Genomic DNA, 56,584 nt, shown 5'->3' with positions numbered 1-56,584 from the left:
CGCCGGCGACGAGCGGCGCGGAGGCCAGTTCGCGCGAGCCGAGCCGCTTCGCCCATGCGCTGACCAGCCGCATCAGCACCAGCCGGCGCGGCAGGCCGTCGAGCGCATCCGGCACGTTGAGTGAAGGAAACTCTGTCGCTTCGTCCTGCGCGAAGGCGAGTTCGTCCTCGTCGACATGACCGAGCGCGACGATCCGCGGCAGCAGCACGGCGTCCTGCTCCATCACGTCGAGAAATACCTCGCGCGCCATGCGGCAAGCACGCTGCGTCGGCAGGTAGAGCGTCGCTTCTGCCAGGCGTTCGGGATTTTTGCGTGCCTCGAATCCTTCGATCAGGCGGCCGTCCGCGAGCGCCGTCAAAAGTGTGCGCAGGAACGGAGCGGAGGAGGGAATGTTGAAAAGGCGCATGGCGGATTCTGACGCCGAGCGGACCATGAGAGAAGGGCTTTGTCGAGACAAATGACGGCGTCAGGCCGCGCTGGCAAGGATCGCTTTCTCCGCTGCGGCGATCGCTTCCGGCGTGCCGACATGCATCCAGATGCCTTCGAGCCGCAGCCCGAACAACCGTCCGTGCGTGGCAGCCTCGTCAAACAATTTTGTCAAAGAGAATGCACCCTGCGGCGCGTCCTTGAAGATCGCGGGCGACAGGATCGCCGCGCCCGCATAAACGAACGGCACGACATGCTGCTCGGTGCGCCGCTGCAAACGGCCATCGGTTAGCATGGTGAAATCGCCGGCGCCGTCATAGCCGATGCTGCCTGCGGTCGGCGCCATCAGAAGCAGGATGTCCATTTGCATTGGATCGAACGCATCGGCGAGCCGTTGCAGGTTCGGTGCAACGCTGTCGATCCACAGCGTGTCGGCATTGAGATGGAAGAACGGCGCGTCGCCGAGCAGCGGCAGCGCCTTCGTTACGCCGCCGCCGGTGTCGAGCACTTCGTTGCGCTCGTCGGAGATGATGACGTTCGGCGCCTTGCGCGAAGCTGTGTGCGCGATGATCTGCTCGCCGAGGTAATGCACGTTGACGACGGCGGTGCGCACGCCCACTTCATCGAGCCTGTCGAGTACATGATCGATCAGCGGCTTGCCCGCGACTTCGACAAGCGGTTTCGGGGTGTGGTCGGTCAAGGGCCGCATCCGCGTGCCGAAACCGGCCGCGAGAACCATGGCGCTATGAGGTTGAACAGGCATCGTCGTCCTTCAGGCGAATCGCCGGATATGGACACGAAGCCTAAAGCATCGCAACGCCGGCTGCTATTGCGGCCATGCTTGCAGGAAGTTGACGTCGCACGCCTGTCACGACGGAGTGCTACAAGTTCGCGCAGATCAGATTTCGATCATCTGGTCGTTCTGGTTCTTGCGGGCGGACGCGCCGCGGCGCTTCGGATCCTGCTTGAGGAACTGGACGCCGATCTGTTCGCCGTTCACCCAGCACAATTCGCAGCGGCGATAGGCGAGACCGGTCGAGGAGAGAAGCAGGAAGAACTCCTTCAGGGCGAGGCCTTCGACCGAGCCCTGAACCGTGAGCTTCGCTCCGTATTCGGAAATGTCCTCGACGAGGCAGCCGCGGCGCCAAGTGCCGTCGATGCCCATCATGTGTGCCGCGAACCCGCGTTCGAAAACGACTCGTTCGCCTCTACGCCGCTCAGTCGCCATTCGGGTCTCCCACCCGTTGAGGATAACCGCTGAGTGAAATTGCAGCGGTTGGAGGTGTGCGAAAATACCGCTGGCGCGCTAACGGGGCGTAAATTTTCGTTTCAAATGCGAGCGGTCGGCTTAGGCACGTTCGCGGTAAACCAATCCTTAAGGCTCTCAAGCGTGGGGTGGGCGAAGGCGCGCTGCAGGTAATCCCAGATTCGCGGCTGATGCTTGAGGTATTGCGGCTTGCCGTCGCGACGGTTGAGTCGCGCGAAGGTGCCGAGCAGGCGCGTGTTCCGCTGCGCGGACATGATGGCGTAGGTTTCGGCGAAAGTCGCTGCGTCGAATGCCGGATCAGCCTCGCGCCGCGCCGCGACGTAGCGGCCGAGCAACGACAGTTCGATCGCATCGGGCACGTCGATGCGCGCGTCCTGCAGCAGCGAGACGAGGTCGTAAGCCTCCGGCCCCATCACCGCATCCTGAAAATCGAGCAGCCCGACCCGGCTGATACCCTCCCGTCCGCCGAGCCAGATCAGGTTCGGCGAATGGAAGTCGCGCAGCACCCAGGTTTTTCGCGCGGTCTCGATCCGGCCGAGCAGGTCTTTCCAGATCACGAGGAAGTCGGCATGCATCATGCCGCTCAGCGTCACGTCGTGATCGGGCAGATACCAGTCGAGCATCAGCCCGACCTCGGTCATCATCGCATCGAAATCGAATTCGGGAATGGTGTAGGTAATCTTCGGCGCGAGCGACAGCGTATCGGGCAGGTCGATGCCATGCAGCGCGGCAAGCATCGCGGTCGCAACCTGATAGCGCTCGATGATTGGCTCAGGCGGCGAGCCCTGCACGAAGCTTGCGCCACCAAGATCTTCGAGCAGCAGGAAGCCCGCTTCGAGATCGGCGTGATACACCGCCGGTGCGGAGAAGCCGTATTGGCGCAGGCCGTTGGCAAGCGCAACGAAGGGGCGGACGTCTTCGGCAAGATGTACCGCGGCGCTGTAGGACTTGCCGTTGTGGATCGCGGGACCATCGGGCCGCGGCGGCGAGTTCATCAGAACGCGCGAGCCGTTGTCGCCCATCAGCCGCGCGTAGGAGCGCGTCGAGGCATCGCCCGCCATGCGCTTGCGTACAGCATTGCCTTCGCCGGAGAGATTGAGAAACCGGCGCAGCGCGGCAAGGCGCTCGACCTTGGCGGCGGCCTTGCCGTAGCCGGTGATCTCGGCGGCGCGCGCAGAGGAGCCGAGCGAGGGCCTGTGGCTGAAGGCAATGTCGATGCGCTCCTCCGGCATCGCCTCGGGTGCGCGCTCGGGCCACTCGATCAGCGACAGCGTGCCTTCGGGCAGCGGCGACAGCCCGATTTCTTCAAGTTCGCTCGCATCCGCGATACGATAGAGATCGGCATGCAGCACCGGAAACGGCGGCAGATCGTAGGTCTGCGTCAGCGTGAATGTCGGACTTGGCACTTCGTAATCGTCGTCGCCCGCGAGGTAGCGGATCATGGCGCGCGCGGCGGTGGTTTTGCCCGCGCCGAGATCGCCCGACAGCGTGATGGTGTCGCCGGGGCCGGCCAGCAGCGCGAGATCGGCCATCAGCTCGGCCGTCGCAGTCTCATTGGGAAGGGCAACCGAGAAGGAAAAGGGCTCGTTCATTCGGCGGCGCTGCGGTGGAAGGTCTGGTCGGCGGGAAATTCGCAGGTCACCGTAGTGCCCTGATCCACCGCCGAGTCAACCCTCACGGTGCCGCCGTGCAGTTCGACAAAGGAACGCACCAGCGACAGGCCGAGGCCCGCCCCGCGGTGGCGCGAGCCGTTGGCGCGGCTCTCGAACCAGTCGAACATCCGGTCGCGCATCTCCGGCGGAATGCCGGGCCCGGCGTCGGACACGGCGCAGCACACCGCGCCGTTCTCGCGCCACGCGCTGAAGCGGATGGTGCCGTTCGGCGGCGAGAAGCCGATCGCGTTGGCGAGCAGGTTGTAGAAAATCTGTACCATGCGCCGTTCGTCGGCGACGAAGCCGGTCACGGATGGATCGATCTCGACCGCGAGCCGGATGTTGTCGTGCACGAGGCGATCCTGCAGCCCGGCGGTCGCTTCCTCGACCGTCTTGCGCAGATCGACCGGCCCGAGATCGAGCGTCATCGCACCGGCGTTGATGGTGGCAAGATCGAGGATGTTGTTGATGATCGCGAGCAGCGCGTTGGTCGAGGTGGTGATGTAGCCGAGATATTCGCTCTGCTTCACCGTCATCGGTCCGGTCGCAGGGTCGCTCAGGAAATGGGCGAAGCCGATGATGGTGGTGAGCGGCGAGCGCAGCTCGTAGGAGACGTGGTGGACGAAGTCGACCTTCATCTGGTCGGCAGCTTCCAGCGCGTCGTTACGCTCGCGCAGTGCGCGCTCGACGTTGACGGTGTCGGTGACGTCCTGGAACGTCAGCATGGTGGCGCCGTCCGGCAACGGCATTGTCGTGCAGTCGAGCACGCTGCCGTCTTTGCGCTCGAGCCGCAGTTGCAACGGTTCGCGATTATCGATGCCGGTGATTGCCGCGCGCATCGCCTGCCAGGTCGCGGCTTCCTCGAACAGCGGCCTGCACCATTGCTCGATGGTTTCGATATGCGGCTGCTGCTCCAGCGCCTCGGGCGAGAGTTTCCACATCCGCGCGAACGGCGGATTGAACAGTCGCGCGCGGCCGTTGCCGCCGAACACCGCAACCGCTTCGGCCAGATTGTCGAGGGTCTCGCGCTGGACGCGCAACAGGCCGTCATGCTGGCGCTGCAGCTTGAGGCCTTCGGTAACGTCGTCGAACAGGTAAGTTACGCCGCCTTCGGGGTTCGGCGTGGTGACGATGCTGATGGCGCGGCCATCCGGCAGATACCAGGTGTCCTTCGCCGGTTCGACCGCGCGATAGGCCTCGTGCAGCTTGGCTTTCCAGGCGCGGAAGTCCGGCTGCTCGGGAATCTTGCGCATGGCGCGCAGCTTTTCCAGCACGCTCGAATCGTCGGGGCTGGAATCCAGGAACGCGCTGTCGAGGTCCCACAGACGGCGATAGGAATCGTTGTAGAACGCAAGGCGCCGGTCGGCATCGAACACCGCGACGCCGGACGACAACTGGTCGAGCATGCGGCGGTGCGCGCTCGCCATATGCGTCAGCGCGTCCTTGAAGGCGACCGTTTCGCTCGCATCGACCGCCATGCCGACGCTGCCGTCACCGATGTTGAAGGCGAACACGTCGAAGGTGCGCCGTTCGCCGCCGATCGCAACCGGCAGTCGTGCGCGATAGGCCTTGCCGTCCGCGAGCGCGTCGCGCATCGCGGTGCGGTCTTCGCTATCGAGCAACTCCACGCTGCGGGCGATGGCGTCGGCGGGATTTTCCGCTTCGGCGGCCTGCGCATAGGCGGCGTTTGCATAACGGAGTGTGCCATCGGTGCGCAACGCCCAGAGCGGCAGCGGAATTGCGGCGGCGAAGGCACGCAGCGCATCGGTTTCTTCGAGAAGGTCGCGATGGCGCTGCGTGGTTTCGGCAAGCTCGAGCCGGACGCCGCTCAATTCGCGAATCCGCACGATGGCCTGTCCGCCGACCGCGCGGCCCATCGCCTCGATGGCGCGGCCGTTGGAAGTCGCCATCGTCAGCAGGAAGCTTTCGCCGCGCTCGCGCAGACCATCGACGGCATGATCCATTGCCAGTGCCTGCTCGGGATGCAGCCAGGTGCCGAAGGCGAGAATGCGCTGGGCGGGTGCCGTCTGTCCCTGCGGCATCAGCAGTGCGGTGTCGCCGGTAATGTCAGGCCGCTCGTCGCCGGCCGACCAAGCGATCAGCACCTGAGGCTCGGCAAACAGTAGCGCGCGCAGGCGATCGGTTTCGCTTTGCAGCGCCTGATTGTCGGCGTGCAACTTTGCCTCGGTCGCGGCTGCGGAGAGCCGCGTGCGCAACAGCGCGATGGTTGCGACCACCGAGAAGCATGTCACCGCAACGAAAAGCGCGAGAGCGGGCATCTCAGGGCGCTGCAGGCCGCTGAGAATCATCGTGGTGGTGTCGAGAACGACATTGTCCGCGGCATGAGCGGGAACCGTTCCTGCGAGGATGGCGAAGCCGCCCTGCACGAGCCTCGTGCATGACAAAAATCTTCGACGTATCGCCCGAAGGACGTCCGACATTCCCGACCTAACCGCCGCCCACGAATCAAATCACAATACCCTCCCCGGGACTCGAGGGGTAAGAGTCCAGACCGTGAACGTGTCGGATCAGCGCCAATTCGTTGGCGCAGTGTGATGATGAAGACGGTGTCAGCGGCCCGTTGAGCCGAAGCCGCCGGCGCCGCGCGCGCTCATTGGCAGTTCCGCGACCGGTTCAAACGCAATCTGCACCACAGGCGCGACCACCATCTGCGCGATACGCTCGCCGCGCCGGATGATGAAGGTCTCACGGCCATGGTTGATGAGCGGCACGCCGATCTCGCCGCGATAGTCGGCATCGATCGTGCCCGGCGCGTTCAGTACGGTGACGCCGTGCTTGACGGCGAGGCCCGAGCGCGGACGCACCTGCGCCTCGTAGCCCGCAGGCAGTGCGATCGCGAGCCCGGTCGGAACCAGCGCGCGCTCGCCCGGCGCGATTGCAAGTGGCTTGTCCTCCGGCACCGCAGCGAGCAGGTCGAGCCCGGCGGCGTGCTCGGTCTGGTAGGCGGGCAGCGGCAGGCCCTGGCCATGCGGCAGTTGGGTGACGGCAATCCGCAGCGGTTCGGTCATGAGGCGGGGGTACTTTCTGTCGAAGATGAAAACGTATCGGCGATGCGCGCGACAAGGCGTGCCGCGACGTCGGTCTTGCTCATGGCGGGCCAGGCTTCCGGCGCCTCTTGGTCTTTGATGAAGATCTGCACCGCGTTGCTGTCGCCGCCCATGATTCCGGTCGCGGGCGATACATCGTTGGCGACGATCCAGTCGCAGCCTTTACGGGCGAGCTTGGCGCGAGCGTTCTCGGCGACATGCTCGGTCTCGGCGGCAAAGCCGATGACGAGCGGCGGCCGGCCGGTCGCGCGCTTTGCAATGGTCGCGAGAATGTCGGGGTTCTCGACGAGTTCCAGCGCGGGCGCACCGTCTTTGCCTTTCTTGATCTTCTGCGCGCCGGCCTGCGCAACGCGCCAGTCCGCAACCGCTGCGGCGAAGATCGCGACCTCAGTTGGCAGCGCGGCTTCGACCGCGGCGAGCATCTCCTGGGCAGATTCGACCCGGATTGTTTTGACGCCCTTCGGGTCCGGCAGATTGACCGGCCCCGAGATCAGCACGACGTCGGCGCCGGCGGCTGCCGCCGCCACGGCAATGGCGTAGCCCTGCTTGCCGGAGGAGCGGTTGGCGATATAGCGCACCGGGTCGATTGGCTCATGCGTCGGCCCCGCGGTGATCAGTACGCGACGGCCTTTCAGGATTTGTGTTTGCGCGGGCTGCAGCAGCGTCAGCGCGCCCGCGGCGATCTCGAGCGGCTCGGCCATCCGGCCGATGCCTGCCTCGTTCGCTTCCGCCATTTCGCCGCGGTTGGGGCCGACAAAGGTGCGGCCGTCGCGGGCAAGCTGGGCAACATTGCGTTTGGTGGCGGCGTTATTCCACATTGCCGGGTTCATCGCGGGCGCAAGCAGCACCGGCTTGTCGGTGGCAAGCAGGATCGCGCTCGCCAAATCATCAGCGAGGCCCTGCGCCATCTTCGCCATCAGGTCGGCGGTGGCGGGCGCGACCACCACGAGGTCGCAATGCCGCGCGAGGCGGATGTGCCCGGCATCGAACTCGCTCGTGGGGTCGAACAGATCCGTGTGGCAGGGGCTTCCCGCCAGCGCGCTGGCGCTGAGCGCCGTGACGAAGCGTTCGGCCGCGCGCGTCAGCACGCAACGCACCTCGCAGCCGCATTCCTTGAGGCGGCGGATCAGGTCGAGGGCCTTATAGGCAGCGATGCCGCCGCCGATGATGAGGGTGACGCGGTAGCGCCCCTCGGGTGCCTGCAGGGGCGGCGAGGGCGTCTCCGGAGCGGCAGCGGGCGGCAAGGGCGCGCTATCCTCGAAAGCGGCCTGCCGCAGGATCACCCGCAGTTCATCCTCGACCGAGCGGCCGCTTTGGGCCGCACGCAGCTTGAGCGCGGTCTTGATGGCGTCGTCAAGTTTGCGGACGGTGAGGCTGGCCATGCGTAAATCTAGCATTTGATTGCATTGCAATCAAATCATTGCAGATATGATTGCAATGCCTACGCCCGGATGGATATCCAGAGCAGCCCCAGGAGGCTCAGTGCAATCACCCAGAGCGCCAGCGTGGTCCAGCGCCGGGTGCGGGCCTGCTGGCGGCCGAGCGCCGCCACGGTTTCCGGCGAGAGCACGAGCCCCCCGCGGGTCATGCTCTCGAAATGCTCCAGCGCGGCGACCGAGCGGGTAGCGATGGCCGGCAGGCCGGAGATGATCCGGCCGAGATCGCCCGCCCCGGAGGCGGCCTGCTGGATGCGGCCGATCGGGCCGAGATTGCGCTCGATCCATTCGCGCACCACGGGCTCGGCCGTCTTCCAGATGTCGAGCTTGGAATCGTAGGCGCGCGCGACGCCCTCCACCACCACCATGGTTTTCTGCAGCAGGATCAATTCGGGCCGCGTGCGCATATCGAACAGTCCGGTGACTTCGAGCAGCAGCGTCAGCAATTTCGCCATCGAGATTTCGTCGGCGGCGCGATTGTGGATCGGCTCGCCGATGGCGCGAATGGCCTGCGCGAAATTCTCGACCGAATGGTGCGCGGGCACATAGCCCGCCTCGAAATGCACTTCGGCAACGCGGCGATAATTGCGGGTGATGAAGCCGTAGAGAATCTCCGCGAGGAACTGCCGCTCTTTCAGTCCGAGCCGGCCCATGATGCCGAAATCGACCGCGACGAGCCGTCCGCTTTGATCGACGAACAGATTGCCGGGATGCATGTCGGCATGGAAGAAGCCGTCGCGCAGCGCGTGCCGCAGAAAATTCTGGATCACCTTGCGGCCGAGCGCAGGCAGATCGATGCCGGCAGCTTCCAGTCGTGCGCGATCGTTGAGCGCGATGCCCTCGATCCATTCCATCGTCAGCACATGATGGCTGGTGCGATCCCAATCGACGGTGGGCACGCGGAAGTCGGCATCCTCGCGCGTGTTCTCCGCCATCTCGGAGAGGGCGGCTGCCTCGAGCCGCAGGTCCATCTCCATGGCAACAGAGCGGGCAAGCGTTTCGACGATCTCGGTGAAGCGCAGCCGCTGCGCCTCCGACGACACGCCTTCCGCTTTGCGCGCGGCATAGCGAAACGCACTAAGATCGTTATGAAAGCGCGCATCGACATGCGGGCGCAGAATTTTCACCGCGACGGTGCGCGTGCCGTTTGCGTCGGACACTTCCGCGCGATGCACCTGCGCGATCGAAGCTGCGGCAACCGATGGGCCGAATGATGCGAACAGCGATGAAATGGGCTTTTCCAGCGCGCCCTCGACCACCGCGATGGCCTCGCTTTGCGGGAACGGCGGTAGACGGTCCTGCAGGTTTTCGAGATCGCGCGCCATGACGACGCCGACAACATCGGGGCGGGTTGCAAGGAACTGGCCGAGCTTGACGTAGGTCGGGCCAAGTCGCGTCAGCGCCCGCGACAGCCGCGCGCCGGAGCCTGCATTGCGCCGCTCGATCAGGCGCGCAAGACGGATCGCGAATTGCGCGGGCGGCGGCAGTGGCGAGGGATCGACAATGCCAAACACGCCTTCGCGTGCGAACACGAAGGCAGCATGGGCAAGCCGCGAAATATGCACGAGCGATGAGATCACAAGCGCCAGCCCGAATGCAGCGCGACGATGCCGCCCGAAAACAGTTCGTATTTGACGCGGGCGAATCCGGCGTCGCGGATCATGTCCGCAAACGTATCCGGCTTCGGAAACTGCCGGATCGATTCGACGAGGTAGCGATAGGATTCGGCGTCGCCCGTTACGGCCTTGCCGATCTGCGGGATGACGTTGAACGAGAACAGATCGTAGATCGTATCGAGGCCGGGCACATTGACGGAGGAGAATTCGAGACAGAGAAACCGCGAGCCGGGCTTGAGCACCCGATGGGCCTCGCGCAACGCCAATGGAATTTGCGGCACGTTGCGGATGCCGAAGGCGATGGTGTAGGCGTCGAAGCTTCGGTCGGCAAAGGCCAACGCCTCGGCGTTGCCCTCGACGAAATCGACGCGGGCCTCAAGCCCCTGCGCCAGCGCGCGCTCGCGGCCGACGGCCAGCATGTCGGTGTTGATGTCGCAGACGGTGGAATGGAAATTCGGACCGGCCACCTTCGCCGCCCGGAAGGAGATGTCGCCGGTGCCACCCGCCACGTCGAGCATCCGGAAGGAGGCATCCCCGCGCGGCGGGTTCAGCGTCTCCACCATCAGGTTTTTCCAGACCCGGTGCAGCCCGCCCGACATCAGGTCGTTCATCAGGTCGTAGCGCCGCGCGACGTTATGAAAGACCTCGTTGACGAGGCCCTGCTTCTGGTCGGGGGAGACCTCCCGATAGCCGAAATGTGTCGAGTTGTCTGGCGCCTGGCTCATATTCATTCTCCGGCCGCCACCATAGCGTGGCGGGCGCAATGGCGCTATCACCTCGGACGTTCAAGGTGAATCCGAAATGCCCGAATTGCCTGAAGTTGAAACGGTCCGCCGCGGCCTTATTCCAGCCATGGAAGGTGTGCGTATCGCCCGCGTCACTGCCCATCGCAACGATCTGCGTTTTCCGTTGCAGACGGATTTCGTCGCACGGCTCGGTGGTCGCGTCGTCACCGGGCTTGGCCGCCGGGCCAAGTATCTGCTGGCCGACCTCGATTCCGGCGACGTGCTGCTGATGCATCTCGGCATGTCCGGCTCCTTCCGCGTTGCCATGGACGGCGGGCAGGAGGCGACGCCCGGCATTTTCCATCATCCGCGCAGCGAGAGCCGCACCCACGATCATGTCGTGTTCGAGATGGACAACGGCGCGGTAATCTCGTTCAACGATCCGCGTCGGTTCGGCTACATGAAGATCGTGGCCCGCGCCGACCTCGAGGCCGAACCGTTCCTGAAGGCGCTCGGACCGGAGCCGCTGGGCAATGAATTCAATGCCGCGATGCTGGCGCAGGCCTGCGCAGGCAAGGCGACCTCGCTGAAAGCAGCGCTGCTTGACCAGCGCGTCGTGGCAGGTCTCGGCAACATCTATGTCTGTGAAGCTCTCTATCGCGCTCATCTGTCGCCGAAACGCCGTGCCTCGACGCTGGCGTCGCGAACCGGCGCCCCGAGCGGGCATGCGGAGCGGCTCGTGCCGGCGATCCGTACCGTCCTCAATGCCGCGATCGAGGCCGGTGGCTCGTCGCTGCGCGATCATCGCCAGACCACAGGTGAACTCGGCTATTTTCAGCATTCGTTTCAGGTCTACGACCGCGAAGGCGAGCCCTGCCGCACGCGTGGTTGCAAGGGCACCGTCAAACGCTTTACTCAGAACGGCCGCTCGACCTTCTGGTGTCCGAGCTGTCAGAAGTAGGTTCTCGATATCATGCTGACGTCCGAAGAGCTTGAACGCTACGCCCGCCACATCGTCCTGCACGAGGTCGGCGGTCAGGGGCAGGCTGCGCTCAAGGCGGCGAAGGTGCTGGTGATCGGCGCGGGCGGGCTCGGTGCACCGGCTCTGATGTATCTTGCCGCAGCCGGCGTCGGCACGCTTGGCGTCATCGACGACGACGTGGTGACGCTCTCGAACCTGCAGCGGCAGATCATTCACACCACCGCCGATGTCGGCAAGGCCAAGACGGATAGCGCAGCGGAAAGCGTCGCGGCGCTCAATCCGCATGTGCGCTTCATCACGCATCAGACGCGGCTGCAGGCCACCAACGCGCTGGAGATTGTCGGCGGCTACGATCTCGTCGTCGACGGCTCGGACAATTTCACTACACGTTACCTCGTCTCGGACGCCTGTTTCCTTGCACGCAAGACATTGGTTGCCGGTGCGCTCGGCATTTTCGATGCGTCGCTGACGACGATCCGCGCGCATGAGAAGAATGCGGACGGCGAATTCAATCCGACCTATCGCTGCCTGTTTCCGGAAGCGCCGCCGCCCGGCACGATCCCGACCTGCGAGGAAGCAGGTCTAGTTGGCGCGTTCGCGGGCGTGCTCGGCTCGATGATGGCGCTGGAAGCGATCCGCGAGATCATCGGCTTCGGGGAAGGGCTGGTCGGGCGGCTGCTGATGATCGATGCGCGCGCGATGCGCTTCGAGACGCTGCGCTATGCGCGCGATCCCGCCAATCCGCTCAACGGCGACCATCCCACCATCACGGATCTGTCAGGCCACCGCTAGAGCGTTATCGCTCCTGAAGGCTTACACCATGCTCGGCAGCACGCGGTCCGGCGGCTTGTGGCCGTCGAGGAAGGTGCGGATGTTGATGATGACCTTCTCGCCCATGTCGACGCGGCTCTCGATCGTTGCCGAGCCCATGTGCGGCAGCAGCACCACCTTGTAGGCCTTGGCGAGGCGGATCAGCTTCGGATGCACCACAGCTCCGTGCTCGTAGACGTCGAGCGCGGCGCCGGCGATGTCGCCATCCTCGAGAAGCTTCACCAGCGCTGCTTCGTCGATCACCTCGCCGCGCGCGGTGTTGACGATGTAGGCGTCCTTGCGGATCAGCTTCAGGCGGCGTGCCGAGAGCAGGTGATAGGTGGCCGGCGTATGCGGGCAGTTCACCGAGATGAAATCCATCCGCGCCAGCATCTGGTCGAGGCTTTCCCAGTAGGTCGCGCCGAGTTCTTCCTCGATCGCGGGGCTGACGGGGCGGCGGTTGTGGTAGTGGATCTGCATGCCGAAGGCATGGGCGCGGCGCGCCAGGGCCTGGCCGATGCGGCCCATGCCGATGATGCCGAGCCGCTTGCCGCCGAGGCGATGGCCGAGCATCCAGGTCGGCGACCAGCCGGTCCACTTGCCACCTTCGGTGAGGATGGAGGCGCCCTCGATCAGTCGCCGCGGCACGGCGAGAATCAGCGCCATGGTCATATCGGCGGTATCTTCGGTCAGCACCTTGGGGGTGTTGGTGACGGTAATGCCGCGCGCGACCGCTGCGGCGACGTCGAGATTGTCGACGCCGTTGCCGAAATGGGCGATCAGCCGCAGCTTGCCGTTGGCATGGGAGAGGATGTCGGCGGTGATCTCGTCGGTGACGGTCGGAACCAGCACATCGGCGTTCTGAACCGCATCGATCAGTTGCGCCTTGGTCATCGGAGCGTCGTCGACGTTGAGGCGGGTATCGAACAGTTCGCGCATGCGCGTTTCGGTGCTGTCAGGCAGTTTGCGCGTGACGACGACCAGCGGCTTTTTCTTACCCGACATCGTTCATCCTCAAGATCAGACTGAGCGGTGTTCAGTCCGCATTAACCGACGTGTTCGAATGTACACCCGGACGCCGGCCCGCGAAGGCTTCCCGTTCTATGCCCAAGGTATCCCGTGTTGAAGACTTCGGTCCTCTCTATCAGAAGGCCGGATCAAGACAAGAACCTGAATAGCTGGGGAAAGGCGGTTGTGGCGGTGTCGGCCTTGCGTCTCGTCCGAATGTCTAAGATGCGGCGCAGCGGAAGTAACGGAATGCGGATGATGGAATTACGGTCTTCGATCTGGGCGATGCTGCTGGCGCTTGCAACATGGGGAATGACGGGCGGAACCGGGCAGGCCGCCAAGGACGTGCAGACGACGAGTGGTCTGCCGGTGCCGCGTTACGTCAGCCTGAAGTCCGATCACGTCAATGTCCGGGGCGGCCCGACCAAGGATCAGGACGTGAGCTGGATCTACACCCGCGCGGGGCTGCCGGTCGAAGTGACGGCAGAGTTCGAGAACTGGCGACGCGTGCGCGATTCGGAAGGCTCGGAGGGCTGGGTCTATCACTCGCTGCTATCTGGCCGCCGCACCGCCGTGGTGATCATGAAGAACAAGGACGAGCTCGCGGTGCTGCGTGACCGTCCCGATGAAGAAAGTGCGGTGGCCGCGCGGCTGCAGGCTGGCGTGATCGCGCAGGTGAAGCGCTGCACCGGTACATGGTGCCGCATCGCGGGCGACGGCTTCGACGGCTGGATTCGTCAGCAGCGGCTGTGGGGCGTCTACGCCGACGAGAAGCTCAACTAGAGCGCGTTGAAGTCTCGCGCCGCTCCCGCAAAATGCTACGGCCGGGAACGATCCCGGCCGAAAAGCAAATCAGTGAAATAACTGTCGGGCTTTAGTGCGCTGCTCAGCGCTTCTTGCGCAACCGCACGACCATGTCGACGCGGCTGATCTCGTAGCCTTCCGGCACTTCCGGCATCTGCTGCAGCATCAGGTTCTGGTCGGGGATATCGACCAGCTCGTGATTCGACTCGAGATAGAAATGGTGATGCGAGGAGACGTTGGTGTCGAAATAGGTCTTGGTACCGTCGACGCTGACCTGGCGCAGAAGGCCTGCATCGGTGAGCTGGTTCAGCGTGTTGTAAACGGTCGCGAGCGACACCGGCACTTTGGCGAGGGTCGCTTCTTCGTAGAGCATTTCTGCGGTGAGATGGCGATCGCCCTTGCCGAACAGAAGCCAGCCGAGCGCCATGCGCTGGCGGGTCGGACGCAGGCCGACGGACTGCAACATTTCGTTGACGTCATGCCACGGGCAGCCGGTGAGCTTCGGCGCGGGGGTGTGAATGTGCGCAGCGTCATCCAGATGGCCGGAGCGAGGCAGGGCCTCTTCGGCGGTGTGACGGAGCTCGGTGCTGTCCATGTCGCTCACTTCGGTAGTTCCTTTAGAAACGCAGATACCCTTGAAAAACAGAAGCCTCTCAAAGCTATCGTACAGAAAGGCATGTGCACATGCAAGTTTTTCGCAACTGGGCCGGGATTTGGCAAACCGCCCGGCCACTCGCGGCTTTGCTGGTTTAAATGCCTATGTTAGGACCGGTTCGCAACGGCACTGTGCCGAAACGGGAGTTTTTATGCGCGAGCGGCAAAACAGCTATGAATACGAGGACTTGCTGGCTTGCGGCCGGGGCGAATTGTTCGGCCCCGGGAATGCCCAGTTACCGTTGCCGCCGATGCTGATGTTCGACCGGATCGTCGAAATTACCGAGACCGGAGGCGAATTCGGCAAGGGAGTTATCCGGGCCGAACTCGATGTTAAGCCGGACCTGTGGTTTTTCGGTTGCCACTTCAAGGGCGACCCCGTGATGCCGGGCTGCCTCGGCCTCGACGCGCTCTGGCAGATGGTCGGCTTCTTCCTCGGCTGGACCGGTGGTTCGGGGCGCGGGCGCGCGCTCGGCCTCGGCGATCTGAAGTTCTCGGGGCAGGTGTTGCCCCATGTGATGCGGGTTCAGTACCACATCGATATGAAGCGCATCATGCGCTCGCGGCTGGTGCTCGGTGTCGCGGATGGCTGGCTTTCGACGGATGGCGAGATTATTTATCGCGCAACCGATCTGAAGGTTGGACTTTTTCAACAGGACGCGGCGGCGCAAGCCGGAAAGTGATTCAGTGCGGGAGTGCCTGGAATAAGCTTCCAGGCCCGAAGAAACGGCCGGACACAAGGCCAGAACAGCGGATCGAGCAAGGCGAGGCAAGTATGCGGCGAGTTGTCGTCACGGGGATGGGGATTGTCTCATCCATCGGAAACAACACTCAGGAAGTTCTGGCGAGCCTTCACGAGGCGAAGCCGGGTATCACGCGTGCCGAGGAATATGCCAAGCTCGGTTTCCGCTCACAGGTGCAAGGCGCGCCGACGCTAAATCCTGCGGAGTTCGTCGATCGCCGGGCCATGCGTTTTCTCGCGGAAGGCGCTGCCTGGAATCACGTCGCGATGGATCAGGCGATCCGCGATTCCGGTCTCGAGGAGACTGATGTCTCCAACGAGCGCACCGGCATCATCATGGGATCGGGCGGGCCTTCGGCGCGCACCATCGTCGAGGCCGCCGACACCACGCGCACCAAGGGGCCGAAGCGCGTGGGCCCGTTTGCGGTGCCCAAGGCGATGTCCTCGACTGCCTCTGCAACGCTTGCGACATGGTTCAAGATCAAGGGCGTGAACTATTCGATCTCGTCGGCGTGTGCGACCTCCAATCATTGCATCGGCAATGCCTATGAGATGATTCAGTACGGCAAGCAGGACGTGATGTTCGCGGGCGGCTGCGAAGAACTCGACTGGTCGCTGTCGGTGCTGTTCGACGCGATGGGTGCGATGTCGTCGAAGTACAACGACACGCCGTCCACGGCCTCGCGCGCTTACGACGTCAACCGCGACGGTTTCGTTATCGCGGGCGGTGCCGGCGTTGTGGTGCTGGAAGAACTGGAGCACGCCAAGGCGCGCGGCGCGAAGATTTACGGCGAGATCGTCGGCTACGGCGCGACCTCCGATGGCTACGACATGGTGGCGCCGTCGGGCGAAGGTGCCGAGCGCTGCATGCGCATGGCGCTCTCCACGGTGAAGGCGTCGATCGATTACATCAACCCGCACGCGACTTCGACGCCGGCGGGCGATCCGCCCGAGATCAATGCGATCCGTCACGTGTTCGGCGTGGGCGACAAGTGCCCGCCGATCTCCGCCACCAAGTCGCTCACCGGCCATTCGCTCGGTGCAACCGGCGTGCAGGAGGCGATCTATTCGCTGCTGATGATGAACAACGGTTTCATCTGTGAGAGCGCCAACATTCAGGAACTCGATCCGGTCTTTGCCGACATGCCGATCGTGCGCAAGCGCATCGACGACGCCAAAATCGGAGCCGTGCTGTCGAACTCCTTCGGGTTCGGCGGCACCAACGCCACACTGGTGTTCAAGCGGCTTGATGCCTGATGGTTTTTCACCTCTCCCCGCTTGCGGGGAGAAGTCGCCGCGCTTCGCGGTGGGTGAGGGGCTTTTCCCCGCGCCCTTTTGCCCCTCACCCCGACCCTCTCCCCGCGAGCGGGGAGAGGGGGTATCAAGCGCCGGGGTGGGATAACTTCGAGATGCAATCACTGATGCAAGGCAAGCGCGGGCTCGTCATGGGCGTCGCCAACGATCACTCGATTGCCTGGGGCATCGCGAAGGCGCTCGCCGCGCATGGTGCTGAGCTCGCCTTCACCTATCAGGGCGAAGCACTCGGCAAGCGGGTGAAGCCGCTCGCCGAAACGCTTGGTGCGAAGCATGTCCTGCCCTGTGATGTCGAGGATATCGATAGCGTCGATGCAACATTCGCCGCGCTGAAGGATGCGTGGGGTAAGATGGATTTTCTTGTCCATGCCATCGGCTTCTCCGACAAGAACGAGTTGAAGGGTCGCTATGCCGACACCACGCGTGCGAATTTCTCGCGCACCATGGTGATTTCCTGTTTCTCCTTCACCGAGGTGACGAAGCGTGCCGCGGAGCTGATGCCGGATGGCGGCTCCGTCGTGACGCTCACTTTTGGCGGCTCTACCCGCGTGATGCCGAACTACAATGTGATGGGTGTTGCGAAGGCCGCGCTTGAGGCGTCGGTCCGCTATCTCGCCGCCGATTATGGCCGTGACGGCATTCGCGTGAACGCGATCTCGGCAGGCCCGGTGCGCACGCTTGCCGGTGCGGGCATCGGGGACTCGCGCGCGATGTTTGCTTTCCAGCAGAAGCATTCGCCGCTCGGCCGCGGCGTCACGCTCGACGAGCTTGGTGGCACCGCGCTGTATCTGTTGTCCGAGCTTTCCGGTGGCGTTACCGGTGAAACGCATTTTGTCGATGCGGGCTACAACATCATCTCGATGCCGCATCCCGATGCGCTGCGGGCCGATCCCGGCATTCCCGGCAACGGCCAGTAAGCTTTTCTCGGCCGGATCATTGTCGCTCAGCTACTTAAGTCTTCTGCAAAGAAAACCCCCGGCGAGCAGAACTCGCCGGGGGTTTGTTTGTCGGTGATCGCAACAGGCGCTTAGCGCTCGCCCATGCCTTCTGCCGGTTGCGGCGCTGCCTTCGCGTGCACCTTGTCCTCGATGCGCTTGCCGACCTTGGCGTCGATCTTCTTCCAATAGTCGAGCGCACGGGCGAGGACTTCGCCCTTGACGCCGCCGAGCAGGCTGCCGCTCACCTGATTGACGAGACGGTCGCGCTGGGCGTCGTCCATCACGTTGCGGACGAGCGCGCCCGGCTGGCTGAAGTCGTCGTCATCGGCATGCAGCGTGTAGGCCGCACGCACCATCTCGCCATCGGCCTCCCAGCCGTTGTCGACCGGACCGGTTTCGTCGGACCAGGCGCGGCCGCCGCTGTTCGGTGCATAGACCGGCTTGTTGCCGCTGTGCTCGAAGGCCATGTGGCCATCGAACATGAAGGTGTTCACCGGCACCTTCGGGCGGTTCACGGGCAACTGGTGGAAGTTCGCACCGATGCGGTTGCGCTGTGCGTCGTTGTAGGCGAAGGCGCGGCCGAGCAGCATCTTGTCGGGCGACAGGCCGATGCCAGGCACGGTGTTGCCGGGCGAGAACGCCGCCTGTTCGATCTGGGCGAAGAAGTTCTCCGGGTTACGGTTCAGCCGCATCGTGCCGACCTTCACCAGCGGATAATCCTCGTGCGACCAGATTTTGGTCAGATCGAACGGGTTGAAGCGATACGACTTCGCCTCGTCGTAAGGCATGATCTGTACCGACAGCGTCCAGCTCGGATGCTTGCCGGCGGCGATTGCCTCGAACAGGTCGCGGCGGTGGAAGTCCGCATCGCTGCCCGCCATCGCGGCGGCTTCTTCGTTGGTGAAGAACTTCATGCCCTGGTTGGTGTGGAAGTGATACTTCACCCAGAACTTCTCGCCGCCCTTGTTCACCCACATGTAGGTGTGCGAGCCGTAGCCGTTCATGTTGCGCCAGCTACGCGGCAGGCCGCGGTCGCCCATGACGTAGGTCACCTGGTGCGCGCTCTCGGGATTGAGAGTCCAGAAGTCCCACTGCATGTGGTTGTCGCGCAGACCGGAATCGGGAAGCCGCTTCTGGCTGCGGATGAAGTGCGGAAACTTCATCGGGTCGCGCAGGAAAAACACCGGCGTGTTGTTGCCGACGAGGTCGTAGTTGCCTTCGCTGGTATAGAACTTGAGCGAGAAGCCGCGCACGTCGCGCCATGTGTCGGGGCTGCCCATCTCGCCGGCGACGGTCGAGAAGCGCGCCAGCATCTCGGTGGCGGCACCCTTCTGGAACATCGCCGCCTTGGTGAAGGCCGAGACGTCCTCGGTGGTCTCGAACACGCCGAACGCGCCAGAACCCTTGGCGTGCGGCTGGCGCTCCGGCACCTTCTCGCGGTTGAAGTGCGCCATCTGCTCCAGGAAGTGGACGTCGTGCAGCAGGATCGGGCCGTTCGGGCCGATGCTGAGCGAGTTGCGGTCACTGACGGCGGGCGCGCCCGCGCCAGTGGTTGAAGGCGGATTGCTCGATTTCGGGGCCATAGGAGATCCTTTCATGGAAGAGCGCATATCGGATGTGCTGTTCTTATTATGGTCTCTACTTTTGATAAGGTCTAATCGTATTGATTAGCTGCGACGATAACTAGATCTTATGGGTATGATTACACTGAAGCAGTTGCGGTATCTTAGTGCCCTTGCGGAACACCGACACTTCGGCCGCGCAGCCGATTCGTGCGCGGTGACGCAGCCGGCGCTGTCGATGCAGATACGCGAGCTGGAGCGCGAACTCGGTGCCGATCTCGTGGAGCGGCGGCCGGGCGAGGCGGTGCTCACCGCGACCGGCCTCGAGGTTCTTTCACGCGCCGATCGCATTCTGATCGCGGTCAACGATCTCGTGGACGCTGCGCATCATCGCGGCCGTCCGCTGACCGGGTTCTTTCGCCTCGGCGTGATCCCGACGGTTGCACCCTATCTGCTGCCGCCTCTGCTGCCGGCGCTGCAGGCGCGCTATCCGGAATTGAAGCTCGAAATTCGCGAGACGCAGACCGACGTGCTGCTGCGTGAATTGCGCCGCGGGCAACTCGATGCCGTGCTGGTCGCGTTGCCGCTCGAAGGCCCTGATCTCGAAACCTCGACGCTTTTCAAGGACGATTTCTATTTCGCGATGCCGGCGGCCGACCCCTTGGCGCAGAACGCCGAGGTGAGCGTGGAAGATGTCACTCATCGCAAACTGATTCTGCTCGAAGAGGGCCATTGCCTGCGCGATCAGGCGTTGAGTTTCTGCGCGACGCCATCGGACCTTTCGGCAGGACTCGGTGCAACCTCGCTTGCAACCGTGATGCAGATGGTGGCGAGCGGCTACGGCGTTACGCTGGTGCCGGAAATTGCACTTTCGGTCGAAGCGCGGGACTCGCGTATTCGGGTGCGGCCATTCTGTGCGCCGACGCCCGCGCGAAGTCTTGGGCTGGTGTGGCGGCGGGTGTCGCCGCGGCGTGCCGATTTCGAGGCGCTGGCGGAGATCGTCAAAGAGACAGTGCAAGCATCCGGCAAGACGAAGTAACAGCCGCCCGTGCCAAATAGAAAAGGGCGGCTGTGTGCCGCCCTTTGCATTGCTCTTTGTGATGTGTCGTATCAGATCGTCAGCGTGCCAGCCTTGGCGGCGGCATAGCGCTCGCCGATCTTCTGCCAGTTCACCACGTTCCACCACGCCTTGAGATAGTCGGCGCGGCGGTTCTGGTAGTTCAGATAATAGGCGTGCTCCCACACGTCGTTGCCGAGCAGGACGCGCTTGCCATACATCAGCGGCGTATCCTGGTTGGGCAGCGCCTCGATGCTGAGCTTGCCTTCCTTGGTGACGGTGACGAACACCCAGCCGGAGCCGAACTGGCCGGCGCCTGCGGTGTTGAAGGCCGTCTTCATCTTGTCGAGATCGCCGAAGTCGCGATTGATCGCGGCAAGCACCTCGCCCTCCGGTGCGCCGCCGTTCGGGCCCATGATCTCCCAGAACATCGTGTGGTTGGCGTGGCCGCCGAGATTGTTGCGGACGCCGACACGGATGCTGTCGGGCAGGTTGACGAGGTTGGCAAGAATATTCTCGATCGGCGTCTGGCCGAGCTGCGATGCGGTCTTGGCGAAATTGTTCATGTTGGCGACGTAGGCGCCGTGATGCTTGTCATGGTGGATTTCCATGGTCTTCGCATCGATGTGCGGCTCGAGCACATTGGTCGCATAAGGTAACGGCGGCAGCTTGAAGGGGCCTTCGGGGGCGGCCGTCTGGGCAAGTGAAATGCGGGGCAATGCGCTGGCCGCGATAATGCCGGCAGCTCCGGTCAGCAGATGGCGGCGGGAAAGGCTGATCATACGAACGTCTCCCTGATTTATCGTGCGCGAGCATCGTCGCGCAATCCGCAAGGCTACGCCAGCGCTGCTGCAGGCGTTTGCTCTATCCCAACAAAAAAGAGGCGGCAAAATGCCGCCTCTTCCCAAACTTTTGATTGCCAGAGCGTTTGCCTTACTCGGCGGCAGGGGCGTTCTCGGCCTTCTGCTTGGCCTCTAGGTCCTCGCCGGTGGTCTGATCGACCGCCTTCATCGACAACCGCACCTTGCCGCGATCGTCGAGGCCGAGCAGCTTGACCTTGACCTTGTCGCCTTCCTTGACGACGTCGGAGGTCTTCTGCACGCGGCTCGCCGCAAGCTGGCTGATGTGAACAAGGCCGTCCTTCGGGCCGAAGAAGTTCACGAACGCGCCGAACTCCATCACCTTGACCACGGTGCCGTCGTAGATCTGGCCGACTTCCGGTTCCGAGGTGATCGACTTGATCCACTTGATCGCGGCGCGGATCGATTCACCGTTGGCGGAGGCAACCTTCACGGTGCCGTCGTCCTCGATGTTGATCTTGGCGCCGGTCTTCTCGACGATCTCGCGGATCACCTTGCCGCCGGTGCCGATCACGTCGCGGATCTTGTCGGTCGGGATCTGCAGCACCTCGATGCGCGGCGCATGCTCGCCGAGCTCCGCACGCGCGGCGGTGAGAGCCTTCGCCATCTCGCCGAGAATGTGCATGCGGCCGTCCTTGGCCTGCGTCAGCGCCACCTTCATGATCTCTTCGGTGATGCCGGCGATCTTGATGTCCATCTGCAGCGAGGTGACACCCTTCTCGGTGCCAGCCACCTTGAAGTCCATGTCGCCGAGATGATCCTCGTCGCCGAGAATGTCGGAGAGCACCGCAAAGCGGTCGCCCTCGAGGATCAGGCCCATCGCGATGCCCGCGGTCGGCCGCTTCAGCGGCACGCCGGCATCCATCAACGCGAGCGAGGAGCCGCACACGGTCGCCATCGACGAGGAGCCGTTCGACTCGGTGATCTCCGAGACGACGCGCAGCGTGTACGGAAACTCGTGATGCGCCGGCAGGACCGGATGGATTGCGCGCCAGGCGAGCTTGCCGTGGCCGATTTCGCGGCGGCCCGGCGAACCGATGCGGCCCGTCTCACCGACGGAGAAGGGCGGGAAGTTATAGTGCAGCAGGAACGTCTCTTTGTAGGTGCCTGCGAGCGAGTCGATGTACTGTTCATCCTCGCCGGTGCCGAGCGTGGTGACGACCAGCGCCTGGGTCTCGCCGCGGGTGAACAGCGCCGAGCCGTGGGCGCGCGGCAGCACGCCGACTTCCGCCACGATTGGGCGCACGGTCTTGAGGTCGCGGCCGTCGATGCGGCGGCCGGTATCGAGGATGTTCCAGCGAACGATCTTGGCTTCGAGGTCCTTGAACACGTCGAGGACGCGGAGCTTCTCGTAGCGCGGCTCGATGCCTTCGGGGAAGAAGTGCTCGAGCACCTTGTCCTTCGCGGCGCCGACAGCGGCGTAGCGATCCTGCTTCACCGGAATGCTGTAGGCCTTGCGCAGGTCCTGCTCGACGATGCCGAGGATTTCCTTCTCGAGATCGGCGTTGACGGTGGCGACGACGTCGCGCGGCTCCTTGGCGGCCTGCTCGGCCAGTTCGATGATCGCCTTGAGCACCGGCTGGAAGTGCTTGTGGCCGAACATCACGGCGCCGAGCATGATTTCTTCCGGCAATTCCTTGGCTTCCGATTCCACCATCAGAACTGCGGTCGCGGTGCCGGCAACGACGAGGTCGAGCTGGGTGTCGACCATCTCATCGAGCGTCGGATTGAGGATGAACTCGTTGTTGACGAAGGCGACGCGAGCGGCGCCGACCGGGCCCATGAACGGCACGCCGGAGAGCGTCAGCGCAGCCGAGGCGGCAACCATCGCCACGATATCGGGATCATTCTCCATATCGTGCGACAGCGTGGTGACGATCACCTGGGTGTCGCAGCGATAACCGTCAGCAAACAGCGGACGGATCGGACGGTCGATCAGGCGGGAGACCAGCGTTTCCTTCTCAGAGGGACGGCCTTCGCGCTTGAAGTAACCGCCGGGGATGCGGCCCGCGGCGTAGGTCTTTTCCTGGTAGTTGACGGTAAGCGGCAGGAAGTCGATGCCTTCCTTCGGGGTCTTGGCGGAGACGACAGTCGCCATCACCACGGTCTCGCCGTAGGTCGCGATCACGGCGCCGTCGGCCTGACGCGCGACTTTGCCGGTTTCGAGCTTGAGCGGGCGTCCGCCCCAGTCGAGTTCGACGGAATGGGTGTTGAACATTCGGTTTTCTTTCATCGGTGTTCGAAAATCAGGCGAGCCGGAAAGACAAAAGCCATGCGCAAGATTGCGAGACGTTGAGCGCGGGTGCGTCAGCGTCCGGCGATCCTGCCATGGCTTCTGAATTTCGTGATGGCTGCCATCCTTCCGATGGTACGGGCCTTATGCCCATGCCCAGCCGCCGGATTGCTGCTGGGTTGCACGCAGGCTTGCCAAGCGTTGCGTGTTCGTACGGTCCCGGCCGCCGGCTGCGAAACTGTGTTTGCAGGGAAGGCGGCCGGAAAGCGCAGCCTTAGCGGCGGATGTTGTGCTTCTCAAGCAGCGCCCGGTAGCGCGCCTCGTCCTTCTTCTTGACGTAGTCGAGAAGCGAACGGCGCGTGGAGACGAGCTTCAGGAGGCCACGGCGGGAATGGTTGTCCTTGCTGTGGGTCTTGAAGTGCTCGGTGAGGTTGGCGATGCGCTCGGAGAGGATCGCAACCTGGACTTCCGGCGAACCTGTGTCGCCGGCCTTCTTGGCATTGGTCTTGATGACTTCCGCTTTACGTTCTGCGGTAATCGACATCGTCATGATCCCTTAATTGCGGTCCGGACTCGCAACGAGCCCGGTGAGGTTGAACACGCGCTTGGGGATGAGTTCGCCATTGCCAAGCTCGGCGAGGGCCAGAAGCCGTCCTCCGACAGTGACATAGACTGTGCCGTTGAGAATTGGCGCATCCCGTCCGCGCAACAAAACCGCTTGGCCTCTTGCAAGCCTTGCGGCATCCGCCCGTGTGACGGCCAGTGCCGGGATGTCGTCCAGCGCGGTCTCAACGGGCAATAGCGCGTCGGCGAGGCTGCCCTCGCCAGACGCGGCTCTATCGCACAAAGCCTCCAATTCCGCCAGCGGAATCATGTCAGCCTCGTCGAACGGGCCGCACTGGGTCCGCCGCAGAGCCACGATGTGGCCGTAGCAGCCGAGGAGGCGGCCCATGTCGCGGGCGAGCGCCCGGACATAGGTTCCCTTGCCGCATTCGGCCTCGAACACGGAGTGGCCGCTATCCGGCTGATCGACAAGGATTAATTCGTGAATTTCGACCTCACGGGGCTGCAAGGCAACGGTTTCGCCGTCGCGGGCGAGGTCATAGGCGCGCTCGCCCTGGATCTTGATCGCCGAGAACTGCGGCGGGGTCTGCAGGATGGTCCCGCTGAACTGCGGCAGCACGGCCTGGATCGCCTCGGGGGTCGGGCGGGCGTCGCTGGTCTGGGTCGGGCGGCCTTCGCTGTCGTCGGTGTCGCGCTCCTCGCCCCACTGCACTGTGAAGCGGTAGCGCTTGCGGCCATCCATCACGAAGGGGACGGTCTTGGTCGCTTCCCCAAGAGCAATCGGCAGACCGCCGGAGGCGAGCGGATCGAGCGTGCCGGCATGGCCGACACGCTTGGCGTTGAACAGACGCTTCAGCACCGCCACCGCCTGGGTCGAGGTCATTCCAACCGGCTTGTCGAGCACGACCCAGCCATGGACGTCGCGGCGTTCGCGCTTCTGCTGGCGCTGGCCGCGTTGTCCCTTGCCGTGCGGATGTCCGCCGTTGGGAGGCGTGGAAAAATTATTTTGATCGGCGGCGATGGACTCGCCGGTTTGCGGCGCGTTTGCGGGATTCTGGCCTGTCGGGCTCATGCATTGTCGTCCGAATCGGAGTTGAGGTCGCGTTGAACCGCAGGTGTTCGCAATAATTTCTCGATCCGTTCTGCTTCGTCGAATCGCTCGTCGACGCGGAAGCGCAATTCAGGTGCGAATTTCAGGTTAACGCGGTGGGCGACTTCGCCCCGCAGAAACTTCTTGTTGTGTGCAAGCGCAGCCAATACCGCCTCGGTGTCGTGTCCGCCGAGCGGCATCACATAAACGGTCGCAAGCTTGAGGTCGGGCGACATTCGTACTTCCGGCACGGTGATGATGTGGCCGGCGAGGGTGTCGTCATGCACGCCGCCCTGGGCGAGGATATCGGCCATCGCATGGCGGATCAGTTCGCCAACGCGCAGTTGCCGTTGCGAAGCGCCGGATGCGGATGATGAGGATTTGCCGCGTGAATGACGGGGCATATTTCGAATCCTGAAAGTTTGTTGGCGTCATGGCCGGACCTGTTCCGGCCATCCACGTCTTGTGTATTGAGTTTCAAGACGTGGATGCCCGCGACAAGCGCGGGCATGACGACGTCCTGTGTTGCTTCAGCGCGCCCGTAAGACTTGGACTTACAGGGAGCGCTGAATGGTCTCCACGCGATAGCATTCGATGACGTCGCCGACGCGCATGTCCTGATAGCTCTCGAACGACATGCCGCATTCCTGACCGGCGGTGACTTCCTTGGCGTCATCCTTGAAGCGCTTGAGCTGCGAGAGCTTGCCTTCGTGAATAACGACGTCGTCGCGGATCAGACGGACATTGGCGCCACGCTCGACCGTGCCGTCGGTGACGCGGCAACCGGCGATCTTGCCGACCTTCGAGATGTGGAAGACTTCGAGCACCTGCGCGTTGCCGAGCATGGTCTCGCGCAGCGTCGGCGCGAGCAGACCGGACATCGCCTTCTTCACGTCATCCACGAGGTCGTAGATGATGTTGTAATAGCGGATCTCGATGCCGTCGCGCTTGGCGAGCGCCGCCGCCTCCTTGTTGGCGCGGACGGAGAAACCGATGATCGCCGCGCCGAAGCCTTCGGCAAGCGTCACGTCGGATTCGGAGATGCCGCCGACACCGGCATGCAGGATGCGGGCGGCGACTTCCTCGGTGCCGAGCTTGTCCAGCGAACCGATGATCGCTTCAAGCGAGCCCTGCACGTCGGCCTTCACCACCAACGGGAATTCCTTGCGGCCCGCGGTCTTGAGCTGGCTCATCATCTGTTCCAGCGAGCCGCGCATGCCGGCCGACAGCGCCGCCGACTTCTCGCGCTTCTTGTGGGCGCGATATTCGGTGACCTGACGGGCACGCGCTTCGTTCTCGACAACCGCGAGGCGGTCGCCGGCTTCCGGCGGGCCGTTGAAGCCCAGCACCTCGACCGGCATCGAGGGCCCGGCTTCGGTGATGGTCTGGCCTTGATCGTTGATGAGCGCGCGTACGCGGCCCATTTCCGCGCCTGCAACGATGATGTCGCCGACACGCAGCGTGCCGCGCTGAATGAGCACGCTCGCGACCGGGCCGCGGCCGCGGTCGAGCTTCGCTTCGATCACGGTGCCCTCGGCCGGGCGATCCGGGTTGGTCTTGAGTTCGAGAAGCTCGGCCTGCAGCGCGATCATTTCGAGCAGCCGGTCGAGATTGACGTTGTTCTTCGCAGAAACCTCGACATCGACCACGTCGCCGCCGAAGGATTCGACCTGAACCTCGTGCTGCAGCAGTTCGGTGCGCACGCGCTCGGGCTTGGCTTCCGGCTTGTCGATCTTGTTGATCGCAACGATCATCGGCACCTTCGCCGCCTTGGCGTGGTTGATGGCCTCGATCGTCTGCGGCATCACGCCGTCGTCGGCGGCGACGACCAGCACGACAATGTCGGTGACCTTGGCGCCGCGGGCGCGCATCGCGGTGAACGCGGCGTGGCCGGGCGTGTCGATGAAGGTGATTTTCTTGCCGCTCTCGGGCGAAGTAACCTGATAGGCGCCGATGTGCTGGGTAATGCCGCCGGCTTCGCCGCTCACCACATTGGCGTGGCGCAGCGCGTCGAGCAGCGACGTCTTGCCGTGGTCGACGTGGCCCATCACGGTGACGACCGGTGCACGTGGCGTGGTGTCGGAGGCGCGATCCTCGGCAACGTCGAACAGGCCTTCCTCAACGTCAGACGCGGCGACGCGCTTGACGGTGTGGCCCATTTCCTCGGCGATGAGCTGCGCGGTGTCGGCGTCGATCGTATCGGTGATCTTGACGAGCTGGCCCTGCTTCATCAGCAGCTTGACGAGATCGACCGAGCGCTCCGCCATGCGGTTTGCGAGTTCCTGAATGGTGATCGCCTCAGGAATCGTGACCTCGCGGGAGATCTTCTCCTTCGGCTCGTTCGACTGGTGGCCGCGGGCCAGACGCTGGGTACGGCGGCGGAAGGAGGCGATCGAGCGCTCGCGCACATCGTCGGCGTTGAGGGCGGTTGCAATCGTGAGACGGCCGCGCTGCTTGGCAGGGCCGGGTTTTTGCGTCGTCTTGGGGGGCGTGACGGCACGGATGGCGCCGCCGGGGCCGCGGCGCACGCGCGGCGCTTCATCCTCATCGGCTTCGGTTGCCGCCGTTGCGGGGCGCGGAGAGGCCGGAGTCCGGGTGGCTGGAGTCGCCGCCGCGGGGGCCTTGGCTTTCGCTTCGGTCTCGCCAAAACGTTTCTTGGCTTCGCGCTCGGCTTTCGCCTTGGCTTCGGCCTCGGTAACGCGGCGCTCTTCTTCCGCCTTGCGGCGGGCTTCAGCGGCCTCGCGCTCCTGTTGTTCCTTGAATTCCTTCGAGTTGCGGCGTGCGGCCTCGGCTTCGGCGGCGCGGCGCTCTTCTTCTTCGCGCAGGCGCGCATCGGCGAGCGCATGAGCGCGCGCGCTCTGCTCGTCTTCGGTCAGCGTTCGCAGCACCATGCCGGAGGGGCGAGCCGGTGCCTTTGGCGCAGGTGCGCGCGGCGCGGCAGTCGGTGCTGCTGCGGGCTTGGCCGGTTCGGCTGCAGGTGCCGGCGCGGTGTCGGTTGCGAGGCGACGCTTCGTCTTCTTCTCGACCACCACCGATTTGCTGCGGCCGTGGCTGAAGCTCTGGCGCACGACGCCGGTCTCCGTGCGCGGTTTCAGCGACAGAGTTTTCGAACCGACGCTCAGCGGCTTGTCGCCAGGATTTTTCGTATCAGCCATTCAACAGTCCAATCTCGTTCGGTGCGCCGTGACGCGGCCGGTTAGTTGCGTTCCGCTGTGTTGCCCATCTCGCCGTTGCGGAAGCGGTCGAGGGTTTTGCAGCGGGACAGCACGGTTCTCGTCGCAGGCCCTGAAAGCAGGGCTGCATGTACCACATTTGACCGCCCAAGGGCCAAATCCAATTCATCGGCGCTGAAGGCCTGAATCCTTGGTGAATTCTCCATTTCGGGCCGATTTGCCGCCGCGGCGGTCCATTTGGCCTCGAGCTTGCGGATTCCGTCGGGGGCGCCGTCGCGGGCATGGATCAGGGCCATCGCCTCGCCGGCGGCAATTGCAGCCTCGACCTTGGTGAAACCGCAGACCACCGCGCCGGCCTTGCCGGCGATCGCGAGCGCATCGAGCGCGCTTTGTAACAGAAGGGCCTCGGTTTGTACGGCAAGGTCGGGCGGTAGCGTCACCGCCCGCTTGAAGGCCTTGGCAAATATGCCGCGTTTGACCGCATCAGCGACAGTCGCTTTCGACAATGAGACCCAGAGACCGCGGCCGGGCAGCTTGCGCCGCACGTCGGGCGTGACCTCGCCCGAGGGCGAGAGCACGAAGCGGATCAGCTCATCGATGCCCTTTACCTGCCGCGAGACGGCGCACATCCGCGTCGTCCCAGGCTTTGCCCGGGGACCGCGGTCGAGGTCCGTCGTCTCGAGGGTGGCAAGCATCGATGGGCATCTCCTTATCAGGCCGGATGGGCTTCGGAAGCGGCGTCGTCGCCGTCCGCAGCTTCTTCGTCGTCCGACGGCTTGGCGAGGTCGGCCTCGGTGATCCAGCCAGCCGCAAGGCGCGCCTGCATGATCAAGGCTTCCGCCTCGTCGCGCGAGGTTTCGCTCGCATCGAGGAAGCCGTCATGCTTGACGGTCTCGCCATCCTTGCGCTCGGTCCAGCCGACGAGATCGTCGGTGGCGCAGCCGGCGAGATCCTCAACCGTCTTGACGTCGTTTTCGCCGAGTTTCACCAGAATCTTGCCGGTGATGCCCGGAACGTCCTTCATGGCGTCCTCGACGCCGAGTTCCTTGCGCTTCGCCTCGAGCTCGGCTTCGAGATGCTCGAGATATTCGCGGGCGCGGCTCTGCAATTCGTTCGCGGTTTCCTCGTCGAAACCCTCAATGCCGGCGAGCTCGCGCACGTCGACCAGAACGAGTTCCTCAACGGAGGAAAAGCCTTCCGAAGCCAGCAACTGGCCGACGACTTCGTCGACGTTGAGCGCTTCCATGAAGACACGCGTGGAATTCTCGAAATCTGCCTGACGGCGTTCCGATTCTTCCTGCTCGGTCAGGATGTCGATGTCCCAGCCCGTGAGCTGCGAGGCAAGCCGCACGTTCTGACCGCGGCGGCCGATCGCAAGAGACAATTGGGTATCGGGCACAACAACTTCAATGCGCTCGCGGTCTTCGTCGATGACGACCTTGGCGACTTCCGCCGGCGCCAGCGCGTTGACGACGAAGGTCGCGATGTCGGGCGACCACGGAATGATGTCGATCTTCTCGCCCTGCAGTTCGTTCACCACGGCCTGCACGCGCGAGCCGCGCATACCGACGCAGGCGCCGACCGGATCGACCGAGGAATCGCGCGAGATCACGCCGATCTTGGCGCGCGAGCCGGGATCGCGGGCAACAGCCTTGATCTCGACGATGCCGTCATAGATTTCCGGCACTTCCTGCGCGAACAGTTTCGCCATGAACTGCGGGTGGGTACGCGACAGAAAGATCTGCGGTCCGCGGGTTTCCCGGCGTACATCGAAGATGTAGGCGCGGATGCGGTCGCCGTTGCGCAGCGCCTCGCGCGGCAGCATTTCGTCGCGACGCACGATGGCTTCACCACGTCCGAGATCGACGATGACGCTGCCGTATTCGACGCGCTTGACGATGCCGTTGACGATCTCGCCGATGCGATCCTTGAATTCCTGATACTGCCGGTCGCGCTCGGCCTCGCGCACCTTCTGCACGATCACCTGCTTTGCCGACTGTGCGGCGATGCGGCCGTATTCCAGGGGCGGCAGCGTGTCGGCGATGGTGTCGCCGATCTGCGCGGTCGGGTTGGCGCGCTTGGCGTCTTCGAGCGAAATCTGGTTTGCGGGATTCTCGACAGTCTCGACCACCAGCATGTGCCGCGACAGGCGAAGCTCGCCCTTCTTGGAATCGATCTCCGCGTGAACGTCGGTTTCCGAGCCGTAACGGGCCCGCGCTGCTTTCGCGATAGCGTCTTCCATCGCGGCGATCACGATCGAACGATCGATCGATTTTTCGCGCGCGACGGCGTCGGCGATTTGCAGCAGTTCGAGCTTGTTGGCGCTGACAGCGGCCATGGCTTACTCTCCTTGGTGGGGATCGGATGTGGTCTGCCGTCGCTTGGCGTCGGCGGCAAGCCTGTGGGCTTTGGTGTTCTTCGGCAGCGGTTTCTTTGCCGTTTTTTCCTTGCGGGGGCCTGCCTTGTCGCGCATTTCGCGCGCCTTTTTGGCATGCGGCGGCGGAGGCGGCAGCACGCCTGCATTCTCGAGTTGCTCGCGTTCGGCATCGCGGCCGCGGCGCATCGATTCCGCGATCAACTGATCGGTGAGGACAAGGTGGGCGCTGGCGATATCCGCGAGCGGCAACCGCGCGTCGGCGGGCTGCGCACCTTCGTGGCTCTTGGCGTCGTCGCGGGTGATACGGACGAGATTGTCCTCGATCCCCTGCAGCGTGCCGCGAAAGCGCTTGCGGCCCTCATGCGGCGCTGCCATTTCGATCTTCACGAGATGGCCGGTGTAGCGTTCGAAATCGGATTGACGCACCAGCGGGCGGTCGATGCCGGGCGAGGAAATCTCGAGCCGGTAGGCGCGCTGGATCGGGTCGGCGACGTCCATCACCGGTGAGAGCGCCTTGGAGACGGCCTCGCAGTCGTCGATCAGCATGGTGCCGTCCGGCCGTTCGGCCATGATCTGCACCGTACAGCCGGCCTCGCCGGAAATTTTGATCCGCACCAGCCGGTAGCCGAGCCCTTCGAGCACCGGTTCAGCGATCGCCGCCACCCGCGCCGCGACACCCGGTTCGACGACCAGGCGGGGCTCGGCCGTGGAAGTGGCCGTTTCGGGAAAAAATGCGGGTTCGGTCATGTCGATGTCGGCGGTTCCGTCGGTTTATGCGCTAGAAATGTGCGTGGCGCTGCCGGGGCAGAGCCGGATTTGGTCCAGCAGGAGAGCCCGAATCCGGGGCTCTTCGGCGATTTCAGGGGCTTTTCGAGGACCTTAAGTGCTGGCCTCGCCCTCTCCTGATCTCGTGCGGCCGCGTTTGGTAACAAAAAAGAGCGGGTCCGGACGGGCCCACTCTCCTACGCGATCGTATGAGATGATGTGGCGGGAATATAGCCCGCTTCCGGCAGCCCGGCAAGGGCTAGGGAGGGCTTCCGGATCCGTTAACGGAAATTGAACGGGCGGCTAAACCGTTCATTCATCAGCATTCCCTTAAAATCAGGGCAGGCGTTCGACCGGCGCGGACTGATTGCGAACTGATTCATGGCGGCAATCCCCTTGATTCCTGGACTCGACGAGATCGTGAAGCACGGCTCCGCGAAGAAGCGCGCGGCGACGATCACGAAGCTGTCCGAGCTTTTCGTGCAGGGTGCCCCGATTTTCGGGCCGCAGCACGTCGAATTGTTCGACGGCATTCTAATCGGCCTCGTGCCGTCGGCCGAACTCTCCGCCCGCGCGGGCGTGGCCGCACGCTTTGCGAGCCTGTCGAATGCGCCGCCCAGCGTCGTCGATTATCTCGCCCGCGAAGACGAAATTCAGGTCGCGGGACCCATCCTCAGCCGTTCGCCGCTCGTGACCGAAACTGCGCTGATCGAAATCGCGCGTGCCAAGGGGCAGGCGCATCTCGCCGCCATCTCTGAGCGTGACACGATTGCTGCGCCGGTGACGGATGTGATCCTGCGCCGCGCCGACCGCGAGGTGGTGCGAGTGCTCGCCAAAAATTCCGGCGCGAATTTCTCGCAGGCGGGCTATTCGGGATTGATCAATCGCGCTGCCGAGGACGGCGTGCTCGCGCTCTCGCTCGGCCAGCGCGAGGACATCTCGCCCGAGGGTCTGAAGGAATTGCTATCGCGGTCGGTCGATGTCGTGCGCCGCCGGATGTTCGAGACGGCAAAGCCGAAGCAGCGGATCGCGATCAACCAGGCGATGCTTGAGATTTCGTCGGCGCCACGCGCGCGCCTCGTGAAACGCGACTTCGCACCGGCGCAGCGGTTCATCCTCGCACTGCATCGCTCCGGCGGGCTGAACGAGGCGGCGCTGCTCAATTTCGCCAAGGAACACAAATACGAGGAAGCGGTCGCTGCGGTGTCGGCGATGTCCGGTGTGCCGATCCTGACCGTCGATCAATTGATCCTCGGCGATCGTTACGATCCGATATTGTTGATCGCGCGTGGCATCGGCCTCGAATGGGCGACGGCGCGTGCATTGATCGTGCTGCGGCTCGGCCCGGGCAAGATGCCCTCACCGCCGGATATCGAAGAGGCGCGGCTCAACTACGAGCGGTTGTCGAGTTCGACCGCACAGCGCGTGCTGGTGTTTTGGCGCGCGCGTGGCAAATAGCGCCACACAACGAGACAATCAGATCCGTTGAAAGCGTAAGTAAGAGGCCTTGCGCCCCTCGCGCGTCGCCTTCGCGCCGTAGCGCGTCATGGTGTAGCCGGACCATGGTTTGCGCCAGTCGTCCGCACGCTCGGCGAGCCAGATGAAATCAGCCGCGTGCTGCATGTGCCACAGCGTCCACGCCGTATAGTCGTCGATATCGCAGACGAAGCGAAACTCGCCGTGCGGCACGAGTGCGCGCGCCATTGCGGCTATGGTCGCATCCTGCACGAAGCGGCGCTTCCAGTGCCGCCGCTTCGGCCATGGGTCGGGATGAATGAGGTCGATCCGTGCAAGCGAGCGCGGTGGCATCCAGGCAAGAAGCTCGGCGGCATCGCCCGCGAACAGCCGGATGTTGATGAGGCCGCGTGCCTCGATCTGCGCGAGGATTTTTGCCATGCCGTTGACGTAAGGCTCGCAGCCGATGAAGCCGGTGTCCGGAAATGCTTCCGCTTCGGCGAGAAGATGTTCACCGCCGCCAAAGCCGATTTCCAGGCGGACAGTGCGCGTGCCTGCGGGAAACAGTGCGGTCAGATTTTCCGGTGGAGGCGATGTAATGTCGAGCGCAAGGCGCGGCAGCAGCTCCTCGATCAGTTCCGCATGGTGCGGGCGCAGCTTGTGCCCCTTGCGGCGGCCGAAAAACGCGCCGGCGGGTCGCGCCGCTGCGTCGTCGGAAGGGAACATGTGGCGATTGTCCGGCATAAGAGTTCACGTCTCGCAAACAGTGCGGCGCGAGATGACCCCGCGCCGACGCTCCCGCAATAACGGGCTCTTTGCGAAAAAGGAAATCGAAAATGCGGAGGCGCCCTGCGATCAGGACGGGTTCTGCGTGTTCGCAATCTGCTCGACGAGGTCGACAATACTGCGACGAAGCTTTGCGTCGGTGATCCGCGTGAAAGCACGCGTCAACGCAAGGCCTTCCGAGGTTGCAAGGAAGTCAGAAACGTAAGCCGGCGAGGGCGCCTCGCCGAGCCCGTCGAGTATGACGTTGCTGCTCGGGCCGCCCTCGAACAGGAATGACACCGGCACCTGCAGGATATCGGCGATCTGATGCAGACGGCTCGCACCGATGCGATTGGTGCCTTTCTCGTATTTCTGAATTTGCTGGAAGGTGAGGCCGAGCGCGTCGCCAAGCTTCTCCTGGCTCAGTCCGAGCATGATGCGGCGCATCCGCACGCGGCTGCCGACATACTTGTCGACCGGGTTTGGCGTTTTTGCCGACATCACCGAGCACCCCCAAGAGTCCGCCGATAAGTTCAATCTGTTGAACAGATCGTGTGTTGTTCAGGATACGATCTACTTCGAGTAAGATACTTTTCGGGCCGCCGTCAAATTTCCACTCTGATCCATTTGGTCGCAACATGTACACAAGACAAGGACCGGATGGGTTCGAGCATCGATAATATCGGCTGATTTCCATGGTCGAGGCCGATCTGGTATGGCCTCATCCGATAGTTTTCTCCAAATTGACCAGATAGACAACTAGCTGCGTTGTCGTCGGACGAATACGACGAGCGCTGCGATCACGATCATGATGGCGAGTGGCGCATGTTGCCAGCGCGAAAAGATCGTGGGCGGTAGCGCAGTTGGCAATGCGGAATCGAGCACGGCTTCCTGCCCGAGTGCGAGATGGCCGACATCGCGCCCGAGCGGATCGATCACCGCGGAAATTCCGGTATTGGCGTTGCGCACGATCGGCAGGCCTTCCTCGATCGCACGCAGACGCGCCTGCTGAAGATGCTGATAGGGGCCGGTGCTGATGCCGAACCAGCCGTCATTGGTGAGATTGACGATCCAGCCGGGTCGCGCGCCGTCGGGTACGATCTGTCCCGAAAAGGCAACCTCGTAGCAGATCAGCGGCAGCATCGGCGGTGCGCCGGGAATCGTCATCAGCGATCGGCGTGAGCCTGCGATGAAGCCGCCTTGCATCTTGGTGAGTTGCTGGAAGCCGAGCTTCTCGAGCATCGTCTGGAACGGCAGGTATTCACCGAACGGCACGAGATGCAGCTTGTCGTAGACGGAAAGAATATCGCCGTCATGGTTGATGGCGTAGATCGAATTATAGGCGCGCGTCGGCCGCACCGCAGGCGAGAGATTCGGCGCGCGCACCGCGCCTGCGAGGAGCGTGGTGTGCGAAGGTAGGAATTCCGCGATCTTCACAAGCTCGGCCGGCTCGCGGGTGAGAAAGAATGGAAACGCCGATTCTGGCCAGATCAGAATTGTGGCGTCGCGTACGCCGCTCGTCTGCGGGCCGGTGGCGCGGTCCGATAGTGTGAGGTATTTGGCAACGACCGCGTCTTTCGCGGCATAGTTGAATTTCATGTCCTGCTGCAGGTTCGGCTGCATCAGGCGCAGTTTCACGCCATCGACGAACTCTGTTGGATTGCGGTCGAGCCGCAGCGCGCCGTAGGCCGCGTTTGCCGCAAGAAGCGCGAGCGAGAGAGCGAGCGGCAGCCATGGCCGCTGCGTGCGGTTACGATCATCGATCAGGATCGCGGGGCTTGCGAAGACCGCAATCGTGGCGAACGTCATGCCCCAGATGCCGATGACGGAGGCGATCTGCGCCATCGCGAGCGGTTCGGCGAGCGCATAGCCGAACAGATTCCAAGGAAAGCCGGACAGGATGTGTCCGCGCAGCCATTCGCTCGCGGTCAGCGCAAGCGCAAGTGCGAGTACTCGCGACCAGTCCGTAGTCCAGATCAAGCGTGCAAGCGCGCAGCCGAACGCTATGAACAAGGCAAGCAGTGCCGGAAGTCCGATCACCGCAAGCGGCATGAGCGGCGCGAATGTCTCGGGGTCGACGAGAAAGGCGTTGCCGATCCAGTAAAGTCCGGCGACGAAATAGCCGAAGCCGAACCACCAGCCGGCGATCGCGGCAGTAATGATACCGCGGCGGCCATGGCCGGCGCCATCGATCAGCCACACCAGCACCGAGAAGGTGAGAAACAGCACCGGCCAAGCGTTGAACGGCGCCATTGCGAGGGCGGAGAGTGCGCCCGCGCCGCAGGCAATGGCCGCGCGGCGCCAGCCCCAGCTCAGGATGGTGGTGCGCGCGGTCGAGTGCAGGGCGTCGGCAGCCACGCTCATGGGGAGCCCGTGTCTTCGCCGGTGGATGGTGCCGGTTTGCTGGAGGAGTCGGAAGCATCACGCCGTCGCGCGTCGCGCGGCTGGCGCGGGCTCGCCTCATCCTTGCGAATGGCGATGCGCACGCGCTTGATCCTGCGCGGATCAGCGTCGAGCACCTCGACCTCGAAATTGCCGGGGCCGGGAATGATCTCGCCGCGGACCGGAAAGCGACCAATCTGGTTCACGAGATAGCCGCCGAGGGTGTCGACCTCCTCGCCAGCCTCGCCGGTGTTGAACGCGTCGCCGACGGCGGCCTTGACGTCGTCAAGGCTGGCGCGGCCATCGGCGATAAAGGAGCCGTCCGGCTGGCGCACCACGGAGGGTGCCTCGTCGCTGTCGTGCTCGTCGTCGATCTCGCCCACGATCTGTTCGACGATGTCCTCGATCGAGACGAGGCCATCGGTGCCGCCATATTCGTCGACCACCAGCGCGAGATGAATGCGCGTCGCCTGCATCTGCGCCAGCAGATCGATCGCCGGCATTGATGGCGGCACGTAGAGCAGCTCGCGCATGATCAGCGTCTCGGAGAGCGGGATCGCGAGATTGACGGATTTGAGATCGAGACCTGCGGGAAACGGCTTCTTGCGCTTGGCGTTGACCTCGGGATCGACCTTGGCCTTCGAGGCGATGAAGGCGACGAGGTCGCGGATATGGACGATGCCCTCGGGTTCGTCGAGCGTGTCGTTGTAAACGACAAGCCGCGAATGGCCCGCGCTCTCGAACAGCGAGGTAAGCTCGCCGAGCGAAATATCGCGCCGTACGGCAACGATGTCTGCGCGCGGCACCATGACGTCGACAATGCGGCGGTCATGCAGCGCGAGAATATTGCGCAGCATGGTGCGCTCGGCCGCGGTGAAGCTCGTCTCGTCGGGCGCGCTGGCGTCGAGCACAACCTGAATGTCGGCGCGCGCGGAGCCTGCCTTCCAGCCGAACAGCGAACGGATCGCGCGCAGCAGCCATGAGTCGGCCGTCGGGCGCAGCACTTCCCCATGCTGGACCGGCACCGGCAGCGTGGTGTTCGAGGAAGGCGTTGCAGCCGGAGGCTCTTGGTCCGTCGTCACTTACGTCACCTGATCGTTGGCGAGATAGGGGTCGGCAATGCCGAGCTTCGCCAGAATGCGCCGCTCGAGCTCTTCCATCACCTCGGCCTCACTATCTTCAATATGGTCGTAGCCGAGGAGGTGGAGAAAGCCGTGAACGGCAAGATGGCTGAGATGGTGCGGAAAAGGTTTTGCGTCAGTCTCGGCCTCGCGGCGCGTTGTCTCATAGGCGATCGCGATATCGCCGAGCATCAAGGGCACGCCGTCCTGAGTCGTATTGCCGGGCAACGGCGCGGCAGGGAACGATAGCACATTGGTCGGTTTATCCTGGCCGCGCCATTCGCGATTGAGATCACGTATGCTCGCGTCGTCGGTCAGCATCACCGCAAGTTCGGTCGCCTCGGCTGGCAGTGTGACGAAGGTCGCCGCGGTCGCGATGGCGTTCTGCACGATGGATTCGGCCTCAGCCTCGGCCTTCCAGCAATCGGCCGCGATCAGAACATCGGCGGTAGGAGGAAGCGGCATGGCGTCAGACTGTCATCTTCGTAAATGTCACGGCTTGGCCTGCGACGTACTGCGCGGCGCACCGCCTTCATAGGCCGCGACGATGCGCGCGACGAGCTCATGGCGGATCACGTCTTCAGCGGCGAACGTGACCTGCGCGATGCCTTCCACACCGGCCAGTAGGCGCGAGGCTTCCGCAAGGCCGGACTGCTGGCCGTTCGGCAGGTCGACCTGGCTCGGATCGCCGGTGATAATCATGCGGCTGTTTTCGCCAAGGCGCGTCAGGAACATCTTCATCTGCATCGAGGTGGTGTTCTGCGCCTCATCGAGAATGATCGCGGCGTTGGTCAGCGTGCGCCCGCGCATGAAGGCGAGCGGCGCAATCTCGATCTCGCCGCTCTGCAGCGCGCGCTCGACGATGCGCGCATCCATCAGATCGTAGAGCGCATCATAGATCGGCCGCAGATAAGGATCGACCTTCTCACGCATGTCGCCTGGCAGGAAACCAAGTCGCTCGCCTGCTTCCACTGCGGGACGTGAGAGAATTATGCGATCGACTTCCTTGCGCTCGAACAACTGACATGCCCGCGCAACCGCAAGCCAGGTCTTGCCGGTGCCGGCGGGGCCGATGCCGAACACGAGTTCATTGCGCTTGAGCGCGCGGATGTAGGCATCCTGTGCAGCAGTGCGGGCGCGCACCGGTCGCTTGCGCAAATTAAGCTCCTCGAACGCCGTCTTGCCGACGCGCGGATCGAAATCGAACAGCGAGCCCTGCGCGAGAATGGCGCGGATAGCGCCCTCGACATCGCCCTGGCTGACGTCGGTGGAGGTGAGCGCCTGTTTGTAGAGCGCCTCAAGCACGCGCCGCGCGGCATCGCAGCCGTCGCGCGAGCCTGCGATGGTGACGTGGTTGCCGCGCGAATCTGCGACCACGCCGAGGCGGCGTTCGATCAGCGCGAGATGCTGGCCATAAGGCCCGACCAGCGCGGAGGCGGCGCGATTGTCGTCGAAGGCGACGACGATCTGTGTTTCCGGAGGTTGTGGAAGGTCGCGATCGGGTTTGCGGCCGGGAGCGAGTGAGGGTGAATCCGCTGCGCTTTTAGGCAAAGGTTTCAGACTCCCGTTGCGTGGATCGGAGAGAGGCAACCGCAGTTTCCTCAGAGGCAAGCCGGCCCTTGAGACTGTAACGCTCGAGGCTGTCGATCGTGACCGGCAAAACTTTGCCGATGATGTCAGGAGAGGCCATGACATGTGCCGGCTGCAGATAAGCGGTGCGCCCGACGATCTGGCCGGGTTCGCGCGCGGCTCGCTCGAACAGCACCTCGACGGTGCGGCCGATCGCGGCCCTGTTGAAGCTTGCCTGCTGGGCGTCGATCAAGGCCTGGAGCTGAGCCAGGCGTTCGTCCATCACCGCTGCTGGAACCGCCAAAGCCGTGTCCGTCTCCTGCATGTCGGCCGCCGGTGTACCCGGACGGGGCGAATACTTGAACGAATAGGCGCCAGCGTAGCCGATTTGCGTGACAAGTGCGAGGGTGTCGGCAAAGTCCTGCTCGCTTTCGCCGGGAAAACCCACGATGAAATCCGACGAGAACGCGATCTCCGGGCGCACTTTACGGAACCGCTCGATGGTGCGGATGTAATCGGCCGCAGTGTGCTTGCGGTTCATCGCCGCGAGAATCCGGTCCGAGCCGGACTGCACCGGCAGATGTACGAACGGCATCACCGCGGGGATGTCGCGATGGGCCTCGATCAGGCTGTCGTCGACGTCGCGCGGGTGGCTTGTCGAATAACGCAGCCGCGCGATGCCGGGAAGCATCGCAAGACGATGCAACAGGCGGCCGAGCGAAGAGGTGCGGCCGTTCTCATCGTCGCCATGGTAGGCATTGACGTTCTGGCCGATCAGCGTGAGTTCGCGCACGCCGTTCTCGGCAAGCCGCTTCGCATCGGCCACGATGTCGGCAACCGGTCGCGAGACTTCCATGCCGCGGGTGTAGGGTACGACGCAGAAGGTGCAGAATTTGTCGCAACCTTCCTGCACGGTGACAAAGGCCGAGACACCGCGAGCGCGGATCGCTGCAGGTTTCGGCGCAGGCAACGCGGAAAACTTATCCTCGATCGGGAATTCGGTTTCGATGGCGGGCGCGCCGTCGCGAGCTTTCGCCAGAAGCTTCGGCAGATTGTGATAGCTCTGCGGGCCAACCACGACATCGACGGTCGAGGCGCGGCGGGTGATTTCCGCGCCTTCGGCCTGCGCCACGCATCCGGCGACCGCAATTTTCATCTCGCGCCCGGTGCGCGCTGCCTCTTCCTTAATCACGCGCAGGCGGCCGAGCTCGGAAAACACCTTCTCCGATGCCTTCTCGCGGATGTGGCAGGTGTTGAGAATGACGAGATCCGCCTCAGCGGGATCGGCCGTCTCGACGAATCCCTCAGGCGCCAGCGTGTCCACCATGCGTTGCGCATCGTAGACGTTCATCTGGCAGCCGTAGGACTTGATGTGCAGCTTGCGCGGCGGCGTCATGATCACCGGTTCGAGTTTTCAGCGGGCAAAAGGCAGCGCCTTTCGCGCGCAGGCCTCAAATATAGCGGATCAAGGCTCGAATCCAGCTATGGCCGAGGTCAAAATCCGCCGGAAAGCTCGGAAATGTCAGGTTTTATCGTCGTCGAGCGGGACGCAGTACAGTTCCAGCCGGTGATCCACCAGTCGATAGCCGAGGCTTCGGGCGATCTCGGTCTGCAATTTCTCGATCTGTTCGGAGGTGAATTCGATCACCTTGCCGTCGCGCAGGTTGATGAGGTGATCGTGATGATTGTCGGGCACCTGCTCGTAACGCGCGCGACCCTCGCGGAAGTCGTGGCGTTCGATGATGCCCGCATCCTCGAACAGCTTGACGGTGCGGTACACCGTCGAAATCGAAATCTTGTCGTCGAGCGCGGCGCAACGGCGATAGAGCTCTTCCACGTCCGGATGGTCGGTGGAATCGGCAAGCACGCGGGCGATGACGCGTCGCTGCTCGGTCATGCGCATGCCGGTGGCAGCGCAGCGCGCTTCAATATCCGTCGAAGAGGACACGGGGGAAGGTTTCACGACTACCATGGGTGCTATTTTGCCATTCTGGAGCGGTCACGACAAGTCGCGGCGCATCACAATGGCATTGAGCTGAACGCCGCTGTCATCCTTGTAATAGCGCTCGCGCCGGCCGACGATTTGGAAACCTGCTCGTGCGTAGAGCGCGCGCGCAGGTGCGTTGTTTTCCTCAACTTCGAGAAAAACCGTACGGATGCCGAGGCCTGCGAGATAGCCAAGATGTGTGTGGAGAAGGCCGCGCGACAGACCGCGGCCGCGTTGATCTGGCGCAATCGCAACCGACAGAATCTCGGCTTCATCGGCCGCCATGCGCGAAAGGATGAAACCGACGACCGTGCGCCCCTGGCGCAGGCGGTGTGCGAGCACGCTGCGGTCGGCAAGCAATTGCTCGAACTCGCCGCTATCCCAGCCGCGATGAAAAGATGCCTTGTGCAGCCGCGCGAAGGCCGGTGCGTCACGTAAATTCGCTGGTTCGGTCGCCGCATCGCCGCGTGACGAAAACAGCGAGCGGAATTTTGCGACGAGGCCGGTCATTGGCGTTGCGCCAGCTCGGCCTTGGTCTTGGCGTCGGGCGCGCGCAGATAATAGGGCCGGGGCGGGGCTTCCGCAGGGTCGGCGTTGGCGCCGAGCCACGCCACCCATGCGATGTCGGGTGCCGCTTGCTGATGCACGGCGGCCGGCGGCTCGAATTGCTCCGGCCATCGCTCCGCGAGCAGGGATGCAGCATTGCCCACGATGTGCGGCGGGCCAAATCGTGCAGCGCGAACGGCGTCCGCAACCGGCATGATGGCGGGTTTGATGAGAGTTTCGCCCTCCGCCGAAAACGCCTGCGCGTAGACGTGATCATGGCGGGCATCGATGGCGGCGAGCACCGGGCTTTCGTGTTGGGAGTCGATCACGGGTGCTGCGAAGGCAGCGAGTGTGGTGACGCCGACGACGGGACGTCCCGCCGCGAGGCCAAGCCCGCGCGCGGCCGAAATGCCGACCCGCAGACCGGTGAAGCTGCCGGGGCCGACGGTTGCCGCGATGCGGTCGAGCGCGGCGTAACCGATGCCGGCCTTCTTCATCACCTCGGCGATCAGCGGCATCAGCGCTTCGGCATGGCCGCGCTTCATCAGCAGACTCTCGCGGGCGAGAAACTCCTGCGTCTCGGTGTCGAGCACCGCAGCGGCACAGGCTTCCAGCGCGGTGTCGATGGTGAGAACGAGCATGATCGGAGATCGACCGAAAGTTCTGATGAAGCGGCGGGCCGGACAACCTTGGCAAAAAGCCCTGACGACGCCCTGGCGAGGCCGCAAGCATTCAGAAAAATAGATGGCCGGGTCAAGCCCGGCCATCCTGAAATCTCTATATTCTGCCTCAGGCGAAAGGCTACATCGGCCGCACTTCGACGACGTCCGGCACGAAATGCTTGAGCAGGTTCTGAATGCCGTGCTTCAGCGTGGCGGTCGAGGACGGGCAGCCCGAGCACGAGCCCTTCATGTCGAGGAAGACGATGCCGTCCTTGAAGCCGCGGAAGGTGATGTCGCCGCCGTCGCTGGCAACCGCCGGGCGGACGCGGGTCTCGATGATGTCCTTGATGATGGTCACCGTCTCGGCGTCAGCCTCGTTGAAGAATTCTTCGGCGTGAGGACCGGCGTCCGGCTTCGCACCGTCCGCGAGAATCGGCGCACCGGACATGTAGTGTTCCATGATGGTGCCGAGGATCGCGGGCTTGAGGTGCTGCCAGTCGCCCTCGCCCTTGGTGACGGTGATGAAATCGGAGCTGTAGAACACGCCGGTGACGCCGGGAATGTCGAACAACTTGGCGGCAAGTGGCGAGCGCGCGGTGCTGTCGCGGTCCGTGAACTCCATCGTGCCGCTCTCGATCACGAGGCGGCCGGGCAGGAACTTCAGGGTGGCAGGATTGGGGGTGGCTTCCGTCTGAATGAACATGGGTGTCTCCAACGCATCGCCGGTTCAAGGCCGGCGCGATCGGTTGCGATATCTTCTCCTAACAGATGGCGCCGGAGAAATCACGGTCAAGGTCGGGTTGCGATAGGCGACCCCGAAATAAGGTTACGGATAAGGCGCTTGGGACGCCGGTGCGGCTATTTGGCCTGCACGAAACCGACGATATTCTTGACCGCCTTCATGGTCTCGGAGGCGATGGCGCGGGCGCGCCCGGCCCCCTTTACCAGCACCGCATCGACATGGGCGGGGTCCTGCATCAGCCGCTTCATCTCGTTGCCGATCGGCCCGAGCTTGTCGACCGAGAGATCGACCAGCGTCGATTTGAAGGTCGAGAACTGCCCGCCGCCGAACTCGCGCAGCACGTCCGCCTTGGTGCGGCCTGCGAGCGCCGCATAGATGCCGACGAGGTTGTCGGCTTCGGGGCGCGCCTTGAGGCCGTCTTCCTCGGAGGGCAGCGGTTCGGGATCGGTCTTGGCCTTGCGGACCTTCTGGGCAATGGCGTCGGCATCGTCGGTCAGATTGATGCGCGAATAATCCGAAGGATCGGATTTCGACATTTTCTTCGAGCCGTCGCGCAGGCTCATCACGCGCGTCGCGGGGCCGGTGATCAGCGGCTCCGGCTGCGGAAAGAACTTTGCGTCATAGCCTTTGGCGGCAATCGATTCCGAGAAGTCGTTGTTGAACTTCTGTGCGATGTCGCGCGCAAGCTCGAGATGCTGCTTCTGGTCCTCGCCGACCGGAACATGGGTCGCGCGATAGACCAGAATGTCGGCCGCCATCAGGTTCGGATAGGCGTAAAGCCCGACGGAGGCGTTCTCGCGATCCTTGCCGGCCTTCTCCTTGAACTGGGTCATGCGGTTCAGCCAGCCGAGGCGGGCGACACAGTTCAGCACCCAGGCGAGCTCGGCGTGCTCGGCCACCTGGCTCTGGTTGAACACGATATGCTTGTCGGGATCGATGCCGCTCGCAAGGAACGCCGCGGTCACTTCGCGGATGTTGTGAGTGAGCTCATCCGGGTTCTGCCACACTGTGATGGCGTGCAGGTCGACAACGCAGTAGATGCAGTTGTGCGTCTCTTGCAGCTTCACGAAATTGGCGATGGCGCCGAGATAATTGCCGAGGTGCAGATTACCGGTCGGCTGGACGCCTGAAAAAACCCGCTGGATTGCTGTCATGATGTCGTTCCCGTGGAAGCGCCATGTGGTGGGAGCCGCTTCCGCCGCTCACTTGCCACGCGTCCCGTTCTCGCGCAAGTCGCCGAACGCCTCGCCCCAGCTCACCACGTTGAAGAGGTCGAGCAGTAGCCCGTAGAACGAAATGCCGGCTGCCACCATGCCGCCGAGAATGGTGAGGCGGGTGAAGAACGGCGCGGTTTCCATCACCGGCGCGACGAAATACTGCGAGGTGAAAAGCGTGGCTCCCATGATCGCCGCGCAGAGCGCGATGCGCGGCAGCCGCCTGCGCGCGGCGGCGTCGATCGAGAAGCCGAACGACGTGGCGCCGCGCCACAGCAGGAGCGCCGCGCAGCCCCATGCGCCGAGCGAGATGCTCGCGGCAATGCCGGCAACGCCGAATGTGTGGCTGACGAGAAGGCCAACGGAGACCGCGAGTGCAATGCCGGCCAGCGTTGCAAGCAGCGGAGTTCTGGTATCCTCCCGGGCGAAGAACGCAGGCGCCAGCACCTTCACCAGCACATAGGCGGGAAGGCCGAGCGCCAGCACCGACAGTGCTTCCGCGGTTGCGGCCGTGTCCGTGGCGGTGAACGCGCCGTGCTGAAACAGGATGCCGACGATCGGCTGGCTCAATAGCATGAGGCCGAGCGTTGCCGGCAGCACGAGGCCCAATGCGAGTTCGACGCCGCGCGATTGCGCGTGGGTCAGCGCTGCGCGGTCGTCGTTCTGAATCGCGTGCGTGAACTCCGGCATCAACACGGTGCCCATCGCGACGCCGACCATGCCGAGCGGCAGCTCGATCAGGCGGTTCGCGAAATAGAGCCACGACACCGCGGCCGGTGCGCCGGAGGCGATGATGGCGCCCGCGACGATCAGAAACTGCGGCCCGGAATTGGCGATCATGCCGGGCACCGCCTTGCGGAAGAAGGCGCGGATTCGCGGGCTGAAGGAGATGCGTAACGGCGTAGCGAGGCCGGCGCGCCATGGCCGGCGCTGGATCAGCACTGCCATCTGGAAGCACCCGGCAACGCCGACTGCACCTGCAATGATGGTGGCGGAGGCCTGCGGATCATGCCGCCAGACCAGCAGCGTCAGGATCACCGCGATCATCATCAGGTTGAACAGAACCGGGGAGAACGCGGTGAGCAGAAAGCGCCGCTCGGCATTGAGCACGCCCATCATCACCGTAGTCGGGCCCACGAAAGCAAAGTAGGGCATCATCAGCCGCGCATCGGTGACGGCAAGCTGCATGGTGTCGTGGCCGACAAAACCCGGCGCCATCACCGCGATCACGAGCGGCATCACACCGGTGAACACCACGGCAATGCCGATCAGGATCAGGCAGAGGCTGCCCATCACCTCGCCGGCAAACGCAGTGGCGGCGATCACGCCTTCATTGTCGCGCAGCCGCAGATAGCCCGGCACCAGCGCGGCGTTGAGCGAGCCCTCCGAGAGTGCGCGGCGGGCGACATTGATGAACTGCAGCGCGACCAGAAACGCATCCGCCACAGGCCCCGCGCCCAGCAGCGCCGCGATCAGCGTGTCGCGCAGAAAGCCGAGGACCCGAGAGATCAGCGTGCCGGCGGAAACCGTGAGAATGTGGCGGATCATCGGAGTCTTGAAATCAGTGTCTTTGAAGGTGTCTTGGAATGGGTCGAAAGTTCGGCTGCTTGCTGGCGAGGGCGTTGTCGTGATAGGTCGCGCTGGCGCGAAGTCCATCGCGAACCCCGCCTTTTATCAGCTTTAGCCGGTTTCGGCCGCAGCCCGCAGGATTAATATTAATGAGCAGCGCCAAATACGATGTCCTTGGCATCGGTAACGCCCTTTTCGACATTCTGGTGCGGGTGGATGACAGCTTCCTCACCGGCCATGGTATGACCAAAGGCGCGATGGCGCTGATCGACGAGGCGCAGGCGGCGGCGATCTACAAGGACATGGGCCCGGCGATCGAGGTCTCCGGCGGCTCGGCCGCGAACACCATCGTCGGTGTGGCGCAACTCGGTGCGCGCGCCGCCTATGTCGGCAAGATCAAGAACGATCAGATCGGCGAGCTTTACGCCCACGATATCCGCAGCGCCAATGTCGCTTTCGGCACCAAGGCTGCAAACGATGGGCCGGCGACCGGCTGCTCCTACATTCTGGTCACGCCCGATGGTGAGCGCACCATGAACACCTATCTCGGCGCAGCGCAGATGCTCTCCGCTTCCGACATCGAGGAAGACGAGATCGCAGCCGCGTCCATCGTCTATCTCGAAGGCTATCTGTGGGACCCGAAGGACGCGAAGGAGGCCTTCGTCAAAGCCTCGCAGATCGCGCACACAAACGGCCGCAAGGTCGCGCTGACGTTGTCGGATGCCTTTTGCGTCGGCCGCTATCGCGACGAGTTTCTAGGCCTGATGCGTAACAACACCGTCGATCTTATCTTCGCCAACGAAGCGGAGTTGCAGTCGCTCTACGATACAAAGGATTTCGATGCGGCGCTGGCGCGGCTGCGTAGCGATGTTACGCTCGGCGTCGTCACCCGCAGCGAGAAGGGCTGCGTCGTCGTCGCCAGGGAGGGCGTTACCGCGGTGCCGGCGTCTCCGGTGAAGAGCGTGGTCGATACCACCGGCGCGGGCGATCTGTTCGCCGCGGGTTTTCTTTTCGGTCTCGTGCGCAACGTCGGTTACGAGCAGGCGGGGCGTCTCGGTGCGCTCGCTGCCGCAGAAGTGATCCAGCACATTGGCGCGCGGCCGCAGACTTCATTGAAAGAGCTTGCCCAGCAGCACGGATTGCCGGTTTAAGAGCGGTTTTCGACACCCTCCGGAAGTCGAAGACGCCCTTGCAGGGGGCGCGGCCAATCGCCATATCCGGAACCAAATGAATGCGATGGCGTTGAACCGCGCATTCACAGGTGGATTGCAGCGTTTTGAATTAACCGGTCCGAGGACACGATGATTACGACATGGGGCGAATGGAAGCGCTACCCGACGGCCGCGCGCGGCGATCGGCTTGAAGCGCCGATCGGCCCCGGTATTTACGAGGTGCGTATGGTCGCGACCGGTGCGCTGTTTGCGTTCGGTGCGGTCGACAACATTGCCGAGGCGCTGGCGCGCGTAACGGCGCCTTCGCGTACGCTGAAGTCGTTTTTCATCCGACGCGATGCAATCGTGCTGCCCGATCTCGAATATCGCTTTTGCGCGACCGGCACTCGGGAAGCGGCGAAGATCGCTGCCGAGCGCATGATCGGCCGCCGCGAGGCCTATCTCTCTGGCGCGGCCTGAGCGATCTCTATAAGCGCGCTATAACTACGCAGCGCCCGCCACGCGGGTGCGCAGTGCTTTGCGCACAGCCGTCGATGCCGCGATGATACCCTTCTCGACGAACGCTTCGTGATTGCTCTCGATGTCGTCGAGGTCGTAGCAGTAATTCACCATCAGCCCGTACGACTGCTTCAGGCCCTTGCCTGAGGTGTCGCCGAGATAGTCGAGCTTCTCCAGCCGCGCGCCGTTGCCGAGATGGAAGCGCGCGACCGGATCAGCGACGCGGCCTCGCTTGTCCTTCGCCTCCAGAAAATAGAACGCGGCTGCCGCAAGCATGATTGGCTTGATCTTGTCGACTGTTGCAGGGTCGTCGGTCCAGCCCGGCTGATCGAGCACGCTGAGAACATCCTTGTCGGCAGGATCGAGTACGGGCGAGGCCTCGTCGGCGCGTTGGCGCGCGAGCCATGCGGCAAAGCCCGGCACCGGCGAGAGTGTGACGAAAGTGGTGAGGTTCGGCAGTTCGCGCTTCAGATCCTCGACCACCTGCTTGATGAGGAAGTTGCCGAACGAGATGCCGTTCAGTCCGCGCTGTGTGTTCGAGATCGAATAGAACACCGCGGTCGTCGCCTGCTGCGGATCGATCGGCACGCGGTCGGGATCGAGCAGCGGCGCGATGGCGGCGGGAATCTCCTTGGTCAGCGCGACTTCGACGAAGATCAGCGGCTCATCGACGAGGCGCGGATGGAAGAAGCCGTAACAGCGCCGGTCGGGTGGAGCGAGACGGCTGCGCAGGTCGTCCCAGTTCTGGATCGCATGCACCGCTTCGTAGCGAATGATCTTTTCCAGAATGTTAGCGGGCGTGGTCCAGTCGATCCGCTGCAGCACCAGAAAGCCGCGGTTGAACCACGAGACGAACAGGTGGACGAAATCATTGTCGACCGCCCGCAGCAGCGGATGCTCGCTGACATGGCCGAGCAATTCCTCGCGCATCCGCACCAGCGCGGCAGTGCCGCCCGGCGCGAGATTGAGGCGGCGGATCAACTCCTGGCGGCGGGGCTCGGCCGCATCATGCAGCGCGCTGACGGCGGCAGGTGTCATGCCGTCGGCACGGATGGTCTCGATGGCGCGCTCGATCGCCTCGCTCTCGGGCCCGAACATCTCGGCCAGCGCTTCGAGAAACGCGAGCCGCTGTTCGGGCGTCGCCACCTCGTAGCCCGCGAGCAGAGCCTGCGCGAGTGCAACGCCGGTTGCTTCGCCGCGTCGCGACAGCAAGGTTTGGCCGAGCTCGGCGAGTTCGCCATCGGCGATGCGCGGGGCGGCACTTTGCGTCAGCCCGCGGAGCAGGTCGCGCCCGCGATCGGTCAAGGTGCTGAGGAGATTGGTGAGAAAGGCGCGGTCGAATGTCAGGCTTGGCATCGGTCGGACGTCTCCGCTGGATGATGGGTTTGCAGCAGGCTATTCCGGCAGTGGGATGAACTCCGTTTCGTCGGGCACGTGGGCGAAGCGGCCGGTTTTCCAGTCCTGCTTCGCCTGCTCGATGCGTTCGCGGCTCGAGGAGACGAAATTCCACCAGATGTAACGCGGCCCTTCAAGCGCGGTGCCGCCGAGAAACATCATTTTTGTCGGCGTTATTGCGTTGATGGTGATGCGATCGCCGGGGCGGAAGATCAGAAGCCGTGGCGCCTCATAGCGTTCATGCGCGATCTCCACTTCGCCTTCGACGAGGTAGACCGCGCGCTCCTCATGATCGGCATCGAGCGGCGCCTGCGCGCCCGCATCGAGGCTGACTTCGACGTAAAACCATTCAGAGGTTTGCGTAACAGGCGAGGTTGCACCGAAGGCGCTGCCCGCGATGACTCGCGCCGAGAGACCGGTGTCGCGCACGAGCGGCAGGCTGTCGGCGCTGTAGTGCTGGAAGGAAGGTGCAATCTCCTCGCGATCCTGCGGCAGCGCGATCCAGCTTTGCAGGCCGAGCATGCGCTGACCGTTGGCGCGCGGCACGTCGGGCGTGCGCTCGGAATGGGCGATGCCGCGGCCCGCGGTCATGAGATTCATTGCGCCGGGCTTGATCTCCTGAATGTGGCCCTCGCTGTCGCGATGCATGATGCTGCCGTCGAACAAATAGGTCACGGTGGCGAGACCGATATGCGGATGCGGGCGCACGTCCATGCCCTGGCCTGCGATGAACTGCACCGGCCCAAAATGATCGAAGAAGATGAAGGGGCCGACCATCTGTCGCTTGCCGTGCGGCAGTGCGCGGCGAACGGCGAATCCGTCGCCGAGGTCGCGGGTGCGCGGCACGATGACAAGTTCGAGCGCGTCGCAGGTGTGCGGGTCGCCGAGGATCGGATCGTTCGAAGGCATCCAGCTCATCGCGCGGCTCCTCTGGTAGGACGCGTGATTATACATCGATCGCCGGACTGCGCGAGAAGGGCAGATTTAGACTAAAGCCCGTGCGGAAACGCCGCGATTCTGCGCGTTTCGTTGTCATGGCAGAATTGTGTCACGCGCAATTCGCGCGAGATAATGTGGCGACGGCGTGATGACGCCGCCGCCCATGGCGCGATGCGGCGAATCAGACGTCGACGTTGGCGTCGAGCGAGTTGTCCTGGATGAATTCGCGGCGCGGCTCGACGATGTCGCCCATCAGCTTGGTGAAGATGTCGTCGGCGGCATCGACCTCGCGGATTTTCACCTGCAGCAGCGAACGGGCGTTGGTGTCGAGCGTGGTCTCCCACAACTGCTCGGGGTTCATCTCGCCGAGACCTTTGTAGCGCTGGTAGGCGACACCCTTGCGGCCGGCTTCGGTTACTGCCTCGAACAGGCTGACCGGCCCGTGAATCGCCGTCTCGGTGTCCTTGCGTCGCAATATCGCGCTACGCGGGAAGGTTTCCTGCAGCGCGGCAGCGAAATCGTCGAGCCTGCGGGCTTCGGCCGAGGACAGCAGCGCGTCGTCGATGGTGGCGACTTCCTTGACGCCGCGCACGGTGCGCTCGAACAGGAAGCCCTGGCCTTCGGTGAAGGTGCCGCTCCAGCCGCGCTCGACTTCGTCGGCAAGCGCATCGAGGCGCTTGGCGATGTAATCGGCGGCGTCCCGTGCCGTCTCCGGATTTCCGGTGACGCGCGCGTTGAGAACGCCGGCAATCGCCGCCTGCTCGACCACGCTGCGGTTGTAACGCGAGTGAATGTTGGCGAGCAGCCCGCGGATGGTGCGGGCATCCTCCACCAGCGCCTGCAGGTCGCGGCCCTTGCGTTCCTCGCCGGTCGCGAGCCGCAGCACGCAATCGTCGAGGCCGGTCTCGATCAGATAATCCTCGAGCGCGCGCTCGTCCTTGAGATACTGCTCGGACTTGCCGCGCGTTACTTTGTAGAGCGGCGGCTGGGCGATGTAGAGATGGCCCGCCTCGATCAGTTGCGGCATCTGCCGGAAGAAGAACGTCAGCAGCAGCGTGCGGATGTGAGCGCCGTCGACGTCGGCGTCCGTCATCACGATGATCTTGTGATAGCGCAGCTTGGACAGATCGAAGTCGTCGCGGCCGATGCCGGTGCCGAGCGCGGTGATCAGCGTGCCGATTTGCTCCGACGACAGCATCTTGTCGAAGCGCGCGCGCTCGACGTTGAGAATCTTGCCGCGCAGCGGCAGCACCGCCTGGAATTCGCGATTGCGGCCCTGCTTGGCGGAGCCGCCCGCGGAATCGCCCTCGACGATGAAGAGTTCGGACTTCGCCGGATCGCGCTCCTGACAGTCGGCAAGCTTGCCGGGGAGTGAGGCGATATCGAGCGCACCCTTGCGGCGGGTGAGATCGCGGGCCTTGCGCGCAGCCTCGCGCGCGGCCGCGGCCTCGATCACCTTGCCGACAATGGTTCTGGCCTCGGTGGGATGCTCTTCCAGCCACGCCGAAAGCGCGGTGTTGATGATGCTCTCGACCACCGGGCGAACCTCGGAGGACACGAGCTTGTCCTTGGTCTGCGAGGAAAATTTCGGGTCCGGCACCTTCACCGACAGAACGGCAGTGAGGCCTTCGCGGCAATCGTCGCCGGTGAGTGCGATCTTTTCCTTCTTCGCCATGCCCTCGGCATAGCCGGTGATCTGGCGCGTCAGCGCACCGCGGAAGCCCGCGAGATGCGTGCCGCCGTCGCGCTGGGGAATGTTGTTGGTGAAGCACAGCACGTTCTCGTGGTAGCTGTCGTTCCACCACATCGCGACCTCGACGGTGATGCCATGCTGTTCGGCGCGCATCACGATCGGTTTGTCGACCACCGCCTTCTTGTTGCGGTCGAGAAATTTCACGAACGCCTCGACGCCGCCCTCGTAATGCAGCTCTTCGCGCCGCTCGACCGCGTGGCGCATGTCGGAGAGCAGGATGTTGACGCCGGAATTGAGGAACGCGAGCTCGCGCAGGCGATGCTCCAGCGTATCGAAATCATATTCGATATGGGTGAAGGTCTCGGGCGAGGCATGGAAGGTGACTTCGGTGCCGCGCTTGCCGCCGGCATCGCCGACCACGGCGAGCGGCGCCACCGCGTCGCCGTGCTGGAATTCGATGTAGTGTTCCTTGCCGCCGCGCCAGATCCGCAGCGCGAGCTTGCTCGACAGCGCGTTGACGACCGAGACGCCGACGCCGTGCAGGCCGCCGGAGACCTTGTAGGAATTCTGGTCGAACTTTCCGCCGGCGTGGAGCTGGGTCATGATGACCTCGGCCGCGGAGATGCCTTCGCCCTTGTGGATGTCGGTCGGAATGCCGCGTCCGTCGTCGCGCACCGTCACCGAGCCGTCCGGATTGAGGATCACTTCGACGCGCGTGGCATAGCCCGCGAGCGCTTCGTCGATCGCGTTGTCGACGACCTCGTAGACCATGTGATGCAAACCGGAGCCGTCATCGGTGTCGCCGATGTACATGCCGGGGCGCTTGCGCACGGCATCGAGGCCCTTCAGCACCCGGATCGATTCGGCGCCATATTCAGCAGCCGCGACCGTGAGGTCGGGGGTCGGCAGACGGGCGGGTTCGCTCATGAAAAACCTTTGCGGATCGCAGATGCGCGCGCCTCGCCGGAGGGAGAGCGCGAAACGTCATTTTGTGCCACGAAACAGGGCCTGCGCCTAGGACAAAGTGGGTGCCATCAAGTTATTGATAAACTAGTATTTTTTGGCCCTGTTTCAAGGCCTGAAAGGCGCCTTTCGGAGGGACGTAAAAAGCCTGATTCGCAGCTATGCGGCAGGGCGTTTTTGCCCCCTCTCCCCGCCTGCGGGGAGAGGGTCGGGGTGAGGGGTTGCGGAGCGCGCTGAGGCATCTGCAAAAGGCCCCTCACCCGACGCTTCGCGTCGACCTCTCCCCGCAAGCGGGGCGAGGTTCAAATCACCCGCGCGGCGTGATCGCCCCATCCTCGACGTCAAACCGCTCGGCGCGGCTGCCTGCCTCGGCAAACGCGGCCGGGTCCGCACCCGTCATCCAGACCTGTCCGCCGAGCGTCGCAAGTTCGTCGAACAGCGCGGCGCGGCGGCGCGGATCGAGATGCGCGACCACTTCGTCGAGGAGAAGCAGCGGCACGATGCCGGTCATCTCCGCCACAAGACTCGCATGGGCGAGGATGAGACCGATCAGGAGCGCCTTCTGCTCCCCGGTCGAGGCTTCCTTCGCGGGCATGTTCTTCGGCGCATAGATCACATGCAGGTCGGTCAAGTGCGGGCCGTTCAGCGTGCGGCCCGCGGCGGCGTCGAGCAGGCGGCTCTTGCGCAGGATATCGCGGTAGCGATCTTCCACGGCGGTCGCAGGCTCGCTCATCAGCGCGTTTTCCATCCAGCCGTCGAGCGTGATGCGCGCGGAGGGAAATACGGAGGTCGCGCCGCGCGCGGCGAGCATGCCGGCGAGGCGTCGCAGCGTGTGGCCGCGCTGGGCGGCAACCGCAACGGCAAGCTCGGCGGTTTCGCGCTCGATCGCCTCGCACCAGTGCGGATCGAAATTGCGATCCTCCAGCAGGCGATTGCGCGAGCGCAATGAGCGCTCCAGCGCCGAGACGCGCGAGGAATGATCCTTGTCGATGGCGAGCACGAGGCGGTCGAAGAAGCGCCGCCGCTCGGAGGCTGGGCCGGTGAACAGCCCATCCATCGCGGGCGTGAGCCACACCATGCGTAAGTGCTCACCGAAAGCGCTGGCAGAGGAGACCGCCTCGCGGTCGATCCGCGCGCGGCGCTTGGCGTTGCCGCCCTCGGCTGACGGCGCGTCAATGCCGGTGCCGAGCGTGGCGAGCCCGAGCGCGCCTTCGACTTCCGCCGACACCGCCCAAGAGCCGTCGCCGTCGTCGCCCGCGCGGTTGGCGATGTCCTCGAACCGGGCGCGGCGCAGGCCCCGTCCCGGCGCGAGCAGCGAGATCGCCTCGAGGCAATTGGTCTTGCCCGCACCGTTCGGCCCGACCAGCACCACGAGGTCGCTCTGCGGCCGCACGCTCGCCGCGTGATAGCTGCGGAATTCCGTGAGGCTGAGGCGCAGGATGCGGGAGGGGATCATGGAATGCGGAGGTCTTCTTCCCTCTCCCCTTGTGGGAGAGGGTGGCGAGGGTCGAAAGACCCGAGCCGGGTGAGGGGTTATTCGTTTTTGCCAGCAAGTTTGGCGATTATATCCTCAAGAACGGAGGATGAATTCTGCAACACGTCGTTATTCCAATAACGCACCGTTCGGAACCCTTGAGCGGCTAACGCGGCGTCCCGTCTTTCGTCATTGATGCACGTGCTGTGCTGGCCACCGTCCACCTCGATCACCAGCCTTCTTTCGAAGCAGACGAAATCGAGAATGTAGTTCTGGAAGGGCACCTGCCTGCGAAATTTGAAGCGGGTCAATTGTCGATGGCGCAAGAGCTGCCACATGGCGGCTTCGGCATCGGTCGGTGTGTGCCGCATATGTTTCGCAAAATTGCGAATCGGTTTTGCGATCGGGCGGTGATGCGGCTCCTGTGTCATCGAACCCCTCACCCGCCCTTGCTTCGCAAGGGCACCCTCTCCCACAAGGGGAGAGGGGAAGATGCCTCACACCCGCATCGGCATCAGCACGTAGAGCGCGTCGCGGTTGGCCTTGTCCTGCACCAGCGTCGGCGAGCCGGGGTCGGCGAGCTTCAGCACCGCGGCCTCGCCCTGGATCTGGGCGGCGATGTCGAGCAGGTAGCGCGAGTTGAAGCCGATATCGAGCGGATCGGAGGCGTATTCGACCTCGAGCTCTTCGGTGGCGCTGCCGGAATCCGGATTGACCACCGAGAGCACGAGCTTGCCCGCGGACAATGCGAGCTTCACCGCGCGGCCGCGCTCGCTCGAAATCGTCGAGACGCGATCGACCGCCGCCTCGAAGTCGCGCTTGTCGACGACGAGCTCTTTCTCGTTGTTCTGCGGAATGACGCGGCCGTAATCGGGGAAGGTGCCGTCGATCAGCTTCGAGGTCAGCACCACATTGGCGAGCGTGAAGCGGATTTTCGCCTGCGACAGTTCGATGGCAATCTCGGCCTCGGTGTCCTCGATCAGGCGCTGCACCTCGCCGACCGTCTTGCGCGGCACGATGACGCCCGGCATGCCGGCCGCGCTCTTGGGCAGCGGCAGGTCGAATTGCGCCAAGCGATGGCCGTCGGTCGCAACCGCGCGCAGCGTCTGCTCCGCGGCCGAGCCTGCGGCATGCAGATAGATGCCGTTGAGGTAGTAGCGGGTCTCCTCAGTGGAGATCGCGAACTGCGTGCGGTCGATCAGGCGTTTGACGTCGGCGGCCGTGAGCGTGAACGAATGCGTCATCTCGCCGGCGGCGAGATCGGGGAAATCGCTTTCCGGCAGCGTCTGCAGCGTGAAGCGCGAACGCCCGGCGCGGATCGCGAGAACGGCGCGCTCGCCGTCGCTTTCCAGCACGATCTGCGAGCCGTCGGGCAGCTTGCGCACGATGTCGTAGAACATATGCGCGGGCACGGTGGTGGAGCCGCCGGTCGCGATCTCCGCCGGCAGCGTCTCGGTGACTTCGAGGTCGAGGTCGGTGGCCTTCAGGCTCAGCTTGGCGTTCTCGGCGCGGATCAGCACGTTGCCGAGGATCGGAATGGTGTTGCGGCGCTCCACCACGCGATGGACGTGGCCGAGAGACTTCAACAGTTGCGCGCGTTCGACCGTAACTTTCATGACACTCCGCCTGCGAGCGATCGTTTGGAGAACCGGGCAGCCGGAACGGCGCCGGTTGAAGCCGGACGCGACCGGACCCGAAGGTCCGGCCCCGCCGCGGGGGCGGTTAAGGTGCCGTGATTGGCGGCGCGACGCAAGAGAGGGACACCCGTCTTGCGACGGGTTTTCCTATCATTCCTGCAACTGGCGCTTCAGCAATTCGACCTCGTCGGAGAGCGCGATGTCCTTGGCGACCAGCGCCTCGATCTTGCGCACCGCATGCAGCACCGTGGTGTGGTCGCGCCCGCCGAAGCGGCGGCCGATCTCGGGCAGCGAGCGCAGCGTCAGCGTCTTGGCGAGGTACATCGCCACCTGACGCGGGCGCACCACGTTGGCGGTGCGGCGCGATGACAGCAGGTCGGAGCGGCTGACATTGTACTGCCGCGCGACGACGCGCTGGATGTCCTCGATCTTGACCCGGCGCGGCTCCTGCGGGCGGATCAGGTCGCGCACCTCGCGCTCGGCCATCTCCAGCGTCACCGAGGTGGCGTTGAGCTTGGAATGGGCGAGCAGGCGGTTGATCGCGCCTTCGAGATCGCGGCCGTTATGGGTGATGGCCTTGGCGAGATATTCGAGCACCGGCTCGGGGACTTCGAAGCTCGCATGGTGGGCGCGTGCCGCGGTGACGCGCGATTTGAGGATTTCGAGGCGCAATTCTTCGCCAAGGGCGCCCATCTCGACCACGAGACCGCCGGCGAGACGCGAGCGGACACGGTCGTCGAGGCTTTCCAGGTCGGACGGCGGCCGGTCGGCTGCGATCACCACCTGACGGCCGGCATCGATCAGCGCGTTCAGCGTGTGGCAGAACTCGGCCTGGGTCGATTTGCCCTGCAGGAATTGCAGATCGTCGATCACGAGGACGTCGATGCCGCGCAGCGCTTCCTTGAAGGCAAGCGCGGTTTGGGTCTTCAGCGCGGCGACGAAGCCGTACATGAATTTTTCCGCGGTGAGGTAGAGCACCTTGCGCTCGGAGGTATTGCCGGCCCATGTCACCGCCTGCAGCAGATGCGTTTTGCCGAGGCCGACGCCTGCATGGATGTAGAGCGGGTTGAACATCACGTTGTCGCCGCGGCGGCCTTCGGCGACCTGACGTGCGGCGGCAAGTGCCAGCGTGTTGGAGCGGCCGCCGACGAAGGTCGCGAAGGTGAGGCGCGGGTCGAGCGGCGAGCCGCCGAGCGCGTCATGGCTTGTCGAGACCGGCACGGTTGCGACCGCGCGCAACTCGTGATGAGCGCGATGGTCGTGCTCGGTCAGGCGCTCCTCGATGGTCGCCTTGGCGTCTTTGACGGCGGCGGGTACGCGGACCGGCGTGCGCACGGTCAGATCGATGCGGTGGATGTCCGGCATCTCCGCCTGCCAGCAGCTCAGCACGCGGTCGGCGTAATGGGCCTGAATCCAGCTCTTGAGAAAACGGGTCGGCACCGACAGATGCACGCTCTCGCCGCCGATCCGTTCGAGATCCATGCGTGCGAACCAGCTCGAATACACATCCTCTCCGACACTTGAGCGCAGGCGCCCCTTCACCCTGCTCCAACGATCCTGTTCGGTGCCCTCTGCCATTCCCATTGCGATTTACTTTTCCAGTTTGACGTTTCTGATTGATTGGTTGGTTGCGGTCCCAAGATGCGGTCCTGAGACGACCCCGCCATTCTTCGGAAGA

51 protein-coding genes (1 of these 51 cut by a window edge) are annotated in these 56,584 nt (G+C 63.9%); 10 read left to right on the top strand and 41 right to left on the bottom strand.

What is annotated here, in order from left to right:
- The 9 genes from addB to ubiE all read right to left on the bottom strand — a co-directional run.
- Positions 1–406 carry the 5' portion of a double-strand break repair protein AddB gene (gene addB, locus OCA5_RS00255; RefSeq protein ID WP_013912703.1) on the bottom strand. 2,768 nt of this gene lie to the left of the window's left edge, so 406 of the gene's 3,174 nt are visible here — the first part of the coding sequence; it begins with the start codon at positions 404–406; its stop codon lies off the left edge, out of view.
- Positions 407–466: 60 nt separating this feature from the next.
- On the bottom strand, positions 467–1,189 hold the full coding sequence (locus OCA5_RS00250) for a nucleotidyltransferase family protein (RefSeq protein WP_012561660.1): 723 nt from the start codon (positions 1,187–1,189) through the stop codon (positions 467–469).
- A gap of 135 nt (positions 1,190–1,324) precedes the next feature.
- Complete coding sequence (locus OCA5_RS00245; RefSeq protein ID WP_013912702.1) at positions 1,325–1,654, bottom strand: PilZ domain-containing protein; 330 nt, start codon at positions 1,652–1,654, stop codon at positions 1,325–1,327.
- Positions 1,655–1,755: 101 nt separating this feature from the next.
- Positions 1,756–3,285 carry a bifunctional tRNA (adenosine(37)-N6)-threonylcarbamoyltransferase complex ATPase subunit type 1 TsaE/phosphotransferase gene (locus OCA5_RS00240; protein WP_012561662.1) on the bottom strand — a complete coding sequence of 510 codons (1,530 nt, stop codon included), beginning with the start codon at positions 3,283–3,285 and terminating at the stop codon, positions 1,756–1,758.
- Entirely contained in the window at positions 3,282–5,786 is a 2,505-nt protein-coding gene (locus tag OCA5_RS00235; RefSeq protein WP_013912701.1) for a sensor histidine kinase, read from the bottom strand. The genes OCA5_RS00240 and OCA5_RS00235 overlap by 4 nt, the downstream gene beginning before the upstream one ends.
- Positions 5,787–5,915: 129 nt before the next feature.
- On the bottom strand, positions 5,916–6,374 hold the full coding sequence (dut, locus tag OCA5_RS00230; protein ID WP_012561664.1) for a dUTP diphosphatase: 459 nt from the start codon (positions 6,372–6,374) through the stop codon (positions 5,916–5,918).
- Positions 6,371–7,795, bottom strand: coding sequence for a bifunctional phosphopantothenoylcysteine decarboxylase/phosphopantothenate--cysteine ligase CoaBC (coaBC, locus tag OCA5_RS00225; protein ID WP_012561665.1), 1,425 nt, complete (start codon positions 7,793–7,795; stop codon positions 6,371–6,373). The genes dut and coaBC overlap by 4 nt, the downstream gene beginning before the upstream one ends.
- A 59-nt stretch (positions 7,796–7,854) precedes the next feature.
- Complete coding sequence (ubiB, locus tag OCA5_RS00220) at positions 7,855–9,429, bottom strand: 2-polyprenylphenol 6-hydroxylase (protein WP_012561666.1); 1,575 nt, start codon at positions 9,427–9,429, stop codon at positions 7,855–7,857.
- A complete protein-coding gene (gene ubiE / locus OCA5_RS00215) occupies positions 9,426–10,190 on the bottom strand; it encodes a bifunctional demethylmenaquinone methyltransferase/2-methoxy-6-polyprenyl-1,4-benzoquinol methylase UbiE (protein ID WP_012561667.1) in 765 nt (254 codons plus the stop codon). Before ubiE ends, ubiB begins: the two co-directional genes overlap by 4 nt.
- A 76-nt stretch (positions 10,191–10,266) precedes the next feature.
- On the opposite strand from ubiE, the gene mutM reads away from it, so the two are divergent.
- Both mutM and OCA5_RS00205 read left to right on the top strand, forming a co-directional pair.
- A complete protein-coding gene (gene mutM / locus OCA5_RS00210; protein WP_012561668.1) occupies positions 10,267–11,151 on the top strand; it encodes a bifunctional DNA-formamidopyrimidine glycosylase/DNA-(apurinic or apyrimidinic site) lyase in 885 nt (294 codons plus the stop codon).
- A 12-nt stretch (positions 11,152–11,163) separates the two neighbouring features.
- Positions 11,164–11,964, top strand: coding sequence for a HesA/MoeB/ThiF family protein (locus OCA5_RS00205; protein ID WP_012561669.1), 801 nt, complete (start codon positions 11,164–11,166; stop codon positions 11,962–11,964).
- Positions 11,965–11,985: 21 nt separating this feature from the next.
- Here the strand turns inward: OCA5_RS00205 and OCA5_RS00200 are convergent, their stop codons facing one another.
- Positions 11,986–12,987, bottom strand: coding sequence for a 2-hydroxyacid dehydrogenase (locus OCA5_RS00200; protein WP_012561670.1), 1,002 nt, complete (start codon positions 12,985–12,987; stop codon positions 11,986–11,988).
- 315 nt (positions 12,988–13,302) lie between these two features.
- Here OCA5_RS00200 and OCA5_RS00195 point away from each other — a divergent pair, with 315 nt between their 5' ends.
- The gene (locus tag OCA5_RS00195) at positions 13,303–13,773 is read left to right on the top strand and encodes an SH3 domain-containing protein (protein ID WP_244396215.1); all 471 of its coding nucleotides are present in this window, start codon (positions 13,303–13,305) and stop codon (positions 13,771–13,773) included.
- A gap of 103 nt (positions 13,774–13,876) precedes the next feature.
- Here the strand turns inward: OCA5_RS00195 and irrA are convergent, their stop codons facing one another.
- Positions 13,877–14,389 (bottom strand): iron response transcriptional regulator IrrA, encoded by a 513-nt coding sequence (irrA, locus tag OCA5_RS00190; protein ID WP_013912697.1) that lies wholly within the window; start codon positions 14,387–14,389, stop codon positions 13,877–13,879.
- A gap of 211 nt (positions 14,390–14,600) precedes the next feature.
- Between irrA and fabA the strand changes: the two genes are divergently transcribed.
- The 3 genes from fabA to fabI all read left to right on the top strand — a co-directional run bounded on the left by fabA (position 14,601) and on the right by fabI (position 17,421).
- Positions 14,601–15,131 carry a 3-hydroxyacyl-[acyl-carrier-protein] dehydratase FabA gene (fabA, locus tag OCA5_RS00185; protein ID WP_012561673.1) on the top strand — a complete coding sequence of 177 codons (531 nt, stop codon included), beginning with the start codon at positions 14,601–14,603 and terminating at the stop codon, positions 15,129–15,131.
- A gap of 92 nt (positions 15,132–15,223) precedes the next feature.
- A complete protein-coding gene (gene fabB / locus OCA5_RS00180) occupies positions 15,224–16,447 on the top strand; it encodes a beta-ketoacyl-ACP synthase I (protein ID WP_013912696.1) in 1,224 nt (407 codons plus the stop codon).
- A 152-nt stretch (positions 16,448–16,599) separates the two neighbouring features.
- Entirely contained in the window at positions 16,600–17,421 is an 822-nt protein-coding gene (fabI, locus tag OCA5_RS00175; RefSeq protein WP_012561675.1) for an enoyl-ACP reductase FabI, read from the top strand.
- Positions 17,422–17,531: 110 nt separating this feature from the next.
- Here fabI and OCA5_RS00170 read toward each other — a convergent pair whose 3' ends face one another.
- The gene (locus OCA5_RS00170) at positions 17,532–19,025 is read right to left on the bottom strand and encodes a catalase (RefSeq protein WP_012561676.1); all 1,494 of its coding nucleotides are present in this window, start codon (positions 19,023–19,025) and stop codon (positions 17,532–17,534) included.
- Between the two features lie 115 nt (positions 19,026–19,140).
- On the opposite strand from OCA5_RS00170, the gene OCA5_RS00165 reads away from it, so the two are divergent.
- A complete protein-coding gene (locus OCA5_RS00165; protein ID WP_041559543.1) occupies positions 19,141–20,043 on the top strand; it encodes a hydrogen peroxide-inducible genes activator in 903 nt (300 codons plus the stop codon).
- A gap of 71 nt (positions 20,044–20,114) precedes the next feature.
- Here the strand turns inward: OCA5_RS00165 and OCA5_RS00160 are convergent, their stop codons facing one another.
- The 9 genes from OCA5_RS00160 to rimP all read right to left on the bottom strand — a co-directional run bounded on the left by OCA5_RS00160 (position 20,115) and on the right by rimP (position 31,105).
- Positions 20,115–20,843, bottom strand: a complete 729-nt coding sequence (locus OCA5_RS00160; protein ID WP_012561678.1) for a superoxide dismutase — start codon at positions 20,841–20,843, stop codon at positions 20,115–20,117.
- Positions 20,844–20,994: 151 nt separating this feature from the next.
- Positions 20,995–23,139, bottom strand: coding sequence for a polyribonucleotide nucleotidyltransferase (gene pnp / locus OCA5_RS00155; RefSeq protein ID WP_012561679.1), 2,145 nt, complete (start codon positions 23,137–23,139; stop codon positions 20,995–20,997).
- Between the two features lie 289 nt (positions 23,140–23,428).
- Positions 23,429–23,698, bottom strand: coding sequence for a 30S ribosomal protein S15 (gene rpsO, locus OCA5_RS00150; protein ID WP_012561680.1), 270 nt, complete (start codon positions 23,696–23,698; stop codon positions 23,429–23,431).
- A 12-nt stretch (positions 23,699–23,710) separates the two neighbouring features.
- The gene (gene truB / locus OCA5_RS00145) at positions 23,711–24,790 is read right to left on the bottom strand and encodes a tRNA pseudouridine(55) synthase TruB (RefSeq protein WP_012561681.1); all 1,080 of its coding nucleotides are present in this window, start codon (positions 24,788–24,790) and stop codon (positions 23,711–23,713) included.
- Complete coding sequence (rbfA, locus tag OCA5_RS00140; RefSeq protein WP_012561682.1) at positions 24,787–25,212, bottom strand: 30S ribosome-binding factor RbfA; 426 nt, start codon at positions 25,210–25,212, stop codon at positions 24,787–24,789. The genes truB and rbfA overlap by 4 nt, the downstream gene beginning before the upstream one ends.
- Positions 25,213–25,362: 150 nt before the next feature.
- Positions 25,363–27,963 carry a translation initiation factor IF-2 gene (infB, locus tag OCA5_RS00135; RefSeq protein WP_013912695.1) on the bottom strand — a complete coding sequence of 867 codons (2,601 nt, stop codon included), beginning with the start codon at positions 27,961–27,963 and terminating at the stop codon, positions 25,363–25,365.
- 41 nt (positions 27,964–28,004) lie between these two features.
- Positions 28,005–28,676, bottom strand: a complete 672-nt coding sequence (locus OCA5_RS00130) for an RNA-binding protein (RefSeq protein ID WP_012561686.1) — start codon at positions 28,674–28,676, stop codon at positions 28,005–28,007.
- Between the two features lie 17 nt (positions 28,677–28,693).
- Positions 28,694–30,319 (bottom strand): transcription termination factor NusA, encoded by a 1,626-nt coding sequence (gene nusA / locus OCA5_RS00125; RefSeq protein WP_012561687.1) that lies wholly within the window; start codon positions 30,317–30,319, stop codon positions 28,694–28,696.
- A 3-nt stretch (positions 30,320–30,322) separates the two neighbouring features.
- The gene (rimP, locus tag OCA5_RS00120) at positions 30,323–31,105 is read right to left on the bottom strand and encodes a ribosome maturation factor RimP (protein ID WP_012561688.1); all 783 of its coding nucleotides are present in this window, start codon (positions 31,103–31,105) and stop codon (positions 30,323–30,325) included.
- A gap of 399 nt (positions 31,106–31,504) precedes the next feature.
- Between rimP and OCA5_RS00115 the strand changes: the two genes are divergently transcribed.
- On the top strand, positions 31,505–32,581 hold the full coding sequence (locus tag OCA5_RS00115; RefSeq protein WP_012561689.1) for a DUF2336 domain-containing protein: 1,077 nt from the start codon (positions 31,505–31,507) through the stop codon (positions 32,579–32,581).
- Between the two features lie 18 nt (positions 32,582–32,599).
- On the opposite strand, the gene trmB is transcribed toward OCA5_RS00115, so the two are convergent.
- The 13 genes from trmB to murJ form a co-directional block, all read right to left on the bottom strand.
- Entirely contained in the window at positions 32,600–33,322 is a 723-nt protein-coding gene (gene trmB / locus OCA5_RS00110) for a tRNA (guanosine(46)-N7)-methyltransferase TrmB (RefSeq protein ID WP_012561690.1), read from the bottom strand.
- A 111-nt stretch (positions 33,323–33,433) separates the two neighbouring features.
- Positions 33,434–33,844: a helix-turn-helix domain-containing protein gene (locus OCA5_RS00105; protein WP_013912694.1), complete on the bottom strand. Its 411-nt coding sequence runs from the start codon at positions 33,842–33,844 to the stop codon at positions 33,434–33,436.
- A 258-nt stretch (positions 33,845–34,102) separates the two neighbouring features.
- A complete protein-coding gene (lnt, locus tag OCA5_RS00100) occupies positions 34,103–35,707 on the bottom strand; it encodes an apolipoprotein N-acyltransferase (protein WP_012561693.1) in 1,605 nt (534 codons plus the stop codon).
- Entirely contained in the window at positions 35,704–36,807 is a 1,104-nt protein-coding gene (locus OCA5_RS00095; protein ID WP_012561694.1) for a hemolysin family protein, read from the bottom strand. The genes lnt and OCA5_RS00095 overlap by 4 nt, the downstream gene beginning before the upstream one ends.
- Entirely contained in the window at positions 36,808–37,311 is a 504-nt protein-coding gene (gene ybeY, locus OCA5_RS00090; protein WP_012561695.1) for an rRNA maturation RNase YbeY, read from the bottom strand.
- A gap of 27 nt (positions 37,312–37,338) precedes the next feature.
- Positions 37,339–38,397 (bottom strand): PhoH family protein, encoded by a 1,059-nt coding sequence (locus tag OCA5_RS00085; RefSeq protein ID WP_013912693.1) that lies wholly within the window; start codon positions 38,395–38,397, stop codon positions 37,339–37,341.
- Positions 38,390–39,811, bottom strand: coding sequence for a tRNA (N6-isopentenyl adenosine(37)-C2)-methylthiotransferase MiaB (miaB, locus tag OCA5_RS00080; RefSeq protein WP_013912692.1), 1,422 nt, complete (start codon positions 39,809–39,811; stop codon positions 38,390–38,392). Before miaB ends, OCA5_RS00085 begins: the two co-directional genes overlap by 8 nt.
- Positions 39,812–39,937: 126 nt before the next feature.
- Positions 39,938–40,387 (bottom strand): Fur family transcriptional regulator, encoded by a 450-nt coding sequence (locus OCA5_RS00075; protein WP_041559544.1) that lies wholly within the window; start codon positions 40,385–40,387, stop codon positions 39,938–39,940.
- Positions 40,388–40,414: 27 nt separating this feature from the next.
- Entirely contained in the window at positions 40,415–40,912 is a 498-nt protein-coding gene (gene rimI, locus OCA5_RS00070) for a ribosomal protein S18-alanine N-acetyltransferase (RefSeq protein ID WP_012561699.1), read from the bottom strand.
- On the bottom strand, positions 40,909–41,589 hold the full coding sequence (gene tsaB / locus OCA5_RS00065) for a tRNA (adenosine(37)-N6)-threonylcarbamoyltransferase complex dimerization subunit type 1 TsaB (RefSeq protein ID WP_012561700.1): 681 nt from the start codon (positions 41,587–41,589) through the stop codon (positions 40,909–40,911). Before tsaB ends, rimI begins: the two co-directional genes overlap by 4 nt.
- A 160-nt stretch (positions 41,590–41,749) precedes the next feature.
- Entirely contained in the window at positions 41,750–42,313 is a 564-nt protein-coding gene (locus OCA5_RS00060; protein WP_012561701.1) for a NifU family protein, read from the bottom strand.
- Between the two features lie 155 nt (positions 42,314–42,468).
- Positions 42,469–43,506: a tryptophan--tRNA ligase gene (trpS, locus tag OCA5_RS00055; protein WP_012561702.1), complete on the bottom strand. Its 1,038-nt coding sequence runs from the start codon at positions 43,504–43,506 to the stop codon at positions 42,469–42,471.
- A gap of 48 nt (positions 43,507–43,554) precedes the next feature.
- Positions 43,555–45,114: a murein biosynthesis integral membrane protein MurJ gene (gene murJ, locus OCA5_RS00050; RefSeq protein WP_012561703.1), complete on the bottom strand. Its 1,560-nt coding sequence runs from the start codon at positions 45,112–45,114 to the stop codon at positions 43,555–43,557.
- 170 nt (positions 45,115–45,284) lie between these two features.
- Here murJ and OCA5_RS00045 point away from each other — a divergent pair, with 170 nt between their 5' ends.
- Positions 45,285–46,286 carry an adenosine kinase gene (locus tag OCA5_RS00045; RefSeq protein WP_012561704.1) on the top strand — a complete coding sequence of 334 codons (1,002 nt, stop codon included), beginning with the start codon at positions 45,285–45,287 and terminating at the stop codon, positions 46,284–46,286.
- A gap of 150 nt (positions 46,287–46,436) precedes the next feature.
- A complete protein-coding gene (locus tag OCA5_RS00040; RefSeq protein WP_012561705.1) occupies positions 46,437–46,766 on the top strand; it encodes a hypothetical protein in 330 nt (109 codons plus the stop codon).
- A 24-nt stretch (positions 46,767–46,790) separates the two neighbouring features.
- On the opposite strand, the gene OCA5_RS00035 is transcribed toward OCA5_RS00040, so the two are convergent.
- From OCA5_RS00035 to dnaA, 7 genes are all read right to left on the bottom strand, one after another.
- Positions 46,791–48,161 (bottom strand): malonyl-CoA decarboxylase, encoded by a 1,371-nt coding sequence (locus OCA5_RS00035; RefSeq protein ID WP_012561706.1) that lies wholly within the window; start codon positions 48,159–48,161, stop codon positions 46,791–46,793.
- Between the two features lie 39 nt (positions 48,162–48,200).
- Positions 48,201–49,118: a pirin family protein gene (locus OCA5_RS00030; protein WP_012561707.1), complete on the bottom strand. Its 918-nt coding sequence runs from the start codon at positions 49,116–49,118 to the stop codon at positions 48,201–48,203.
- Positions 49,119–49,320: 202 nt separating this feature from the next.
- Positions 49,321–51,759, bottom strand: a complete 2,439-nt coding sequence (gyrB, locus tag OCA5_RS00025; protein WP_012561708.1) for a DNA topoisomerase (ATP-hydrolyzing) subunit B — start codon at positions 51,757–51,759, stop codon at positions 49,321–49,323.
- A 343-nt stretch (positions 51,760–52,102) separates the two neighbouring features.
- Entirely contained in the window at positions 52,103–53,251 is a 1,149-nt protein-coding gene (gene recF, locus OCA5_RS00020) for a DNA replication/repair protein RecF (protein ID WP_012561710.1), read from the bottom strand.
- A 77-nt stretch (positions 53,252–53,328) separates the two neighbouring features.
- Positions 53,329–53,700: an endonuclease domain-containing protein gene (locus tag OCA5_RS00015; protein ID WP_012561711.1), complete on the bottom strand. Its 372-nt coding sequence runs from the start codon at positions 53,698–53,700 to the stop codon at positions 53,329–53,331.
- 66 nt (positions 53,701–53,766) lie between these two features.
- The gene (gene dnaN / locus OCA5_RS00010) at positions 53,767–54,885 is read right to left on the bottom strand and encodes a DNA polymerase III subunit beta (protein WP_012561712.1); all 1,119 of its coding nucleotides are present in this window, start codon (positions 54,883–54,885) and stop codon (positions 53,767–53,769) included.
- A 171-nt stretch (positions 54,886–55,056) separates the two neighbouring features.
- Entirely contained in the window at positions 55,057–56,490 is a 1,434-nt protein-coding gene (gene dnaA, locus OCA5_RS00005) for a chromosomal replication initiator protein DnaA (protein WP_012561714.1), read from the bottom strand.
- Positions 56,491–56,584: the final 94 nt, after the last annotated feature.

It is taken from the genome of Afipia carboxidovorans OM5, assembly GCF_000218565.1.
Classification (GTDB): Bacteria; Pseudomonadota; Alphaproteobacteria; order Rhizobiales; family Xanthobacteraceae; genus Afipia; species Afipia carboxidovorans.
The sequence above is the reverse complement of the archived record's forward strand: the minus strand, read 5'-3'. Positions and strand labels throughout refer to the sequence as shown.

What these genes read in the sequence shown, in the direction of transcription:
- rbfA (WP_012561682.1), bottom strand. Translation starts at nt 25,212, where the DNA reads ATGCCCCGTCATTCACGCGGCAAATCCTCATCATCCGCATCCGGCGCT.
- dnaN (WP_012561712.1), bottom strand. Translation starts at nt 54,885, where the DNA reads ATGAAAGTTACGGTCGAACGCGCGCAACTGTTGAAGTCTCTCGGCCAC.
- OCA5_RS00060 (WP_012561701.1), bottom strand. Translation starts at nt 42,313, where the DNA reads ATGTTCATTCAGACGGAAGCCACCCCCAATCCTGCCACCCTGAAGTTC.
- murJ (WP_012561703.1), bottom strand. Translation starts at nt 45,114, where the DNA reads ATGATCCGCCACATTCTCACGGTTTCCGCCGGCACGCTGATCTCTCGG.
- ubiE (WP_012561667.1), bottom strand. Translation starts at nt 10,190, where the DNA reads ATGAGCCAGGCGCCAGACAACTCGACACATTTCGGCTATCGGGAGGTC.
- lnt (WP_012561693.1), bottom strand. Translation starts at nt 35,707, where the DNA reads ATGAGCGTGGCTGCCGACGCCCTGCACTCGACCGCGCGCACCACCATC.
- gyrB (WP_012561708.1), bottom strand. Translation starts at nt 51,759, where the DNA reads ATGAGCGAACCCGCCCGTCTGCCGACCCCCGACCTCACGGTCGCGGCT.
- nusA (WP_012561687.1), bottom strand. Translation starts at nt 30,319, where the DNA reads ATGGCCGCTGTCAGCGCCAACAAGCTCGAACTGCTGCAAATCGCCGAC.
- OCA5_RS00160 (WP_012561678.1), bottom strand. Translation starts at nt 20,843, where the DNA reads ATGATCAGCCTTTCCCGCCGCCATCTGCTGACCGGAGCTGCCGGCATT.
- OCA5_RS00030 (WP_012561707.1), bottom strand. Translation starts at nt 49,118, where the DNA reads ATGAGCTGGATGCCTTCGAACGATCCGATCCTCGGCGACCCGCACACC.
- OCA5_RS00245 (WP_013912702.1), bottom strand. Translation starts at nt 1,654, where the DNA reads ATGGCGACTGAGCGGCGTAGAGGCGAACGAGTCGTTTTCGAACGCGGG.
- infB (WP_013912695.1), bottom strand. Translation starts at nt 27,963, where the DNA reads ATGGCTGATACGAAAAATCCTGGCGACAAGCCGCTGAGCGTCGGTTCG.
- miaB (WP_013912692.1), bottom strand. Translation starts at nt 39,811, where the DNA reads ATGACGCCGCCGCGCAAGCTGCACATCAAGTCCTACGGCTGCCAGATG.
- mutM (WP_012561668.1), top strand. Translation starts at nt 10,267, where the DNA reads ATGCCCGAATTGCCTGAAGTTGAAACGGTCCGCCGCGGCCTTATTCCA.
- OCA5_RS00235 (WP_013912701.1), bottom strand. Translation starts at nt 5,786, where the DNA reads ATGTCGGACGTCCTTCGGGCGATACGTCGAAGATTTTTGTCATGCACG.
- OCA5_RS00250 (WP_012561660.1), bottom strand. Translation starts at nt 1,189, where the DNA reads ATGCCTGTTCAACCTCATAGCGCCATGGTTCTCGCGGCCGGTTTCGGC.
- fabA (WP_012561673.1), top strand. Translation starts at nt 14,601, where the DNA reads ATGCGCGAGCGGCAAAACAGCTATGAATACGAGGACTTGCTGGCTTGC.
- OCA5_RS00240 (WP_012561662.1), bottom strand. Translation starts at nt 3,285, where the DNA reads ATGAACGAGCCCTTTTCCTTCTCGGTTGCCCTTCCCAATGAGACTGCG.
- OCA5_RS00035 (WP_012561706.1), bottom strand. Translation starts at nt 48,161, where the DNA reads ATGCCAAGCCTGACATTCGACCGCGCCTTTCTCACCAATCTCCTCAGC.
- OCA5_RS00015 (WP_012561711.1), bottom strand. Translation starts at nt 53,700, where the DNA reads ATGACACAGGAGCCGCATCACCGCCCGATCGCAAAACCGATTCGCAAT.
- dnaA (WP_012561714.1), bottom strand. Translation starts at nt 56,490, where the DNA reads ATGGGAATGGCAGAGGGCACCGAACAGGATCGTTGGAGCAGGGTGAAG.
- coaBC (WP_012561665.1), bottom strand. Translation starts at nt 7,795, where the DNA reads ATGGCCAGCCTCACCGTCCGCAAACTTGACGACGCCATCAAGACCGCG.
- pnp (WP_012561679.1), bottom strand. Translation starts at nt 23,139, where the DNA reads ATGTTCAACACCCATTCCGTCGAACTCGACTGGGGCGGACGCCCGCTC.
- OCA5_RS00040 (WP_012561705.1), top strand. Translation starts at nt 46,437, where the DNA reads ATGATTACGACATGGGGCGAATGGAAGCGCTACCCGACGGCCGCGCGC.
- OCA5_RS00205 (WP_012561669.1), top strand. Translation starts at nt 11,164, where the DNA reads ATGCTGACGTCCGAAGAGCTTGAACGCTACGCCCGCCACATCGTCCTG.
- OCA5_RS00170 (WP_012561676.1), bottom strand. Translation starts at nt 19,025, where the DNA reads ATGGCCCCGAAATCGAGCAATCCGCCTTCAACCACTGGCGCGGGCGCG.
- OCA5_RS00165 (WP_041559543.1), top strand. Translation starts at nt 19,141, where the DNA reads ATGATTACACTGAAGCAGTTGCGGTATCTTAGTGCCCTTGCGGAACAC.
- irrA (WP_013912697.1), bottom strand. Translation starts at nt 14,389, where the DNA reads ATGGACAGCACCGAGCTCCGTCACACCGCCGAAGAGGCCCTGCCTCGC.
- trmB (WP_012561690.1), bottom strand. Translation starts at nt 33,322, where the DNA reads ATGCCGGACAATCGCCACATGTTCCCTTCCGACGACGCAGCGGCGCGA.
- tsaB (WP_012561700.1), bottom strand. Translation starts at nt 41,589, where the DNA reads ATGCTCGTTCTCACCATCGACACCGCGCTGGAAGCCTGTGCCGCTGCG.
- OCA5_RS00195 (WP_244396215.1), top strand. Translation starts at nt 13,303, where the DNA reads ATGACGGGCGGAACCGGGCAGGCCGCCAAGGACGTGCAGACGACGAGT.
- rimI (WP_012561699.1), bottom strand. Translation starts at nt 40,912, where the DNA reads ATGACCGGCCTCGTCGCAAAATTCCGCTCGCTGTTTTCGTCACGCGGC.
- dut (WP_012561664.1), bottom strand. Translation starts at nt 6,374, where the DNA reads ATGACCGAACCGCTGCGGATTGCCGTCACCCAACTGCCGCATGGCCAG.
- OCA5_RS00115 (WP_012561689.1), top strand. Translation starts at nt 31,505, where the DNA reads ATGGCGGCAATCCCCTTGATTCCTGGACTCGACGAGATCGTGAAGCAC.
- OCA5_RS00200 (WP_012561670.1), bottom strand. Translation starts at nt 12,987, where the DNA reads ATGTCGGGTAAGAAAAAGCCGCTGGTCGTCGTCACGCGCAAACTGCCT.
- trpS (WP_012561702.1), bottom strand. Translation starts at nt 43,506, where the DNA reads ATGACAGCAATCCAGCGGGTTTTTTCAGGCGTCCAGCCGACCGGTAAT.
- OCA5_RS00075 (WP_041559544.1), bottom strand. Translation starts at nt 40,387, where the DNA reads ATGGTAGTCGTGAAACCTTCCCCCGTGTCCTCTTCGACGGATATTGAA.
- ybeY (WP_012561695.1), bottom strand. Translation starts at nt 37,311, where the DNA reads ATGCCGCTTCCTCCTACCGCCGATGTTCTGATCGCGGCCGATTGCTGG.
- recF (WP_012561710.1), bottom strand. Translation starts at nt 53,251, where the DNA reads ATGATCCCCTCCCGCATCCTGCGCCTCAGCCTCACGGAATTCCGCAGC.
- OCA5_RS00045 (WP_012561704.1), top strand. Translation starts at nt 45,285, where the DNA reads ATGAGCAGCGCCAAATACGATGTCCTTGGCATCGGTAACGCCCTTTTC.
- OCA5_RS00130 (WP_012561686.1), bottom strand. Translation starts at nt 28,676, where the DNA reads ATGCTTGCCACCCTCGAGACGACGGACCTCGACCGCGGTCCCCGGGCA.
- truB (WP_012561681.1), bottom strand. Translation starts at nt 24,790, where the DNA reads ATGAGCCCGACAGGCCAGAATCCCGCAAACGCGCCGCAAACCGGCGAG.
- fabB (WP_013912696.1), top strand. Translation starts at nt 15,224, where the DNA reads ATGCGGCGAGTTGTCGTCACGGGGATGGGGATTGTCTCATCCATCGGA.
- rpsO (WP_012561680.1), bottom strand. Translation starts at nt 23,698, where the DNA reads ATGTCGATTACCGCAGAACGTAAAGCGGAAGTCATCAAGACCAATGCC.
- OCA5_RS00105 (WP_013912694.1), bottom strand. Translation starts at nt 33,844, where the DNA reads ATGTCGGCAAAAACGCCAAACCCGGTCGACAAGTATGTCGGCAGCCGC.
- rimP (WP_012561688.1), bottom strand. Translation starts at nt 31,105, where the DNA reads ATGACCGAACCCGCATTTTTTCCCGAAACGGCCACTTCCACGGCCGAG.
- fabI (WP_012561675.1), top strand. Translation starts at nt 16,600, where the DNA reads ATGCAATCACTGATGCAAGGCAAGCGCGGGCTCGTCATGGGCGTCGCC.